Genomic DNA, 54,389 nt, shown 5'->3' with positions numbered 1-54,389 from the left:
CAACACCCCTGAAAACCAAACTGGAGCAATTAAACCGTTAACATTCAGTATTACCGCAACAGCCGCCGCCCAGAATGGCGGCGCATTAAAAAACAGCCACAGCGATTTTGGCTTTTCCGCGGTATCTTCGCCATAGCGCCGCGCGACCAGAACCCCTGCGGTAAACAACAATGGCGAGGTTGCAAACAGGTCCATTTGTATGACCACCGACCTGGCCCAGCTACCAAAGATGTGTTCCAAAACCGGCAAGCCCAGATAGGTCACATTGGGAAACGCCGCCGCCAGTATCATCGCACCCAAGCGCCGGTCTTCAAATTTGAACAATACCCCAACCAGCCACAGGCAAAGCATCGCAAAAACAATACTGCCCACGCCCAGCAAGGTATACTGAAACGAGTGCAAACCAATATCAGCAGACCATAAAACATCCAGAACCATGGCCGGCAGCAGCAAATAATAGACCACCGTGGTCAGCACCTGCCGCGTATGCTCGGCTGACAGGCCTGCTGGCTTTACAAAACGCCATCCTGCGCCGCACGCCATTATCAAGGCCATTTGTATCAATGTTGAGTTCATAATCGAGGACTATTGTGACAATAGTGAATTTTAACATTCACCGTTAAAACAAGTTCCGGTAATATATATCGACTTATTATTTGGAGCGTTTAAGTGCGTCTATTTTCAAAGTATTGCCGACTCGGCGTTTTTTTATTGCTCGCCAGCTCTTTTGCAATGGCTGAAACTGATGTCATCTCGCCTAAAGAAGCCGCGACAATGCGAGTCAAAGACAGAGCCGTTATTGTCGATGTGCGTGAAAAGGACGACTGGAATGAACATCATATTCACGGCGCCATTCGAATTCCGTTATCCCAGTTGAATGACCGGCTACCTGAGCTTGAACCTTATAAAAACCGCCCGATTATCACCCAATGCCAAGCCGGCATGCGTTCCGCACAAGCCCAACTGATATTAAAGTCGGAGGGATTTTCCAAGGTTTACCTAATGAACGGCGGCATACAGGCTTGGCATGAACAAGGCCTGGTGACTGAATAAGCCGACACCTAATCTATTGCGAACAACGATGGCTTCGTGCCTTAGCCCATCCTACACAGAATTTTATATTTTCAACTTTACTTTTAAACATGTCTCAATCATTTATCTCAACCAAATCCATCCCTGTCCGTGAACGACTCATCATGGCGCTGGATGTTCCCAGCATTCCGGAAGCGCAGGCTTTAGTCGAAGAACTCGGCGACTCGGTCATCTTCTACAAAGTCGGCATGGAACTGTTCATGTCCGGTGATTATTTCGGTTTTATCGAATGGTTGAAACAGCAAAACAAGAAAATCTTTGTCGACCTGAAATTTTTCGATGTCCCAGCCACTGTAGGCCGAGCCATTAGAGCCTTAAGCAGCAAAGGCGTCGATCTTGCCACCATCCACGGCAACGATGCCATTATGGAAGCCGCCGCCAAGGAAAAAGGCGACCTTAAAGTGCTGGCCGTAACCGCGTTAACCAGCCTGGATCGCGGCGATCTTGACGACTTGGGCTTTGCCTGCGATGTCCGCGAGCTGGTTTTATCCCGCGCCAAACGAGCCTTGCAAATCGGCTGCGACGGCATTGTTTCATCCGGCCTTGAAGTCGCCATGCTCAGAGAGGAACTGGACCACAAGCTGCTCGTCATCACTCCGGGCATCAGACCGGTTGACAACCGCGAAGAAGACGACCAAAAACGAGTGGTCAGCGTGGAAATGGCTTTCCAGAATGGCGCTGACTATATCGTTGTCGGCCGCCCAATACGCGACGCCGAGAACCGTAAAGCCATGGCCGAAAAGATTCAGGGGCAAATTCTTTCGCAGTTTCAATAGATGCGAATCAAAAAGGGCGACCATTCGTTCGCCCTACTCTTTTTTATAATAATGCCTTGCGATTATGGAATTTGATCTCGCCTTTACTACCTCATATCTGGTCGCCTTAACGATGGGCCTGTTCAGTAGCATGCACTGCATTGGTATGTGCGGTTCCATTATCGGCACCTTGACCTTGAGTCTCAGCCCGGAAATACGGAACAAAAAAAGCCGGCTGTTCCCCTTTGTGTTCAATTACAACATCGGCCGCATTACCAGTTACACAATAGCCGGCGCATTAGCGGGTGTCATTGAAGCATTGATTACCCTGCCAATGGGTGAAGTCAGCGGGCATCGGCTGCTGCAATTACTGTCCGCCGCCGTCATGACCGGGGCGGGGCTGTATATAGCCGGATGGTTCCCCCGGTTTGCCTACATTGAGAAAGCCGGCCTGCGTTTCTGGAAAATGATCGAACCTTTCGGCCGTAAACTGATCCCGGTTAAGAACCGCAGCCAGGCTTTTCTTTTTGGCATGGTGTGGGGATGGCTACCGTGCGGTTTGGTTTATTCAGCCTTGGCGCTCGCCGCAACCGCAGGCGACATCAAGCAAAGCGCCCTAACTATGCTGTTTTTCGGACTGGGAACTTTACCGGCAGTCATGGGAGTCGGTATAATGACCGGAATTCTCACAAGGTTATCCAGAATGCCCCGTTTTAAACAGGCTATTGGCCTGTTCATGATTGTGCTGGCTCTACTGGCGGCCTTGCCCTGGCTTAATCCCATGGCGATTACAACCCATTCGGCATTACATTAAGAGGTATCTATGGATCATTTTAGCGCGATCATCGGCCAATCTCCTGCATTGGATTCCTTAATCCGGAGCGCCAAAATTGTTGCGGCGACCGATGTCACCGTATTGCTTAAAGGCGAAACGGGCACCGGCAAGGAAGTTTTCGCCACCGCCATTCAACAAGCCAGCGCTCGCGCCGACAAGCCTTTTATCACTTTAAACTGCGCGGCGTTACCTGAAAGCCTGATCGAATCTGAACTGTTTGGCCATAAAAAAGGCTCGTTCACAGGAGCGACAACCGATAAGCAAGGCCTATTCCAGGCTGCCGATGGCGGCACACTGTTTCTTGATGAAATCAATTCCTTGCCGCTGTCGATTCAGGCAAAATTATTGCGCTTTCTTGAGTCAGGGGAATGCCTTCCAATCGGTGAAATTAAGCCTTACAAAGTTAATGTACGCGTTATTTCCGCAACCAACACTGACTTAAATAAACAAATCGAAGCAGGCGAGTTCAGATCGGATTTGTATTTTCGCTTGAATGTTGTGCCATTAGAATTGCCGTCATTGGCACAGCGCACTGAAGACATTGAGTCGCTGGTCAAGCACTTTCTGGCCCTGTTCGAAGACGCGCATAACCTGACTGCCCCAAAATTCAGCAAGCAAGCCTTAAAAACACTGAAAGCCTACCCTTGGCCGGGCAATATTCGCGAGTTGCGTAACTTATGCGAAAGGCTCAGCATTTTATTGGCAGGCAGAGTCATTGAGCCGGAAAACCTGCCCGCTGAATTTAGCGCTAAAATCATCAGCAATACGCCGGCTACAACCGAGTTTACCTTACCAGAGACCGGCCTTAAGCTGGATACATTAGAGGCCGATTTAATACATCAAGCCCTGAACCGCACTAAAGGCAATCGTAGCAAGTCCGCAAAACTGCTGGGCATCTCCCGCGACACCTTACTTTACCGTATGCAAAAACACGGTTTTGCAGTGCCGCATTAATTCGGCATTTAAAACTTTCTTATCCACTGCACGGTAATATTGTCGCTTCTTCCTTGAGCGCGAGACATTGCTAATCGCGCCAGTTTGGCGAGATCATCCATACCAATGGCGGGCTTCGCTAATCGCAATAGCTCTGATGGCTTCACATATTCCCAGAAACCGTCAGTGCACAGCACAAAAGTCTCGCCTTTTTCAATAGCCGGATACAGATTAATCTCCGCTTCATGGGCTTTCATTATATTGATCGTGCGCGTTAGCCGGTTTTGCTCCGGGTGCTGCGCCATCTCCTGCTCGGTTATCTTGCCTTCATTCAATAATTGTTGCGGAATGGAGTGATCCTGGGTTCGCCACAGGATCCGTTGTGGATTCATCCTGTATATCCGCGAATCGCCGCAATGCGCAGTCAACGCCTGCTGTTCATCAAGGTAAAGAACTGCACAAGTAGTATGCGCATCATGGCCTAACTTATCGAACGCAAACAGCGCTTTCATTTCATCGATAGCCGATGCAATCCAGGCCGAAAAAGCGTTTATGGGATCCTGCGCCATCTGTTTGCTGTAAATATCGGCGGCTTTTAACAAGCCCTGACAGAAAAACCGGGACGCTTTTTCTCCTGCATGATGACCGCCCAAACCATCGGCAACGACAAACAGCGCATAAGACTCATTAATGACGTGCGCCATAAAGTCCTGATTAATCCTTCGATCACCTATCGAGGTGAATTCATAAAACTCCAGCGCCACTTGCTTCCTTCAGACCAACAACGACTCAAGCATTCTGCTGCATTCTTGCAGTGCGCATGATCCGCTTCAAATCCCTAACCGACTGAGCCAAGCCTGAAAATACCGCCTGCGCGATAATCGAATGACCGATATTAAGTTCGACTATTTGCGGCAGCGCACATATCGCTTCAACATTATGAAAATTCAGGCCATGCCCGGCATTAACTTGCAGTCCGGCACTGTGGGCATAAACAGCAGCCTTCCTGATGCGCTCCAACTCTTCGGCTTGCTGTTGGGGGCTGTCCGCTTCAGCGTAACACCCGGTATGCAATTCAATGACTGGTGCCCCCGCTTTTACCGCCGCATCGATCTGTATTTCATCAGGATCGATAAACAATGACACTTCAACACCTGCACTCGCCAGTTTATCGCAGGCCCATTGCAGGCGATGCAAATTGCCGGCGACATCCAGCCCTCCCTCAGTGGTCAACTCTTCGCGCTTTTCCGGCACCAGACAGCAGGCAAAGGGCCGTACTTTCTCAGCTATGCCAACCATCTCATCGGTTACCGCCATTTCCATATTCAGCCGGGTATGGAGCATTTCTTTTAATAAATAGATGTCCCTGTCCTGTATGTGTCGGCGGTCTTCCCGCAAATGCGCCGTGATACCGTCAGCACCCGCCTGTTCTGCAATTAATGCGGCCTGAATCGGCTCAGGGTAAAGCGTGCCTCTGGCCTGCCTCAAAGTGGCGACGTGATCGATATTCACGCCTAATAAGATCTGTGTTTTGTTCATTTTATGCTGGATGAGGTTGTAGCCTCGTCCACTCCGTTTGGTTTTATTGTGCCTGGCGATAGGTAAATATTACGGCCGTGGTTGTAAGCCCTATTCGGCGCTGGTGTGCTTCATGATTTTATTAATGACCGCTCGGCTTTTGAGTTCCCTGCCTTGCAAATAAACATCAATGACCATCCTCATCAGGATTTTTGCTTCGCTTAAGACCTGAGGATCGGTCAGTTCCCTGGCGCTTAGCGCCTGCAAAGTCTTGCCTGAAAACTGACCATTCGCCGCTTCAACCGCCCCCCGACCTACATTGAAGTCGTATCTTTTTGATGGCTCAATGGGCTTTTGATTGTCATCATGTTCCAGTTGCAAGCCATAACCAGTATATTCCATTAGATTAAGCTCAAATAGCCGCAATGCAGCTTCCAGGTTAGCGCCATGTGAAGAAAGAGCACATAAACATTCGCCGTAGTCGCTGAACACTTCAGGGTGGGGGTCGTATTTGTGCAAAAAACAAACAACCAGCTCATTGATATAAAAACCGCAATAAAGCGCCAGCCCTTTTATCTCATTAAACGGCTGAATTATATCTCCAGGGATGGCGTGTATACCAACAGCCGGTACGGAACCGGCAGGGTTATCTCCAGGGATGGAGTGTATGCCTAAAGCCAGTCTGGAACTGGCTTGGCGATCTCCAGGGACGGAGTGTATGCCGCTAGCCGGTACGGAATCGGCGAGGCGTTCTACGCCGGTCAGCGTTTTTAGCTCTGCCTTTCCTAAATAGGAAATGAGTAACGGGATAAAGGGCTGCAACATTCCTGCTGTTTTTGACCTGGCTTTTCTGACGCCCTTGGCCAGCAGGGAAATCCGGCCGAAATCTCGGGTCAGTACATCGATAATCAGGCCGCTTTCCCGGTATTTGCGCTGTTGCAGGATAAAAGCAGGTTGCAAATAAACCGCGGATTCAGTCATTAAAGCCTAAGCTTTGCAAGGCTCGTTCACTATCCGACCAGCCTTTTTTAACTTTAACCCAAAGCTGTAGATAGACTTTCTGCCCGATCAGCTTTTCTATATCCAGTCGGGCGTCGGTGCCGACTTTCTTCAGCATCTCGCCGTCTTTGCCGATTACGATGTTCTTTTGGGTCAAGCGTTCCACCCAGATAATCGCGTATATTTTGGTAATGTTGGGTTTTTCCTCGTAGCGCTCTATCTCTACCGTCAGCGCATATGGCAGTTCATCGCCTAAACGCCGGGTCAGTTTTTCCCTGACAATTTCAGCCGCTAAAAACCGCTCGGACCGGTCGGTAATCTGATCCTCGGGATAGATCAAATCCTGCTCAGGCAGTAGCGCCATGATCAAGCTTTCGAGCTGATCGAGATTGGTGCCTTTTAGCGCGGAAATGGGTACCAAATGCTTGAATGGGAAGCGATGTTGGGCTTCGTCGAAGAATTTTAAAATAGCTTCTTTATCCGCGACCTTATCGACTTTATTAACAGCAAGAATCACCGGCAAACCCGCTTGCTCCAGCTTTTTGAAGATAGCTTCGTCATATTCATGCCAGGACAAGCCGTCGATCAACCAGACGATCACGTCGACGCCCGTCAAGGTTGTCTCCGCGGTCCGATTCAAATAACGGTTCAATGCCCGTTTCTCGCTGCTATGCATACCCGGCGTATCCATATAAATGGCCTGCCCGGCGGCCGTGGTGTTAATGCCGAGAATCCGATGCCGGGTCGTTTGCGGCTTGCGCGAGGTGATACTGATTTTCTGCTTCAACAAATGATTCATTAATGTTGATTTGCCGACATTGGGGCGCCCAATCAGGGCGACATAACCACAATTCATTTAGTGTCCTTATTTAATAATTCAAGCATAAGCTCTGCCGCCGACTGCTCGGCTTTTTTTCTGGAATTTCCGGTGCCGATGCAAGACTCTGCTATTAACGTTATCGTACACTTAACTTTGAAAGTTTGTTCATGTGCAAGCCCGGACATAGTCATTAAGGTGTAATCCGGCAGATCCATTTTTTTGGACTGCATTAATTCCTGCAATTGAGTTTTAGGGTCTTTCTGCCAATTATCCAGAGACAAGCCTTTCAGCTTTTCCGCAAATAACTGCAAGATCCATTTCTGACAAGCATCCATGCCCTGATCGTTGTACAACGCACCTATAATGGCTTCCACGGCATCGGACAGGATCGAATCGCGACGAAAGCCGCCGCTCTTCAATTCCCCCGAACCCAGCACCAAGTAATCGCCCAACTGATGCTTTCTGGCAAGTTCCGCCAGAAAGCTCTGGTTGACCAAGCTCGCCCTTAACCGGCTTAAAACGCCTTCACTGGCGCCCGGAAATAACTCATACAGCTTCTGGGCGATAACAAAACCCAAAATTGAATCACCCAAAAACTCCAACCGTTCATTATTGTTCGAACTTGCACTTCGATGCGTTAAAGCTGTAGTAAAAAGCTGAGGATTATTAAACGTCAAACCCAACTTTTTGCACAACTCTTCAGGCTTTTTTATCACTCTTGACCGGCCTCGATAGTGTCATGAAACTCGGCCAATGCACTCAGGTTACTGACCAACTTCACGACAGTTTCATACTCGATGTCCACTTTCACATAATTGCCATGTTTAATGACTTTAATGTTCTCAGGTTTGACATCATAGACATAATTAATGCTAAAACGCTTATTTAAGCTGTCCCTGATTTCATATTCGCTTTTCGTTTGAAGTTCCGGCGTTGCTTTTAACGCCTCCAACGCACTTTTTACCTTGCCGTGATCCAGGTAAATCGGAACGATCTTAAGTGTCAACATGACAAAAAAACCGATAAGACCCAGAATAAAAACAAGCGAAATCAAGGTCAAACCTTGCTGACGTTTAAGCAGTAAATTCATTTTTTTCTCCAGATGGTTTATAAAAAGAGTTAAGTATAGTGCAGTTTATTTCAACACTGTGCCAATACGGTCCAGGCCCACACCTTTATCTTGCCAGTCCCAACTCATCCAGATGAAAAAAGCTTTTCCAACCAGGTTTTCTTCCGGAACCGTGCCCCAGTAACGGCTATCGTTGCTGTTATCACGGTTATCGCCCATCACAAAATAACTCCCTTGCGGCACTACATAAACGCCTTCGGCGGAAGTTGCGCCATTTCTGATCAGGATGCTGTGCTCAACGCCCATCAAATCTTCCAACAAATGCTCATTTCCGGTCATATCCTCGCCTTGACCTACGCCCTGATAGCGTCCCAAAGAGACCTGATTGACGGGCTCGCCGTTGATGTGCAGCTTTTTATCGTAATAAGCAACTTTATCACCCGGCAGGCCGATCACACGCTTGATGTAGTCGACAGTCGGATCTTTTGGATAGCGGAAAACGACAATATCCCCGCGCTTGGGTTCATTCAGCTCAACGACTTTTTTGTTAATAACCGGTAAGCGGATGCCGTAAGTGAATTTATTAACCAGAATAAAATCGCCTATCAGTAAAGTCGGCATCATCGATGCGGACGGTATGCGGAAAGGCTCTGCGATGAATGATCGCAGCAATAACACAATCAATACGACCGGAAAAAAAGAACGCGCGTACTCGACCAGTAAGGGTTCTTTATCTTCATCAAAAACCTCCCCTCTTGATTTGAGCACCAGCAAATACCCGCCCCAAATGACACCGGTGACCAGCGTGGCGACGACAAGAAAAAAGGAAAAATCGTAATCCATGTTTATAATTTCAGGTAAAAGGTTTAAGACTAAAGACTAAAGACGAAAGGCAAAAGGCGAAAGGTGTTTTTTCGCCTTGCGCCTTTTGCCTTTCGTCTGATTTTATTCTTTATTAAGCTGCAAAACGGCCAAAAATGCCTCTTGAGGTATTTCAATATTGCCGACCTGTTTCATACGTTTTTTACCGGCCTTTTGTTTTTCCAGTAACTTTTTCTTACGGCTGATATCGCCGCCGTAACATTTTGCAATCACATTCTTCCGCATCGCTTTAACGGTGGAGCGGGCGATAACCTTAGAACCGATGGCCGCCTGTATCGCAACCTCATACATCTGCCGGGGAATCAGGTCTTTCATCTTTTCAACCAGATCGCGGCCACGGTTTTGGCTTAGCTCGCGATGCACAATGATAGACAGCGCATCCACCTTTTCAGCATTAATCAACACGTCCAGTTTGACCAGTTCGGCCGGCTGGAAGCGCAAGAACTCATAGTCAAACGATGCAAAGCCCCTGCTCACCGACTTTAAGCGGTCGAAGAAATCCAGCACCACTTCGCTGAGCGGCATTTCATAATGCAGCGATACCTGCCTGCCGACGTACTGCATGTCTTTTTGCACGCCGCGCTTTTCTATGCACAGCGTAATGACGCCGCCCAGATAGGTCTCCGGAACCAGGATATTAGCCCGGATAATAGGTTCTCTGATTTCCTTGATAGTGCCCATATCCGGCAGTTTGGCCGGGTTGTCGATCATCAAAATCTGGTCGTTATGGGTAATGACTTCATAGATAACGGTCGGCGCTGTTGTGATCAGGTCAACATCGTATTCCCTTTCCAAGCGCTCCTGCACAATCTCCATGTGCAGCATGCCCAAGAAACCACAACGGAAACCAAAGCCTAAAGCCTGAGAGGTTTCCGGCTCAAAATACAAGGACGCATCATTGAGATTTAATTTTTTCAGCGCCTCGCGCAAGTCCTCATAATGATCCGAACTGACCGGATACAAGCCGGCAAAAACGCGCGGCTGCACCTTTTGAAATCCGGTGAGCTGCTCGGCAGCCGGGTTATCCGTCCAGGTAATGGTATCGCCGACCGGCGCCCCGAAAATATCCTTAATACCGGCTACGACATAGCCGACTTCGCCGGTATTCAAAATATCCTTATCCAGGCGTTTAGGCGTAAAAACGCCGACTTTTTCGGCGATAAACGACTTGCCGGTAGACATGATAGTAATCTTTTGTTTTCTGCGGATACTGCCGTGCATGATCCTGACCAGAGACACCACGCCCAGATAACTGTCGAACCAGGAATCGATAATCAATGCCTGTAATGGGCCGTCCGGTTTACCTTCAGGCGGTGGGACTTTAAGCACCAATTGCTCCAGCACACCCTCAACGCCCAAGCCGGTTTTTGCGCTGATCATCAACGCCTCGTCGGCCGGAATACCGATCACTTCTTCAATTTCAGCCTGCACCCGCTCAGGCTCGGCAGAAGGCAAATCGATTTTGTTCAGCACCGGCACCACTTCCAGCCCCTGTTCTATCGCCGTATAGCAGTTGGCGACGCTTTGCGCCTCTACGCCTTGGGCCGCATCGACAACCAGCAGCGCGCCTTCGCAAGCCGCTAAAGACCTGGAAACCTCATAGGAAAAGTCCACATGCCCTGGAGTATCAATAAAGTTAAGCTGATAGGTTTCGCCATCTTTCGCTTTATAGTCCAGCGTAACGCTCTGCGCCTTAATCGTGATACCGCGCTCTTTCTCAATATCCATCGAATCAAGCACTTGTGCGGACATCTCCCTGGCGCTTAAGCCGCCGCAGATTTGAATAAAACGATCCGCAAGCGTCGATTTACCATGATCGATATGCGCGATAATGGAAAAATTTCTTATATGTTTTAAATCCACTTAATTTTCAACTTGTTATGATAGTGTTAATGCATTGTGCCAACCACTTCCAGCACCACGTATAAATAGCGACGTTCCTTGTAAGCTTTTCCCTTACCTGCATCCTGTTCACGCCTTATCCAAATCAATGTAGCTAACGTCTCTACGATGCTTGCCGTCATCGGATTTGCACATCTGTATTATTTAAACATTGTAACAGGTTTAGACCTTCCCAAAGCCTACTTTCATCAATCTTAAGGCAATTTTTACCCATGCTTGCTGTATTTAATGCGGGGTATAGTCCTAATACAAACAAATTAATTTTTTAATAAATCTAACAATCCTAAGCATCAGCGCTTATGTTTTTTCTGCTGCGAATAATTCCCAAGCTATTGGCTTCATTAGGGTGCTCAAAAGAAAATGTTCAAACAGCGATAGCAAGAAATTTATATAAATGGAATCAACAACATCCCTAGTATTTGCACTTATGTTTTTTTCGTTTTTTTCTGCTTAGAATGATTCTCAGCCTGTTGGTTTCAATATGAGACTTTAAAAAATATTTAAACTTAACGAGATGCTAAGGGATAGATATGTGCGGAATTAATGGTATTGCTGCTTTCTCAACGCAGACCAAAATTAGCGAAAAGGATGTGCGCAGCATGTTGCCTGCTCTGCATCATCGAGGCCCTGATGGTAGCGGCATCTACCTTGATCCCAACCAACGCATTGGTTTGGGCCACACGCGCCTTAGCATCATCGATCTTGCCGGCGGCGCTCAACCTCTGCACAACGAGGACAAGACCGTATGGGTCACATTCAACGGAGAGATATTCAACTATGTCGAGTTGCGCAAAAACTTAATCAAACAGGGCCACAGCTTTCATACCCTCAGTGATACCGAAGTCATCGTCCATGCCTACGAGCAATACGGCGACGATTTTGTGCAACACCTGAACGGCCAATTTGCCATCGCCCTTTGGGACAGCAACAATCAACGCTTACTGTTAGTGCGTGATCGAGCCGGTATTTTACCGCTTTTCTATTCCTCCCAAGGCGATCGACTGTTGTTCGCTTCGGAAATCAAGGCCTTATTACCTCAGTTATCGGAAGCGCCGCGCATCTCTCCGGCGGCACTGGATCAAATATTCACCTTCTGGGCGGCACGCAGCCCTAATACGCTGTTTGAAGACATCTTTGAGGTAGCGCCCGGGCACATGCTGGTTTTGGAACACGGCCTTTTGCGCGAGTCAGTTTATTGGGACTGGCGCTTTCCCGAACCGGGCGATTATCTCCAAGGCTCGGACGCCGATTTAACCGAGCAGTTATACGATATCCTTGCCGACGCGACCTCCATCCGCTTGCGCGCGGACGTGCCGGTCGGCGCCTATCTCTCGGGAGGACTCGATTCCTCTGCATTGGTGGCGCTGATCCGTCGTCACTCAGCCGCACCGCTCAAGACTTTCTCTATCAGCTTCGAAGAACAATCGCTTGACGAATCGAGCTTCCAGAAGCAGTTGATCGAACATCTTGGCGTTGAAAATAGCCGAATACTCTGCCAAAACAGTGATATTGCCGAAAACTTTCCGGCCACTGTTTTTCACGCCGAAACAGCGATTCTCCGCACCGCTCCTTCGCCTATGCAACAACTGTCCGGCTTGGTGCGCGATTCAGCTTACAAAGTAGTTCTGACCGGCGAAGGCGCCGATGAAGTACTGGGCGGTTATGACCTGTTCAAGGAAGCCAAGATCCGTCAATTCTGGGCCCGGCACCCTCAGTCCGAATGGCGGCCACTGCTGCTCAAGGTGCTGTATCCCTACCTGGAAACCTCTAGCTCCCAAGCCAAAGCTTATTTACAAAAGTACTACAGCATCGGCTTGGATAAGCCCGGACAGCCGGGATTCAGTCATCTGCCCCGATGGTTCACAACGTCCCAATGCAAAGTCTTTTTCTCTCAGGAACTCAACGCTACGCTGCATGAAAATGCCGTCAATGGACTGACCGGACAATTGCCGCTTGCTTTCGATAGCTGGCATCCGTTCAACCGCGCACAATACCTGGAAGCTAAAACACTGTTGAGCGACTATTTACTCTGCTCTCAAGGAGATCGCATGCTGATGGCCAATTCAGTGGAGGGACGCTTCCCCTTCTTGGACCATAGGCTTATTGAGTTCGCCAATTGCCTGAATCCGCGCCTGAAGATGCGTGTGCTCAACGAGAAATACCTGTTTAAGCAAGCCATGAAAAGCCAGTTACCCAATCAGATTCTTGAGCGTCACAAACAACCGTATCGGGCTCCGGACATACCTGCCTTTTTCTCCGCCCATCCTCCAGCCTATGTGGATGATTTGCTGAGCGCAGAAAAGCTCAAGCGCTACGGCTATTTCGACGCTAAAAAAGTCGGTTTTTTGCTCAAGAAAGCGAGCAGTGGCGGCTCAATTGCTTACAAGGACAACATGGCGCTGGTTGGCGTTCTTTCTACCCAGTTATGCCATTATTTTTTTATTGAAAAATTTTCTCAAATTGCTCATGGAGCAAGTGTTCCCAAACCTTCTTTAACCTAACCCTAGGCTATAGCTATGAATGTGACCATGAAAAAAATTATTCGCCACTACATCATGGAAAATCTTCTGTTCACCGAAGACGAGTCAATCTTACAGGACAGCGACTCTTTCCTTGACGGAGGCATTATAGATTCTACCGGCGTTATGGAGATTATACTTTTCATCGAAGAAACCTTCGGCATCAAAGTAAACGACGACGAAATGCTGCCGGCCAATCTTGATTCCGTAGACAATCTGGCTGCTTTTATTCAGCGTAAGCAAGCCCAAGCAGTGGCTGCCTGAAGAGAAAGAATGATGCCCGTTATACCCCGACTCCTGCAAGACACCTTGCTAGCCACTGCCGCACGATATCCCGATCATACCGCCTTGGTTGTTGATGATGTGCGAGTGAGCTACCGTGAGGTGACGGACTACGCTTACCGGCTTGCCCATGCTTTGCGCGCGAGCGGCGTATGCCGTGGCGACCGCGTAGCGATTTTCATGGACAATACCTGGCAATGCGCCGCATCAATCTATGGCGTGCTATTGGCTGGTGGAGTTTTTGTCCTTATTAATGCCCAAACCAAGCCCGATAAGCTGGCATTCATCCTGAGTGATTCGGATGCTCGGGTATTGCTAAGCGAGCAGAATCTTGCACGAGTGTTCTGCCCGGCAGCAGAGCAGTTGCCGACACTGCGGGTATTATGCCTATCGAAATCCAAGGCATTGCCGGACGGTGTCGAAAATCTGGACAATGCATTAACCCATATGCCAACCACCCTGCCGCCACAGTCAGCTATCACGATGGATTTGGCCGCGCTGATCTACACGTCGGGCACAACCGGCTTTCCCAAAGGCGTGATGCACACTCATCAATCGCTATTGTTTGTGCTGAACAGTATCACTGAATATCTGGGCTTTTCCCAGCATGACCGATTATTTTCCGCCTTACCGCTCAATTTCGGCTATGGCCTCTTCCAATGGCTGTCCGCAGTGCGCGTCGGAGCAACCTTGGTACTGGAACGCTCGTTTATTTATCCGATGCAGGTATTCAAGCGCATGAACGACGAAGCGGTAACCAGTTTCGCCAGCGTGCCTACCATCTTCGCCATGATGTTGGCGCACGATGCAAAACAACAACTCAATTTTCCCAGCGTGCGGATACTGACTAACGCCGCAGCGATGCTGCCGGTGGAGTTTATCGCCGGTATCCGGCGAATATTTCCCCAGGCCAGTTTATACAAGATGTATGGGCAAACCGAGTGCATCCGCAGCGCCTATCTGAATCCCGCCTTGGCCGAGATTAAACCCCACTCGGTAGGCTGTGCCATACCCGGCACCGAACTATTGTTACTGGATGAAAACCGGCAAGCGGTGGCAACAGGCGAGGTTGGCACCCTCTATGTACGCGGCCCGCATCTGATGCGCGGATACTGGAAGCAACCGGAAAAAACCGCCGAAGTGTTGGTGCCTGGCTTATTGCCGGGCGAGTTTATGTTGAAAAGCGGCGACTTGTTCCGGCGGGACGCAGATGGCGACTTCTATTTCGTCGCCCGTAGCGATGAAATCATCAAAAGCCGCGGGGAAAAAGTCAGCCCTACCGAAGTCGAAAATGCAATCTACAGTCTTTCATCTGTACAAGAAGTCGTGGTGGCCGGCATTCCTGACCCTTTACTTGGCGAAGCGGTGTGCGCCTTTGTGGCTGCCCGCGAAGGCGAAAATCTGAGCGTGCAACAAATTAAGCATATTTGTAACGAACGGCTGGAAAACTATATGGTGCCTAAACATGTCCTATTGCTGCCTGAACTGCCACGCACAATCAACGGCAAGTTATCCCGCAAGCTGATTATGGAACAGTGCGTCACATTACTCCCCCTGGAATAATTGATTGTTGAGGAATTACCTATGTTTAAAACCCTTAATGTCCCGCTGAGAAGCGTGCCTACGAATCTTAGTGCCGGGCTCAAGCTGGACGAGGCGGCTGAAACCGCGAAAATTACCGAGCGCCTGCGTGAATTGTTACGCAGCCACCTGCACCGCCGCGGACTGGTCGTCGCTATTTCCGGCGGCATAGACAGCGCGGTCTGTGCCGCATTGGCCGTGCGCGCGGTCGGGCTTGAGCGCGTATTTGGCTTGCTGTTGCCGGAGCGCGACTCCGCATCCGAAAGCTCTATCCGCGGCCGCATGGTGGCGGATCAGCTCGGCATCGCCTATGAGGAATTCGATATCGCACCAGCATTGGACGCTTTGGGCTGCTACCACTGGCGCGACGAGGCCATCCGCGCTGTTTTCCCGAGCTACGCCGCCGGATGGAAGAACAAAATCGTTATCGCCGGCGGACAGACAGGCGGATTCAATTATTTCAAGCTCGTTGTGCAATCGCCCGACGGGCAATTATTCGAGGAGCGGCTGGACTCGAAGAATTACCTGCAAATCGTCGCCGCCACTAATTTCAAGCAACGGGTGCGCAAGACGATGGAGTACTTTCATGCCGACCGCCTGCATTATGCCGTGGTCGGCACGCCCAACCGCCTGGAATACGACCAAGGCTTTTTTGTAAAAAACGGTGACGGCTCGGCCGATGTAAAGCCCATTGCGCATTTATATAAAACGCAGGTCTACGCCCTGGCGCGTTATCTGGGGCTTCCGGAAGAAGTCTGCAACGCCCAACCCACCACCGACACCTACAGCATGGCACAGGGGCAAGACGAGTTTTATTACGCCCTGCCCTACGACAAAATGGATATTGCTTTGCTGGCCTACAACGAAAGCAAATCCTCTTCTTGGTTAGCTGAGGAGCTAGGGATCGGTCTTGATCAAGCGGAATTTATCTACCATGACATTCAAGCCAAGCGCAAAACCACGGCCGCGCTTCATTGGCCGGGGATTCCAATGGAGACGGTAACCGGCCCGATGACCAAACCGCCGGCGCTGGGCTGAAAGCAAGCTCTTAAATAACGCTATACGGGGACAAGCATATGACAAATACAAATATATGTGGCTGGTGGTTGATTGCAGCGACGATGCTAATACTGCCAGGGTGCAACCAATCCAAGCTAGAGGAGACATCGATGGTGACGACAACGCAAACTAACAAGCCGGAATGGCAGGCACTGGAAAAAACACGAGTGGTTTTCGGTCACCAGTCGGTTGGCAGGAATATCCTCAACGGCATAGAGCGATTAGCCGCCAGGGATGGAGTCAATCTTGATGTTCAAGAGCGACGGGCAGCGCCTGCCGCGCAGGGTATCAGTCATTTTTCCATCGGCAACAACGGCGATCCGTTATCCAAGATAGAGGACTTTGCTGCCGCCATTGATGCCGGCGCCGCCCAAAATGCAGATATAGCCATGATGAAGCTATGTTACGTCGATTTCAATGCCGCGACAGATGCCCGGCAGTTGGCGAACAAATATATCGCCAACCTGGAATCCTTGGCTCAGCGGCATCCGGAAACGAACTTCGTGGCGGTTACCGCGCCATTGATGGCCCTGCAAACCGGCCCAAAGGCTTTGGCTAAAAAGCTCATGGGCAAACAGCCCAGCGGCTCTATTGATAATCTCAGGCGGGCGGAATTCAATACCCTGCTGCGCGAACGCTACGCCTCGACAGGTCGCTTGTTTGATCTTGCTCGGGCCGAGGCTGACTCAACCGGCCAACACTGCCGGGTGACCGTGAATGGGCAAACGGTCGAGGCACTATGCCCTGAACTGACCAATGACGGCGGACATCTCAACGAACGCGGACAAGAACTGGTTGCCACCGCCTTTTTAAATTTTGCCAGTTCTCTCGCAACCCAGCAGGCAGCAAAATGAAACCGCTAGCCAAAGATGTCGACGCTGCCCAAGTAACTCAACCGATGACGCAGACAGGTGTTGTTACTCATCCTCTCTCAGGCCTTAATCAGCGCGCTAATTGGCAGACAGGCACTAAGGTAAGCAAGGACATCGACATTGCCCATCTACGGCGCTGGCCGAATCGCCCCATGAGTCCGGCGTCGCGTTTATGGCTGCTGATAGTTTCCCCGGGGTTGCGGATAATATTGATACATCGCCTGGCTCATTGGTTGTGCTTAAAATATAAGAATGGCGGCAAACTCAAATGGTTTTGGCGCCTCATGTCCATTCCCACTGGATTGCTGAAGCTGACACTGATGAAGATCGGCACTAAAAGCGACATTGCCAAAGACTGTGAAATTGAGGGCGGCGTTTCTTTTTCAGATCAGGGCAATATCATCTTCGGAGCCCGAAAAACAGGAGCCGGAACGGTAATTAGTACGCGAGTTACCGTGGGCATGAACCACATCGACATGGGACGTCCCGAGATTGGGCGCAATGTATGGATTGGTTCGGATTGTGTGGTTTTCGGCGCTATCCGTATCGGAGACGGCGCCACGCTATTGCCGGGCACCGTGCTTAGTAAAAGCATTCCCGCAGGCGTCGTGCTGCAAGGTAACGCCCCTCGATTGGTGTTACGGAACTTTGACAATTCCGAATTGCGAAAACGCCAGGATTTGGATGTCATGAAATATATGGATGCACAGCTGAGGAGTTAATGTTCGAAAATATCCGTGCCGACATAATGCGTGTACATCGTTCCTCCGCCCCCCTCCGACCCATTGATGTACTGCATTCGTTTTGGATAAATTATGGACTTCAGGCGCTGGCGATATACCGTTTCGGACGCTGGTTAAGCAGTGTCCGCAAACATTGCATCAGCTGGCCCTTTACCATTCCCCTTTACCCTGTGTACTGGGTGCTGTCAGCATGGGCGCGCAATGCTTATGGCATCAACCTGGACCAAAGCGCCAATATTGCGCCCGGTTTCTACATTAACCACTTTGGAGGGGTTGAGGTAAGAAACTGCATCATCGGGCCTCATTGCAACATTCAACAGCACGCTAAGGTAGGGGGCAAAAATACGGACATGCGGCCAGTGATTGGCGAAAGGGTGTGGATCGGCGCACATTCAAGGGTCTGCGCCAATGTCAATGTAGGGAATGGCGCGGCCATTGGCGTGGGCGCCGTGGTAACTCAAGATGTCCCAGGCCACTGTCTGGTGCTGGGCAACCCGAGCCGCATTGCCCAGCGGGATTATGACAATCGCGCCTTGTTATGAGGCTCTTACTCTGCCTCAAGTTCGATGTTTTTAAACGTTGCTTTATTGGTGCGAGGTAAATCTATCGCGCCCTATTCCCCGTCAAAATCATTGCGCAACTGAAGCCGACTCCAGCCAACTGTATACCCGTTTAACGAGCATCCCTTCATCATGCAGGTAAGCGTGGCCTTCATCGTTGATTTTAACCTGCCGGTAACCGGTATTGTCTTTTGCGGCCAAGCGCCGTTCACGGGCGCTCTTCGTAACATCCGGCACATCTAATGCGCCATAAATATCCAGCATCGGAATCTTGATCTTGCTGATAAATTCCAAGGTTTGAGCCGCTTTATTTTCAGTAGTCGGTACCGGCAAACTAATGGCCGCCAGCGCTTTAATATCTCTCGTCTGCTCACTCAGAACATAAGCGCCCATCAGCCCGCCCAGCCCATAGCCGGCCACAACAATACTTTTTGCGCCGTTGTTCTTGGCATAATCAATTCCGGCCTGAATCCGCGCCGCCGCCTCTGAAAACAACGGATAGTATTCTTCTTTTTCAACGCCTGCTTCCCGAAGCGGCATTTGCAGCGCAAGCGTCGTCCAGTTATGTTCCGGCAAAATCACTCTCAAGCCGTAAATCAGTTGCTGCTGATTCGGGTGCCCGCCGATATCATGAAGAATAATTACAGTGCCTTTGCTGCCGGTTTTCTCCGTTTCCGTATAAACACCCAGAAATTTATTTCCTTCCGACTCCAGCCAGACTGCCTTGCCTACCGTCAGGGTATTGCTGATGTTTTCGGCAAACTCGGCTTCCCGCTTTTCATCACTGGCCAGACTCGCATCACTTAATAAACCCGCCATGCAAAACGCAAGAACAGCAGTCTGGAATAATTTCATCAGCTTCATTCCCGTGCGTAAAAATCGCTGTATCGATATAAATCATGCACATGCCGCAGCAATACCATAATGACCGAAGCCACAGGCAGTGCCAGCAGGATGCCTAAAAAGCCGAATAACTGCCCGCCCGCCAATACCGCAAACATAACGGCGACCGGATGCAAGCCGATCTTATCGCCTACCAGCATGGGCGTTAACACCATGCCTTCCAGCGATTGCCCGACAATAAAAACGATGGCGACCGGCACCAGGTGAATCAAATCATGAAATTGCACTAACGCCGCTATACAGGCCGTAACGATGCCGACGATTGCCCCCAGATAAGGCACGAAACTGACCAGTCCGGCCAACATGCCGATCAACAAGGCCAAATCGAGGCCGGTCATCCATAGGCCAATGCTGTAAATGCATCCCAGGGCCAGCATGACGTAGAGCTGCCCCCGGACAAACGCCGCCAGCACGGTGTCAACTTCCGCAGCAAGTTTGGCGGCAGCAGGCGCTATGCGGCGGGGCAACAGACCATGAACCTTGGCAACCAACCCATCCCAATCGCGCAATAAATAGAACGTGACCACGGGAATCAACAGCAGGTTCATCAACCACTCGGCTATCACGCCGCCGGAATGCGAAACCGAGCTCATTACCGTCGCGGCGATACCGCCCGCCTGCTCCCAATGGCTTTTAATAAGATTGACGATCTGGCTGAGGTTGATCGGCCTGATGCCCAGATGAAATCGTCTCTGCGTCCACGGAATGACAGTCTCATTCAACCATGAGACATAGGCCGGCAGGCTGCTTACGAATTGCTCGACCTGGTACTCCAAAAGGGGGACGAGCAGCAGTAAAACCAGCACAAAAGCCAGCGTCATTACGGAAAAGACCACCAGCACGGCCTTGGTTCTGGATAGCAGTCGATGCGTTTCCAGCTTATCGGTTAGCGGATCGCCTAAATAAGCCAGCATCGCAGCAAATGCAAATGGCATTAACACCGGCGCCAGCAGATAAATTAGCCAGGCCGAACCTGCGATAAAAACGAAAACCAGCCATTTTTGTGAATCGGTCATTACAAACCCTCAATGCAATATATATTTGTGTAGATGAGCTCCGCTCAATCCCCGCCCCCGCAACCGCTGCTGCAACCCGCCGAATCGCCTGAACTACAGGAATCCGGGGCATCACTTGAACTGCCTGACGAACCGCCACAACCGGAAGAACATCCGATATGGCTTGCGCAATAACCAGCCGCTGTACTCTTTTTGCAGTCTAACTGATAGATAAAGCCATTATCGATATTTAACAAACCGTCCATGGCAAAAATAAGCGGCAGCCGGACCGGCTTTTTAGGATTTATCTGTTCCAGCGTACAAGCCAGCCGCCATGACCGCTTAATGCCTTGCTGTGCCAGAGCCGGCGCAGGCATGGCCTCGGCGGGCGTGTGATGTAAAAATCGCCCCAGCGCCTTGTTACAGAATCTTTCATAAATCCGGGTGGAAAGTATGAACTCATGCCAGGCATCATCAACGACTTGGGACGGCATCGAAACCATGCGGTTTCGGGCCCGGTGACAAATAAGAAAATAATCCCTCAAGCCCTGAAAGACCATGTCCAACTGCTGCTCGGTCAACTGCGGGCGCTTTTGCGATAATTTGCGGCGTATGCCTTTATGAAAACAATATTGCTCGATATATTTAAGTTGCCTGGCCTGATTAGCCTTGATCGCAAAATAAATAAGACTCAGCGCGGCTATGCTGACAAGAAAAAGATATAACCCCATGGCCGCAACACCTCGTTTGACGTTGTACTCAACCGCTTACCAACAAGCCTGGGCAACAACATCGTTGCCCAGGCTTGTAGAAAAACTTCCGCAATGATCAAGCCGCGAAATGGATAGCCGCGGCAACCGCGACAATAACCAGTATGGCCAGCGCTGTCAGCATGATGCCTTTCCTGGTTTGGAACAGACCCGGGGCTTTGCCCTCCAGAATTTCCACGCCTTCAATATGCGCATTAACCGCTTTAAACTTACCCCGATTATCTTTGGCAACCTGGTAATGGATAACATCGCCTGTTACCGGACGACGGCTCGTTCCTTTGAGCGCCGAGATATGGATAAAAATATCTTTTCCACCATTATCCGGACTAATAAAACCAAACCCCCGATCCTCTTTCCATGTCTTTAAAACTCCTTTAATCATTGTCTTTGTCATAAAAATTATTTTTGTTATTTAGCCTTATCTACATAAATGCAGGTTAAGGGCGTGAGTCTTGTAGTGTCTGGTCTTGAAATTGCTCAAACGGATATATTGTCCGGTGAATCAATCCAATGGCCTGCAAGCCGGATGATCCACCGGAATTTAACCTACATTTTTTTCTTTATGATGACCTTATCATCGATAATCAGTTCAGAGATTCCGCCCAGCGCTGCATGCAAAGTGCACGATGCGTTTTTGAATCCGCCGCTGTCAGCCTTCTCACCCACCCACTTCAAAGTGACATAAGTTTCCTTATCGCCCTCTACTTCAGACGGGAAAAACACTTGCTCTCCTGTGACTTCCTTAATTTTCGGCGGGCATTTCTCACTCGCCATCGTTTGCATTGCGACATTGTTTCTAATCTTTGCGGCGGCTTCTACTTGTTCAACCGGTTGATCTTCTTTACTTAAGCCGACCATAACAAAGCCGATTACAAAAACAGCTGCAACAGCCATCATGATTTTTTGCGCTTCAGACATTTTCTTCTCCTCATTGTGACAATTGCCCATCATTTTACAGGTTACCCTGGGTATTTACCTTAAAATTCTATACCCTGTTCAGCCTTGATCCCCTGCTCGTAAGCGTGTTTTATTTTAGTCATCTCGGTTACGGTATCGGCCACGTCTATCACTTCGGGCGCCGCATTGCGGCCGGTCAGGATTAAATGCATCCAGGCCGGTTTTTCATTGCGGATGAAGTCGGCTATTTCCTGGCCGGAAATCCAGTTATAGCCGCAGCAATAATTGATCTCGTCCAGCAACACCACATCGAATTCTCCGGACAGAATCTTGGCCTTGCTGAACTCCCAAATTTCCCGGCTGGTTTTAACATCCTGCTCGGGATTTTTAGTGTCCCAGGTAAAGCCGTCGCCCAACGCATGCCATTCGATATTATCAAAACGTTCGGCGGCTTTTTGCTCGCCGGTTTGCCATTGCCCCTTGATGTATTGAATGACGCACACCTTCATATCCCAGCCTGCGGCACGGAACACCATGCCCAAAGCGCTGGAAGATTTACCCTTGCCCGAACCGGTATTGACTACTACCAACCCTCGCCGTCTATCTCTGGATTTCATAACCATTATTCCTTAATTTGAAAATACGTCTTACAGCGCGGCATTATCGCCTGAATTGGCGTCAAAATACGACAAGTCTTGGCCGGGATAACTTAAAAGTTGACCGGCTGCCAATACAGCGGGTTTTCAATCATTGCTGCACATATCGCTTAGGAGTAGACTGAAACCATCTGCATATCAAATGAGTGGATAAGACCATGATTATACGGAACATTCGGTTTGTTTTTCTGGTTTTTCTGACTGTCGTGACAGCTGCTTATGCCGGGAAAAAGGATAGTCACCCCGTCCAAACGTCGGTAATCATACAACTTGAAATTAACGATGTTATCGGCCCGGCGACAACCGATTATATAGAACGCAATCTGCAAAAGGCGGTTGACAGTGGGGCCGTGGCCGTACTGATTCGCATGGATACGCCAGGAGGCCTGGATATTTCCATGCGCCGGATAATCAAACAAATCATTGCCTCTCCCATACCGGTGATCAGCTATGTAGCTCCCGGCGGTGCGCGCGCCGCCAGCGCCGGGACCTATATCCTCCTTGCCAGCCATATAGCCGCAATGGCGCCGGCAACCAATCTGGGGGCGGCAACGCCTGTGCAATTCGGTGGTTTTGGCGACGTTGATGACGACAAAGACAAGACCGATAAGAATGGCGATAAAGCCAAACCGTTCCCTGATTCAATGACTCAGAAAATGGTCAATGACTCTGCCGCTTATATTCGCGGTTTGGCAAAAATGCACGGCAGAAACGAACAATGGGCGGAAAAGGCGGTGCGTGAAGCAGCCAGTCTTTCTGCTGCTGAAGCGCTAAAACTGAACGTAATTGATATTGTGGCCGTAGATGTAACGGGTTTGCTTACGTCATTGCAGGGCCGGAAAGTCAACGTTTCCGGCAAGGAGATCCTGTTAAATACCGCGCAGGCCGAAATAGTAAGCATTCAGCCGGACTGGCGAAGCCGGTTTCTGGCCGTCATTACCAATCCCAGCATAGCCTACATTTTGCTGATGGTCGGCATTTATGGGCTGGTGTTTGAATTCTCCAATCCGGGCAGCATTGTTCCCGGCACTATAGGGAGTATTTGTTTGGTGCTGGCTTTGTACGCATTTCAGCTGTTGCCGGTCAATTATGCCGGCATGGGCCTGATCCTGTTGGGGATCGCCCTGATGATTGCCGAAGCTTTTGTGACCAGTTTCGGAATTCTCGGACTGGGCGGCATTGCTGCTTTTGTCATTGGCTCGATCATATTGATGAATACCGATGTACCGGGGTTCGGGATAAATCTGGGCCTAATCGCTGGTTTTGCCTTGAGCAGCGCCGTCTTTTTTATCATCGCTATCGGCCTGATATTAAAATCAAGACATAAACCGATTGTCAGCGGTAAGGAAGAAATGATGGGCCTGGTAGGCGAGGTGATAGATGATTTTACCGGAACAGGGATGGTTCGTATTCATAGTGAAAACTGGCGGGCATCCTGTGACCAGCCCTTGCGCAAAAATGAAAAAGTCAGGGTGACCGCTATCGATGGCCTGCTTTTACAGGTTATACCTATCCAAACACAGGAGAACGAGTGATGGTTACAAATTTCTTTTTCATCCTCATCAGTATCGTGCTGTTACTGCTGATCAGTGCGTTCAAAATACTCAGAGAATATGAGCGCGGCGTTATTTTTATGCTCGGCCGTTTCTACAAGGTAAAGGGGCCGGGGTTAATCATTTTGATTCCGCTGATTCAACAAATGGAACGGGTTGATTTAAGAACCGTCGTGATGGATGTGCCGACACAAGATGTGATTTCCCGCGACAACGTTTCCGTTAAAGTCAACGCCGTCGTCTATTTTCGTGTGATAGAACCGGAGAAGGCGATCATACAAGTGGAAAAATTCTACGAAGCCACCAGCCAGCTGGCACAAACGACCTTGCGTTCGGTATTGGGACAGCATGAACTGGATGAAATGCTGGCAGAACGTGAGCGCCTCAATATCGACATTCAAACCAGTCTGGATCAGCAAACCGATGCCTGGGGAATTAAAGTGTCGAATGTTGAAATCAAACACGTCGATCTGGACGAAAGCATGGTCAGAGCCATTGCCAAACAGGCGGAAGCCGAGCGTACCCGGCGCGCTAAAGTCATTCATGCGGAAGGGGAAATGCAGGCTGCCGAGAAATTATTGCAAGCGGCAAAAATACTGTCGGAACAACCCGAAGCGATTCAGCTGAGATATATGCAAACATTAACCGAAATTGCCGGCGACAAATCTTCTACTATCGTGTTTCCACTGGAGCTATTGAAAAATTTAAAGCAATAACAACGAGAGCGAAGTAGGGTGCGCACCGCGCACCATTTACGAATGCCAAGCCATTATTCGAACATCAAAATTTTCGGCACTGTTGGACACCGAAAAGGGGCGCGATGCGCCCCTACCGGGCTTGCCGGCAACAAAGCGGTTTTTAACCAGATCTATCTAATCCGCCACCCAATTATCGATCGAATATAAAAAATCCCCGCTTGGAAATCCAAGCGGGGATCAGATTAGATCACAGCGAGTCATGGTTAGGGTACGCACCGCGTACCTTTTGGGTATTTTATTGGCGGAACGGTCTGAAAATGGTACGCGATGCGTACCCGGCTGAATGCCTGGAATCGAGTTAAGCCATTTAATATTGACAAGCGCTATGACAAAGCTCACATTAACCATGTAACCAATTAAATTCCTTAATATCTAAGAGGTTACAGACCTAATAAAAATAACTATAACAAGGATTACCTTACATGAAATTATTAAAAACCGCAGTCGTAGCAACTACATTGGCACTCTCTTTAGGATCTTTTTCGGCTAATGCTGAAATCTGTTTGGGTATGGCATGTATGTATAACAGAATGACTCCAAGTGAAGGAATTGATGCGACTGCCGGTCAAGTCACTAAAGCCTTGATAGCTCTGAATGACAATGCCGGTAGCGATGTCGTTATTGAAGATATCAAAGAGGCATTAAAGTTAAGTAAAGAAATCAATGCTAATGATAAGCTCGACCGTAATCGTAACCGTGCTAATGATTATCTGAAGAAAGCTCGAACAGCTGTACAAGATGGCGATTCGGTTAAAGCAGCAGAACTCCTAACAGAAGCTGAGAAACGTTTTTCAGACCTTAAAGGTATGATCGATTTAACTCAAGCCGATAGAAGATCACAACAAACCAACTTGCTAAACCGTATAGCAGGCACGGTCGATTCCGATGCCGGCGCCCGAGCTAGCGTCAAATAGATAATACAGTCATTAACGGGTGTAGATCTATTTTAAAGATGAAACAATACCTTACATGTATTTTCATTGGAATTAGAGCCTTGCAGGATGGGCAACGCTTTTTTTGCCCACCACATAATCTGCATCATCCGGTGTGGGCACGAACAGCATGTGCCCACCCTACAAGACTTAATGTCGGGCATAAAAAATCCTTGCTTAAAAAATTCAAACAAGGATCAGATTAGATCACAGCGAGTCATGGGTAGGGTACGCATCGCGTACCTTCTGGGCATTTTAATGGCGGAACGGTCTGGAAATGGTACGCGATGCGTACCCTACCCGGCTCCGATCATGGTGGATTGCCTAACGGCGAATCCACCCTACAGTTATCCAGCTTACAGCGTTACGCATGATCCACCTTACAGCGTTGAAAAAACAAAACCGCATTATAACCGCGCTCCGGTTGAGCGCAATGTTAGAGGTCAAAGCTCTGCCTCCGGATTGAAAACAACAAAATGCGGTAAGTCCTCGAATTGTCGGTATTTGTCTGAAAGATGCTCGTGTTCCCATTGCTTTCCTCGCTCTTCCATACCGCGAGCAGAGTTCTCCAAAAACTGAGCGATAAGACGCAGCTCGCTCGGGTTTGCGACAAGAGTTATTTCAGCCAATTCAGATGGCTTCGTTTCTGCTGGCTCCAGCCCTTCATCCGCGTAACCGTAAATCTTCATGCGAGCAGACCTCTAACGCCTGAATTAACCGGCTGGCGCGGCTTTATCGCGCCAGTCCGTGTTGAATGATGGGTTGGGCCTCGGGGTCACTGTTCGTCCTCGGAATGCAGAGGAGAATACTGCCATGAAAATGCCGACAGGATGGCCGTAGCCTCTGCATCTAGCTCTTGGCGATAGTGGTGCATGTGTGGTTTGGGAATGGTAGGTGCCCCTTCGGAGAAACCAAGGCTGTGGAGAGCTTGATTGAAGCATTCAAGTGGGCCGTAACCGTAAATGAGGTTATGGCGATCCCAGACAATCGTGCCGTTGGTGCTCGGCGAATGAACCCAAAGATCGAAGCGTGCGTCTCCGGCGAAGAAAGGCGCGAAACGAGAAAGAAATGTGCGAAGTTCGCCAAGATCAAGAGAAGGACTTTGATAACGGCCGGGATTGCCTTCGCCGCGCGGAGTGTGCAAGACGTAAAGAACAAAGAATGGTGGCGTGAGACATTCGATGAGCTTGAGCAATACGGAGACATCACCTCCAGGAACAGCGGCAACAAGCCGTTTTGTTTGCGCCGAAGTAATTTCGGTCGAAAATATGGGGGCGTAGGAATGCGGAAGCCATTCTTCTCCGGATTGATGTGCGAGCTTATACATGAGAGGCCCAACGTTACGGTAAGGGGCGCGCCGCTCACTAAGCTTAAGCGAAGCCACCGTACCTTGATAAAAAACCAAACTTCAAAACCGCCAACGGGCGGCGCGTCCCTTTGACCGATTTGTTAGATGAAAAAAGGCCAACATCGGCGGGTTCGATATGTTGGGGTTCGCATCTCACTACAAACAATCCGCTATTTTGGCGCATTAACCCTTAAATCGAATATCTTGTCGGTCGTTGAATCGTAGTACGCGCGAAATAGGCAACCGCCACCGCCGAATATGCGAACCCATTCGCTTGTGAGCTTAAAATGGGCGAGCCATTCTTCCGGAATATTCGAGCAGAAGGCATTTATGTCAATAATTTTCTGACCTGTCGGCAGTCTGCTTCCCTGATATTGAAACGTGTAGTCCTCCCAACGGTCGCCAGGCCCAACGTATCGGACATGCGACTGAAACTTGTGCTTCAACTTTGCATCTGCTTTGGTAAGTATCGTGTCGTCGGGTTCCCAGGAGCCCCCAGCTACTTGTATCCAGTGCTGCCTATCAAACCCAACGGCACTGGTGGCAAATAAAAAAATAGCTATAAGCAAGACACGTCGCATGTTTTTCTAACGTAGAGCTAACCGGGCGCGGCACGGAAAGCTGAAATATAAAACCGCATTGTAACCGCGCTCCGGTTGAGCGCCATGTTAGGTGTTGACTTTGACATTGCGACGCCTCCAAACAAACCCAGCGCTACAGCCAGCAAAAACTAAAACCGGTGCAGCCCAAGAAATAACAATATATAAACGGCCTGCCTCTGCTGCGATAGCTGGGCCAACATACGGATCCATTAGCTCTGTGAGTTGGAGATAGATAAACGCACCTACCACCGGCAACAAAACTAACAAGAGCCAAGGTTTGAGGTGCGCGGCCAAAAACGCCAGAAGTCCACCAAACAATCCCAAAAGTAATACAGCAAAAAGTGATGGCTCTTTGTCCATAACCTCAGCGTGTACAAGCATGGGAAACAGAGCGGTGAAAATGGCTAGGAAAGCTCGCATGAAACACCTAACGCCGTGTTAAAGCGCGGCGACACTAATTTTTGACAGCACCGCGACGCTGAACGCCGTCGCGTTAAACTAAGAGTTATACATGACTGAAACATATACCACAACCCCCGGTGAAAGCGTAATGGGGATTGCATTAAGGCAGCTTGGCGATGAGACGCGCTGGGGAGAAATAAAATTTCTTAATGCTGACCGATTCCCCGCCATAGCGCCACACAGTTACTATCCTGTAGGAACGGTACTAAAGATGCCTCCCAAACAAGGATGGAACCATAAGTGTGCATAACGTAAAGCTAACCGGGCGCGGCACGGAAAGCTGAAAAAATAAAACCGCATTATAACCGCGCTCCGGTTGAGCGCTCGGTTAGGGTTAGAAGCATGATTGAATGCCCCATATCTCGAATTGCACACCAGTCATCCATAAGCAAAAAAGTGTAAAAGTTGCAATGGCTAACCCTTGTGCAACGCGATGGACTGATTTTGACATCAAGCCAATTGCAGCGCCACCTGAGGCCGCACTGAGAAGCAAAGGAAGAAGGCCAAAACTTTCCAATTGCAGTGCGCGAACTGGGTTGCCAAACGATCCGCCCTTTGGATCACCAGCACACCCGGCCTTGAACATGATGAAGAGCAGCAAGGCCGCGCCAATGGTTGATAACAACCCAAAACCAACAGGCAAATATTTTTGAGCACAAAATGCCATCTGGGATAAGCCCTAACGTAGAGCTAACCGGGCGCGACCCGGAAAGCTGAAAAATAAAACCGCATTATAACCGCGCTCCGGTTGAGCGCCATGTTAGCGAAGTAACCACCTAAAGCCGGAAGGTGTTTTAAAGAAGCTCAAGGAGGCGGTGCTACAATTACCAGGTAGTCTACATCGCTAAATACCGATTGGCCAATGGTGCGTTCGCGCCCGAATGTTAGCGTGGTTTAGGAATACGTCGGTGCTATTGGTGAAGTCAGGCTCCCTGACTATCCCGTTTGAGAGAGTGATTCACAAGACGTTTCCCCAGTGATGTAGGCTTTTCCTATTCTAATAGGGGGGTATCGTTATGAGCAAAATCAAGAACCATTTTGAACTCACCCATCCCAACGCGGCGGGTATCGACATTGGCGCCTCCAGCCATTTCGTGGCAGTGCCACCAGGCAGGGACGAGCAACCCGTGCGTGAATTCCTGAGTTTTACCGCTGATCTTTATGCACTGGCCGATTGGTTGACTGCGTGTGACGTGGATACGGTGGCGATGGAATCCACCGGCGTGTATTGGATTCCTCTGTTTGAGCTACTGGAATCGAAGGGTTTTACCGTTTATCTGGTCAACGCACGCCATGTGAAAAATGTTTCCGGGCGTAAATCGGACGTACTGGATTGCCAGTGGTTACAACAGTTGATGAGTTTTGGCCTGCTGTCGGGCGCATTTCGACCGCAGGGTGACTATTGTGCATTGCGGGCAGTGGCTCGGCTAAGAGAAATGCTACTGCGCAATCAAGCCAAGCACATTCAGCATATTCAAAAAGCTTTGCTGTTGATGAATCTACTTCTAACGGAAGTGATTTCCGATGTGGTGGGCGAAACGGGGCAGAAAATTATTCGTGCCATTCTGGCAGGCGAACGTGATGGCCAGGTCTTGGCAAAATACCGTAATCATCACATCAAAGCCAGTGAGGAGGAGATCGCCAAAGCCTTGCAGGGCAACTGGCGGGAAGAGCATCTGTTCGCCCTGAAACAAGCCGTGGCCTTGTACGATGCTTATGCCGTACAGATCCTGGAATGCGACAGGCAACTGGAAAAAATGCTCAAAGACCTCGCCCGCAACGATCTGAAAGCCGATAAACCCAAGCGGCGCGGTGGCAAGTCCAAGAATGCGCCGAACTTCGATGCCAGAACGCTGTTGATGCAAATGTGCGGTGTGGATTTAACGCGGATTGATGGCATTGATGTGACGACCGCGTTTAAGGTGGTGGCAGAAACCGGTGCTGATTTATCACGTTTTAAAGATGCCAAGCATTTTGCCTCGTGGTTGGGATTGTGTCCTGGAACAAAAATATCCGGCGGTAAGAAAATCTCGGCAGCAACGAGTCGCATCACCAACCGTGCTGCGCAAGCGCTGAAAATGGCGGCGGTAAATTTACGCGCCAGCCGATCGGCTTTAGGGGCGTACTACCGAAGACTTTGTGGTCGCATGGACAAAGCCAAAGCCGTCACCGCTTGTGCCCATAAACTGGCACGGCTGATTTATGCGATGCTCACCCAAGGGCAAGAATATGTGGATCAAGGTCAGGAATATTATGAAGAAAAATATCGCCAACGAGTCATTAAAAATTTAACCAAACGTGCTGAGCAGATCGGCTTTCAGTTAACTCCTATGCCAGAAAGCGTTTAAAAATGCTTTTTATAACAGTTGGTTGAAATGAGCTTCTTGAGAGGCGCATTTCTTAGAACGCTTACGAGCGACATAGAGGGCACATGAACCTGCGAAAATAACCTGGAGAATTATAGCGAGAGGCCAATAAAGGAGCCATTGCATTGGGAGGCCAGACGGGTCGCGGAAGAAAAGCGAAAAAACCGCTAGCACCACAAGCGCTAGACAAGAAGCAACGAACCCCGAGTGCCACACAACTCCTGAGAATTTCCCCAATGTTGCCACGATAGCCCACAGCAACAGCGGCGCAGCGTAAAAGAGGAACCCGCTGACAATATAGGCCAAGAACATTTCGATGCCAAAGGGTTCGCGCCCAAGAGCCAACACGAAGATGCCAACTGCCAGTAAGGCAGGGGCGCTGAGGTAGCTGAGCAGTGTGGTTCGCATCGTATGCGCCTAACGTAGAGCTAACCGGGCGCGGCTCGGAAAGCTGAAAAACAAAACCGCATTATAACCGCGCTCCGGTTGAGCGCCATGTTAGATCACGACCATGAAATATAGCTGGACGAAAGAGTCTTAAATCGAGAGTCAAAAACAGCCTTTCCTGTAGCAGGAAGATTTGCAATCAAAAAGTCGATGCATTCCTGTAGTCGTTGGTTAACAACGCCAGCCTTCAAAACTCCGAGCGCAAGACAGGCCTGTTGTCGGCAAACGTCGCGCTCTAGTTTTGCTTGAATTTCATATTGTGTAAGAGCAGTTAGCGCAGTCGGGGTGAACTGATCGCCAAGCAAGCCAAGGAGCCGATCATAGTAGACGCGGCCGCGAGGTGATACACCATTGCAGTACGACATACCCCTGCCGATGCGGCACATGAGGACAACCTTAATTAGCTTTGGCGCAAAGTTTTGGAGAATGTCCTGTTGTCCGTTTATGTAGGACGAGATGCTATCTGCAACGGGTGCTTCGTGATGGAAGTTATCCCAGCCATTATGCTTCTCAAGTAATTGATCAATTAGGCCATCAACAATAATTGCTCGTTCTGAGTTTGAGCGAAAAGCGTTTCCATTAACCGATTGGAAGAACTGCTCGCCAAGTTGGTATTTATCGCGATAGAGATTGGTGTTGTACCCTTCCAAGGTCAAGCCTAGTCGATACTTGGTATCGTCACTACTCGATTTCCAAACAGAGACGGCCAGCAAAGAAATATTCTTGCGTACTTGCGGGTCTGTATCGGGAGCAACGTAAATACCGAACATGGTTCGTAGAATATTGCCGCAGTGGTGCGAGGCCAATGCGCTAATTTTGTTTGCAATACTTGCCAGATTTGCGGGGTCAAGGAGTTGGGTGTATGTCTTCAGATTCTGAATAAATGCTTGCACCTGAAGAGCGGCCTCCGTCGGACGATCATTGAGTACGTCCTGAATACAGGTTTGCAGCCAACCTAGCAACTCAAAAGCATTGATGGTGTAGTTAGTAGGATGCGAAATGCCAATATCGTTTCGCATATCAAGAATATGCTTGAGCTTCTTGTGTGTAGTATCGCTGATTAGTTCTAGCTTTCTACAGGTATCAAGAAGCACCGCGTCCTTAAGGGAGCGAAGATCATCCTCGGTTTGATAAAACTCTCTTGCTTTTCCACCGATAGCGGCGTCGTAAAAAATATCCAGTCCATAGGCTATTGCCTTCTTATGTAGGTCAAGAACAACTTCATTCCAGATGGCATTTAGGGAATAGTCAAACAGGCCAAATCCAGCCCCCACAACGAATTTTGATAGATACCTCGCGCCCTGTTTGACTTCGGCGGGTAAAGACTCAATAAAGCCAGGAAGGTTCTGCCCGATGATTGCTCTTTGATCGTGTGCGGCAATAATGTTGTCGTGAGGTAATCCGATATTCTTCAAGAAATCTACGATGATCTGAGCTTGCGGGTCGACCAATTGCATTTGTGGCTTAGGAATGAGGCCATTCATTAACTTTTTCCTTATGTGCGATAGCGTGTGGTGCCGCTGTGATCTAACTAATATTAGACATCCTAATAGACGCCAAACATTGCGTCAAACTGTTGTCTAATTACTTATAAAAATGTAAAATTACTTTAATTTCATTAACCTAGAGAAATTTAGCACATCCTAAATTAAATGCAATACCCATCAGAGAATTTATCTAGGCAAGAGCCTAAGTTGCTTGATCAAGTCAGAGGCAAAATTCGCTTGAAGCATTATAGTATCCGAACTGAGCAAGCTTATACGGATTGGATTAAGCGCTTTATCCTGCATTTTGGTAAGAAACACCCGCGTGACATGGGCGCTGCTGAGGTGGGGCAGTTTTTAACACATTTGGCGGTTAATGGTCGAGTGTCGGCTTCTACGCAAAATCAAGCCAAATGCGCGTTGTTGTTCCTTTATAAAGAGGTGTTGGCAATTGAGTTGCCATGGTTGGGTAACGTGGAGCAGGCTAAGGTGCCTAAACGCTTGCCGGTAGTGTTAAATCGCGATGAGATTCAGGCGATTTTATCGCGGCTGACTGGTACGCAGTGGCTAATTGCAAGTCTGTTGTATGGAACCGGAATGCGGATTATGGAGTGTTTGCGCTTGCGTGTGCAGGATGTTGATATTAAACGGAGTGAGATTTTAATTCGTAACGGCAAGGGATCTAAAGATCGGGTGACGATGTTGCCATTGTCGCTGGTCGCGCCTTTACAGGCGCATTTGCTCAAGGTACGAGAGCTGCATGAAAACGATTTAACGCAAGGCTTTGGTGCGGTGTTTATGCCTTTTGCGCTGGAGCGTAAATATCCGGCTGCGGCAAAAGAATGGATTTGGCAGTATGTGTTTCCTGCGGCTAAATTATCGACAGATCCGCGCACTAAAATAGTACGCCGTCATCATGTGCCGGAGCAATCCATACAGCGGGCAGTTAAGCAGGCGGTACGTGATGCGGGTTTGACTAAAGCGGCCACGCCGCATACTTTTCGGCATTCGTTTGCAACGCATTTGCTGGAAGGCGGCTACGATATTGGCACGGTGCAGGAGTTATTGGGGCATGCTGATGTCAGCACGACAATGATTTATACCCATGTTTTGAATAAAGGCGGCAGAGGGGTGTTGAGCCCATTGGATCTTTTGACCAAGGTTGATTGAAACCGGCGGGTGGACGGATTGTCGGGATAGCCGTTTTTAAGATGAGTTATTTTATTGCAATAATTTGTTCTGTTTGGGATGTGGTGTAGGTGTTAAATGAAAAATAATGGCGTGGGCGATATGCAAGATTATCTGGATATTTGCATCGCCAGCCAGCAACTGACGGTTTATGCGGATGGTATGCCGGTGCAGCGCTATCCGGTTTCCACGGCTAAAAACGGTGCGGGCCAACTGATGGGCAGTGAGTGCACGCCTACCGGCTGGCATAAAATCAGGGCCAAGATTGGAGCAGGGCAGCCGTTAAATTCAGTTTTTATCGGCAGGCGCGCCACGGGGGAAATTTACAATGCGGATTTAGTTATGCAATACCCGCAACGCGACTGGATATTGACCCGGATATTGTGGCTGGGCGGCCTGGAGCCGGGCAAGAACCGCTACGGCAAGGTTGACAGCACTTGGCGGTATATTTATATCCACGGCTGTCCTGATCACTTAATGAACGGCAGGCCTGAATCGCACGGCTGTATCCGGATGAAGAATGCCGATGTGCTGGATTTGTTTAACAACATTGATGTTGGAATTAAAGTTTATATATATGAGTAATTATTTTTTTGTTATGGGGTTTGAATGTCGCGTATCGTTTTAGGCATTGAATACGATGGCAGCGGCTTTTCTGGCTGGCAGTGGCAAACCGAGCAACGCAGTGTCCAGCAGGCGCTGGAGCAGGCTTTATCGAAAGTCGCCAATCATAAGGTTACCGTGCAATGCGCCGGAAGAACCGATACCGGCGTGCACGCGCTCGAGCAAGTGGTGCATTTCGACGCAAAAGTGGAGCGCGAACTGCATACCTGGGTGCTGGGCGGCAACAGTAATCTGCCGGATGATGTCAGGATCACCTGGGTTAAACCTGCGGTGGGCGATTTTCACGCCAGATACAGCGCCATTGCCCGTTTTTACCGCTACGTCATTCTTAATCGGCCGATCAAATCGGCGCTGCTGCGCAATCAGGTGACTTGGCATCACAGTCCGTTGGATGCCGATAAAATGCATCAGGCGGCCCAGCATTTGATCGGGCATCATGATTTTTCCACATTCAGGGCGCAAAATTGCCAATCCAAAAGCCCTTGCCGGAAAATGTACTTTATTGATGTGTATCGGGACGATGATAAGGTCGTTATCGATATTTCCGCCAATGCTTTTTTGCATCACATGGTCAGGAATATTGCCGGGGTGTTGATCGACATAGGGGCCGGTAAGCAGGATGTAAACTGGACAAAAGAGTTGCTTGAGTTCAGATGCAGAAAGCTGGGCGGCGTTACGGCGCCTCCTTATGGTCTGTATCTGGGAGCGGTTTATTATCCCGAACATTACGGTATTACCAAGCATCCGGTGTTCGACAAATTGCCGGTTGATGCCCAGCGGCACGATTAGACTAAAAACCTTGCAAGCTTGTTTGCAATTGCCCGAATATCAAGTAGATTACCTTTCTTACAAATAAAAACGATGGTCAATATGTATAACTATTTGTCTTTTCAAATTCATGGCGGAGCCGATCACGGCGGCGGCATCGCAGAAAGTGTTGCAAGTTTGCTGGCTTTTTTCGAAGAGCTCTCATCTCATGATCCTGAGGGTATTTTTTCGGTTTTGCTGCCCGGCATCTCCAGCATGGATAACATTCATCCTATGTTGGTGCATTTTCCGCTCGCGTTTTTATCGGCTTTTTTTGTTTTGGATCTGGTCGGCACGCTGGCAAAAAAGCAACACTGGCGCAATGTCGCGAGCTGGCTGCTTTACTTGGGCGCCGTAAGCGCTGCCTTTACGGTGATGGCCGGTTTCATTGCTGCAAATACAGTGCCGCATGGGGATGATGTTCATGAAATCATGGAGCGGCATGAACATTTTGGTGTATCTGTGTTGTCTTTGGCGGCTTTATTGTCGGTCTGGCGCTGGAAAACCGGCGGAGTCATCCAAGGTGGGGCTAACAGTTTTTTTCTGATCTTAGCGGGCTTACTGTGTATTGTGATGCTGCTGGGTGCGGATTTAGGCGGGTTGATGGTTTATAAATACGGCGTAGGCGTTGATGCTGCCCAAATGCAGGATGCTGGTGCTCACGAGCATCAACATGATCACGAACATGAACATGAACATGAACATGAGCACCAGCATTAACATAAGCTATATGATAGACAGTTTCTCTGCTTTATCCATTGGCTGTGTTTTATGTGCGATGAAGCGGTTCATCGAAAATTTATTTTTAGCATAATATTTCGCTGGAACTTTGCTGTTTTCACTGAGAGCTTGTTTGGCATCCAAGTTCAAGCAAGCTGTGAAAAATCACGCAGCAGCTACTGCCACGTCCTTGCTTGTCACTCGCATTCTCTGAATAACTCCACGATTTTGAAAGTTTACATATTTATTACATAACATATTTCGTCAGAAACTTACTCATCGCCGCATCGATTTCATTGCGAACAAGGTTGTTGTGGTTTGCATAAACCAGATTAATGATTACCAACAAATCATCATGCTTTTTATGTTATTCTAGGCGGCTAGTTTTTTGGTTAAATTTCTCATATCACTTTATGCGAACTCGCGTTAAAATTTGCGGTTTTACCCAGGCCGAAGATGCAGTTTGTGCGGCTCAACTTGGCGTGGATGCAATTGGCCTGGTGTTTTATCCGCCCAGTCCGAGAAATGTTGATATTGATCAGGCTGCTGAAATTGTTAAGGCTTTGCCTGCGTTTGTGACGGTCGTGGCTTTGTTTGTTGATGAGCGGGAGTCGCGGATACGTGAGGTTCTGGAGCAGGTGCCGATAGATTGCCTGCAATTTCATGGTGATGAGCCGGCTGAAGCCTGCGGGCTGTATGGCAAGCGCTATATGAAGGCGATACGAATGCAGGACGGCATCGATGTTTGGGACTTGGCTCTGCAATATCATGACGCGGCAGGGTTGCTGTTGGATGCGTATCATCCGGGAGCGAAAGGCGGCACGGGCAGCCGGTTTAACTGGGATTTGATCCCCGAACATTGCGCTTTGCCAATTGTATTGGCGGGTGGCTTGGATATGAGTAATGCCAGACAGGCGGTACAGACAGTAAGACCCTATGCTCTGGATGTCAGCAGCGGTGTGGAATCGGAAAAAGGTATAAAGGATGCGCTTAAAATGGCGGCATTCATACGTGAAGTTAACGAGGGTGACAGAATAATAATATGACAGAAAAATATAATATGCCCGATGAACGGGGACACTTTGGCCCTTACGGTGGAATGTTTGTCGCAGAAACATTGATTCCACCGATTCAGGAACTGAATGCCGCTTATCAGCAGTATTTAAACGATCCTGAATTTATAGCGGAACTGGATGCTGATTTACAGCATTACGTAGGCCGGCCTTCGCCGTTATATCACGCCGAACGCTGGAGTCGTGAGCTGGGCGGCGCGCAGATTTACCTGAAACGGGAAGACCTGAACCATACCGGCGCACACAAAATAAATAATACCATCGGCCAGGCATTATTGGCTAAGCGCATGGGCAAGACCCGCATTATTGCTGAAACCGGTGCAGGTCAGCATGGTGTTGCGACAGCGACGGTTGCGGCAAGGCTGGGCTTGGAATGTGTGGTTTATATGGGTGCCGTTGATGTTGCCCGGCAATCTTTAAATGTGTATCGGATGAAGCTGCTGGGCGCGAAAGTCGTCGCTGTTGAATCCGGTTCCAAAACCCTAAAAGACGCATTGAACGAAGCGCTCAGAGACTGGGTGACTAACGTCGATAACACTTTTTATATTATCGGTACGGTTGCGGGTCCGCATCCTTATCCTGCGATGGTCAGAGATTTTCAGGCCATCATCGGCCGTGAAGCAAGACAGCAATGTCTGGATCAGGCGGGACGTTTGCCTGATGCCTTGGTTGCCTGCGTTGGCGGTGGGTCAAATGCAATCGGGCTATTTTATCCTTTTATTGACGACCGTTCGGTAAAAATGATCGGCGTTGAAGCGGCTGGCGACGGTGTTGAAACAGGTCGCCACTCTGCGCCTCTATGCGCGGGTCGTCCCGGCGTATTGCATGGCAACCGGACTTATCTGATGGAAGATGACGACGGCGAAATTATCGAGACGCACTCCATTTCGGCCGGTCTGGATTATCCCGGTGTCGGCCCTGAGCATGCTTGGCTGAAAGATACCGGCAGAGCTCAATACGTCAATATTACCGATAATGAAGCGTTGGAAGGCTTTCATGCGCTAACCAGAATGGAAGGCATTATTCCGGCATTGGAATCGAGTCATGCGATGGCTTACACCATGAAGCTTGCGCCTACTATGAAAAAAGATGAAATTATCGTTGTCTGTCTGTCCGGTCGTGGCGATAAGGATATGCAAACGATGGCTCAACGCGAGGGGATAGAACTGTGAGTCGATTAGCCGCTACATTTGAACAACTAGCAAAAGCAGGCCGCAAGGCGCTAATTCCATTTGTTAGCGCAGGCGATCCCAGGCCTGATTTCACCCTGCCGTTGATGCATGCGATGGTCGAGGCCGGCGCTGATGTTATCGAGCTGGGCGTGCCGTTTTCCGATCCGATGGCGGACGGCCCGGTTATTCAGCGAGCCAGCGAGCGCGCTTTGGACCATAAAATGAGCTTAAGACGCACATTGGCTATCGCGGCAGAGTTTAGAAGAACCAATCAACAAACGCCGGTGGTGCTGATGGGTTATGTGAACCCTATTGAAGCCATGGGCTACGAAGAGTTTGCCAATGCCGCGCAACGGGCCGAGGTTGATGGCGTTTTAACCGTTGATTTGCCGCCGGAAGAAGCGGATGAATGCGTTGCGCTGTTAAAGGCGCGCGACATCGATCCGATTTTCCTGTTAGCGCCTAACAGCAGCGATGACCGAATTAGGAAAATGGATGCAGCCGGTAGCGGTTATATCTATTATGTTTCGCTAAAAGGCGTAACTGGCGCAGGGCATTTGGACGTTAAGGATGTAGAAACCAAGCTCAACCAAATCAGGGCAAATACGCATTTGCCTGTGGCGATCGGTTTTGGCGTCAAAGACGCACAAACTGCGAAGACAGTTGCAAATTTGGGAGACGGCGTGGTTATCGGCAGCGCTCTGATCAGCAAAATCGAAGCAAATCTGGATGATCCTGAACGCGCCCAAAAAGAGATAGTCGAGTTATTGGGAGCGATGCGTCAGGCCATGGATAGCTAAAAGACAAGGTTTAGAATACGATGATGAAATACGACGGGGCATGCGAATGAGTTGGTTTGAGAAGTTAATCCCTTCAACAATTAGAACCGAAGGGTCAAATAAAAAGGGCGCTGTGCCCGAAGGATTGTGGAATAAGTGCCCTAGCTGTAATGCAATCCTTTATAACATTGAGCTAGAAAGGAATTTTAGCGTTTGTCCAAAATGTGATCATCACATGCGTATTTCGGCCAGAACGCGCTTGAATATGTTCCTGGATGAGGGCGGTCATGAAGAGATAGGCAAAAATGTTAAGCCTGTCGATCCGTTAAAGTTCAAAGATAGTAAGAAATATAAGGATCGTATCACTCAAGCGCAAAAGCAGAGCAAGGAAAATGATGCGCTGGTCGTGATAAAAGGCCAGCTTAAAGGCCAGGATATTGTTGCAGCCGCCTTTGATTTCAGCTTTATGGGCGGGTCAATGGGGTCGGTGGTCGGCGAAAAGTTTGTCCGTGGCATCAGCAAGAGCCTGGAATTGGGCGTACCGTTTATCGTATTTACGGCCAGTGGTGGCGCACGCATGCAGGAATCGCTGTTTTCATTGTTCCAGATGGCGAAAACCAGCGCGGCATTAACCAAGCTGCCCGAAGCGGGACTTCCGTACATTTCGTTTATGACCGATCCGACCATGGGCGGCGTTTCAGCCAGTTTGGCCATGCTGGGCGATATTAATGTCGCCGAGCCCAATGCTTTGATTGGTTTTGCAGGTCCTCGCGTCATCGAGCAAACCGTCCGGGAAAAGCTACCGGAAGGTTTTCAACGTAGCGAGTTTCTACAAGAGCATGGCGCTATTGACATGATTGTCGATAGGCGTGAGATGCGTGATAAAATAGCCGATATTCTAGCTTTGCTGATGGCGGGTAGAAACATTCCAGCGCAACGTTTTAGTGTCGAGATGGAAGTTGTGGCTGTTGAAGATGAAGCGGGTGATGTTGATCATCACCCGGATCAGGAAGACTGATTTTTTAATACCGGTTAATGATACATTTTGACTCGCTACAGGATTGGCTGAAGTGGCAGGAGAGCTTACATCCTTTAGTGATTGATTTGGGATTGGAGCGGGCGGCACGGGTCTTTCATGCGCTTAACCCTGATTATATTAAGCCTCCAACCATTACTGTTGCAGGAACCAACGGCAAAGGTTCGACAGTGGCTTATCTTGAGTCAATTTACACGGCGCAAGGTTATCGGGTAGGAGCTTATACATCGCCGCATATTCTGAAATATAATGAAAGAATAAAAATAGATGGCAAGCCGGTATCGGATGACGCAATTTGCGAAGCATTTGCAAGAATAGAGTCAGTACGTGGCGATACCTCATTAAGCTATTTTGAATTTGGCACGTTGGCGGCGTTGGATATATTCCACCGCGCCGGGGTTGATGTTCAGTTGCTTGAAGTGGGTTTGGGCGGTCGCTTGGATGCCGTCAATATTGTCGATCCCGATGTGGCATTAATCACCAGTATCTGCATCGATCATATTGAATGGCTGGGCGCTACGCGAGAAGCCATAGGGCGGGAAAAAGCAGGTATCTTTCGAGCCGCAACTCCGGCTATCATCGGTGATCCGAATCCGCCGGAATCATTGAGGCAGAGCGCTATTGAGCGGCATGCCTTGTCATATTGCATAGGTAAAGATTTTGGTTATAAAAAGCAGGCAACAGGATGGGATTGGTACTTTGCGGACCGGCAAATGTTACAATTACCGGAGCCCGGCTTAAAAGGAGAGCACCAATATCGTAATGCATCGGCGGTTATTTTGGCGGTGACCCAGATGGCCGCAATCCTGCCGGTCACTGAAGCATCGATTAAACAAGGGCTAAAAAATGTCCGTTTGGCCGGGCGGTTTCAATTGATCGAAGGCGAAATACCCGTGCTGCTGGATGTGGGGCATAATCCTCAGGCGGTCAGAACGCTGGCCGAATATGTGGCGACTGTTTTCCCCGATAGACGCATCCATGCGGTTTTTTCAATGATGAAAGATAAAGATATCGCTGGCGTTCTGGAAATTATGAATCATGTGGTTTATGACTGGTTTTTTGCGCCGTTGGCAAATCCTAGAGCGGCTACCGAATCCGTTATGCGCGATATTTTTTCACAAAGTTCGATAACCAATGTTTCGTTTGGTTTTTCCGGCTTTACTGAAGCATTTTCGGCAGCAAAAAACCAGTCGCAACAAGGTGATCTGTTATTGGTTTTTGGATCTTTTTTTTTGGTATCTGAGTGCTTGGTTGAATTTGAGAATAAGTGAGTAGACGAAATGGATCATGAATTAAAACAACGTTTGATTGGCGCCGTCGTTGTGACGGCGCTATGTGCTATTTTTATCCCCATGCTGTTCGATGATCCTGTCGATAATAGTGGTCAGCTTGTAAGCGAGTTGAATATCCCCGTCCCAGCCGAGTCAGGCGTAAACACAGCCGATAAACTGCCGACCAGCGCCGAGCAGGTTTCAAAGTTGCCGGATCCCGAGCCTTTAGCTACTGAAGCCGCTGGCGATACGCTTGAGAGTACAGGGGCTGCAGAAGAAATTATCGAAGAGTCTGCATCATCTGGCCAGCCTAAACAGGGAAATTCCGAAGAGACATTGTATGCTGAATCTGAAGGCTATACTCGCGAGGATGCCGGTGCGGAAGAAACTACTGAGCCGGAAAGTAACCAGCCAAAATCGCGGATAAAACAGCTTCCTGCTGAACAACCTTCATCCGCAGGCGCTACGGATGGCATTCGCAAAAGCGTAGCTCCAAAAGCACCACGTATAGAAGCGGTGGCTAAAGAGCCTGCAAAGGTTAAAAAAGCCGTAGAACCCGTACGGCCTACAGTTAAAAAACCTGAAGTTGAACCGGCGATAGCCAGTAAAGAAAATGCGACCAAAGCAGGGGCTTTACAGCCGGCTCTTAAGCAGCCAACTAGCGCAAAGAGCTTGGCCGCCGCTGTAGCTGAGGCAAAAAAACCGGCAGTTGCACCAAAACCAGCTGAAAAATTGGTGCGCTGGTATATTCAATTAGGTAGTTTTAGTAAAAAAGAAAATGCTATGTCGCTTTGGGACAGTTTGCATGACCAAGGCTTGCCTGCCTCATTGGATACCGTTCAAACAGATAAAGGAACTACATATCGGCTCCGAGTAGGTCCGGAACTTGACGGAAAAAAAGCGGCCGCAATGAAGGCAAGATTGGATAAATTGAATATAAAGGCAATCCTGATTTCCGAGTAATGCGCTTAGCAAAAGCATGATTTGGATAGATTTTACCCTTTTAGGGCTTGTTTTTATTTCCTTTGTAATCGGGCTGCTGCGCGGGTTTATCAAGGAAGTTTTTTCATTAGTATTCTGGATACTGGCAATCTGGGTGAGTTTAATGTTTAGTCGTGATTTTTCAGGTTTTCTGGAACCGACTATCAGCCACCCGCCAGCCAGAATAGTCGCATCTTTTGTGGCTTTGTTTGCTATTACATTAAGTCTTGGCGGTTTGATCGGTTTTTTATTGAGCGTATTGGCAAAGAAAACCGGCTTAACCTTCATGGAACGTTTCGGTGGAATGGTTTTTGGCGTTGTTCGCGGCCTGATCGTTGTTACTGTCGTTATCATACTGGCGGGATTGACACCTTTGCCTAAAGATTCCTGGTGGACAGAATCAACATTGATTCCACCTTTTCAATTACTCGCGGTATGGTTGCGGGATCATTTTTCGTCAGGTATGGCGGAATACATCATTTATCGTTAATTTCTTTCGTTAATCTCTACAAAACAATGCAGGTTAAAAAATAATGTGTGGTATTGCTGGTATCGTTTCACATCAAGCTGTTAACCAAGAGCTCTATGACGCTCTGACAGTTTTGCAACATAGAGGTCAGGATGCCGCGGGTATTGTGACCTGTGAAGCCGGGCGGCTGCATTTGCGCAAGGAAAACGGTCTGACCCGTGATGTTTTTACCAATGCCCAGATGCTGAAATTGAAAGGCAATATGGGTATTGCCCACGTGCGTTATCCAACGGCAGGCTGCACCAGTTCTGCAGAAGCACAACCGTTCTATGTAAACTCTCCTTTTGGCTTGACGCTTGCGCACAACGGCAATTTGACCAATACAGCGGAGTTAAAAAAGGCCCTGTTTGTAGAAGACCAACGCCATATTAATACCGATTCCGACTCAGAAGTTTTGCTGAATGTTTTTGCTCACGAATTGCAGAGTTTGGGTAAATTACAGTTAACTGTAGAGGATGTGTTTCAGGCGGTATCCGGCGTGCATCGCCGTTGTCGCGGGGCTTATGCGGTCGTGATTATGATTGCCGGATTCGGGGTCTTGGGCTTTAGAGATCCTCACGGCATCCGGCCGATAGTGTTTGGCGAAAGAAAAACCGAGCAAGGCTCGGAATTCATGATTGCATCAGAAAGTGTAGCGCTTGATGTGCTGGGTTTTGAAATTAATAGAGATATAGAGCCCGGTGAAGCGGTATTTATCGAAGAATCAGGCGTATTGCACACTAAACAATGCGCCGAAAGAATAGATCACTGTCCGTGTATCTTCGAGTACGTCTATTTTGCCAGACCGGATTCAATTATCGACCGTATTTCGGTTTATAAAGCACGTCTGCGCATGGGTGAAAAATTAGCTAAAAAGGTACAAAGAGACTGGCCTGACCATGATATTGACGTGGTTATTCCCATTCCCGATACCAGCAGAACCGCGGCTTTGCAGATGGCAAACCTGCTGGGCGTCAAGTACCGAGAAGGTTTTATAAAAAACCGTTATATCGGCCGAACCTTTATCATGCCGGGCCAAAAAATGCGGGAAAAGTCGGTCAGGCAAAAGCTAAACGCCATCGGCCTTGAGTTTGAAGGCAAGAATGTGTTGCTGGTCGATGATTCAATCGTCAGAGGCACAACATCCGCGCAGATTATCCAGATGGCCAGAGATGCCGGCGCCAAAAAAGTGTATTTTGCCTCTGCTGCGCCACCGGTTCGCTATCCTAATGTTTACGGTATTGATATGCCGGCTGCTCACGAATTGATTGCCCATGATCGTACTGAGGACGAAGTCTGTATAGCAATCGGCGCAGACCGGGTAATTTATCAGGAACTGAATGACCTGATTGATGCGGTGCGTAAAGGTAACCAAGATATCGGGCACTTCGATACCTCTTGCTTTAGCAAGGAGTACATTACCGGGGATATTGACGATGACTATCTGGAGCGCACCGAGGCTTTGCGGAATGACAGTGCGCAAACGCAAAGAAACTCGGAAAACTTCATTATCGAAATGCAGAATGGTGATTGATAAGTAAGGCTGAATAAAGGCAAAAGGCGAAGGACGAAGGGCAAAAAACAGACCTCAATGACCGGTCTTTGCCTTTCGTCCTTCGCCTTTTGCCTGCTCTTTTAACAAACAAAGACGTTAAAAATAAATGAAAGACACTAACTGGAATAACTACTCTCTGGAAACCCAAGCTATCAGAGCGGGGCATCAACGCACTCATGAAGATGAGCACAGCATCCCAATTTTTGCGACATCCAGTTATGTGTTCAAGAGTGCCGAAGAGGCTTCTTTACGTTTTACCGGACAGAAACCGGGCAATATTTATTCCCGTTTTACCAACCCGACGGTTAGTGCCTTTCAGGAAAGGCTGGCATTGATGGAGAAAGGCGAACGCTGTTTGGCGTTCTCATCCGGTATGGCGGCTATTATGGCGGTCGGTATGGGCTTGCTTAAAGCCGGGGATCATGTGGTCTGTTCGCGCGGCGTGTTCGGCAATACCGTATTGATGTTCCAGAACTACTTTGGTAAATTCGGGGTTGAGACTGATTTTGTCGACTTGATCGATACCGCAGCCTGGGAAGCGGCAATTAAGCCGAATACCCGCTTTTTATTTCTGGAAACCCCGTCCAACCCGTTGATTGAAATTGCCGATATTTCAGTGCTTGCGGATATCGCCCATAAACACGATTGCTTACTGATTGTTGATAACTGTTTTTGTACGCCTGTCTTGCAAAAGCCGTTGGAACTGGGCGCGGATATCGTTGTTCATTCGGCAACAAAATATATAGACGGGCAGGGCCGTTGTGTCGGCGGTGCAGTCGTTGCCAGTGAAGAAATCATAGAAAAATATATTTATCCATATCTTCGCACCGGCGGCGCGACCATGAGCCCTTTTAATGCCTGGGTATTTTTATCCGGCTTGGAAACGCTGGCGATCAGAGTCAAAGCGCATTGCGACAACGCTTTTGAGCTGGCCCTTTGGCTGGAGCAACAGGCCGGTGTCGCCAAGGTTCATTATCCCGGTTTGCCATCGCATGCTCAGCACGAGCTGGCCAAGCGTCAGCAAAGCCATTTCGGCGGTGTAGTCAGTTTCGAATTAACCGGCGGCAAAGAGCATGCCTGGAAGCTGATCGACGCCACTGAAATGCTGTCGATTACCGCAAATCTGGGCGATGTTAAAACCACTATTACGCACCCGGCAACCACTACCCATGGCCGTTTGACGCCGGAGGTCAGGGCGGCGGCCGGTATTAAGGACGGCTTGGTCAGGGTTTCAGTCGGACTGGAAAATATTGAAGATATTAAAAACGACCTTTTAAGAGGTTTGTAAAACCAGATAAGAGAGCCATGTGGCGGATTTGGTGCGGATCAGGGAATAATAGTTCCTTGATCCGCACCGCTGGCATTAATCGGTTTTTTATTGCCGGACTTGTCAATACTGACAAAAGTAATATTGGTTTCAAAAACATGGGCAACGCAGCCGGTGTCGCGATCCTCGCAGGAAACTTTAACATTATAAGTCGCCGACGTGTTACCGAGCCTGATCAATTTCGATTCAAACTTCAGGATGGAACCGAGCTTGATGCTCTGTTTGAATACCACATTGTCCAGCCCAATCGTGACAAATTCATGGCCCGGAAACTGGAGATTGGCTGCGATATAGCCAATCTCGTCGATCCACTGCAACAGATTGCCGCCGAATAAATAACCGTAATGATTTAAATGTTGGGGTAAAACCAGTTTATAGTGATCCATCGGATGTCTCCTCGTTGATCAGTATTAAGGTTTAATACGTGAAGATCGTTGCTTTTAAGAGCTTGGCGACAATAAGGCATCCAGCTTCTTTTGCTGATCCAGCGCATACAGCTCGTCAAAGCCTCCGACATGATAATCGCCGATATAGATTTGCGGTACCGTCCTGCGGTTTGTTTTGCGCATCATCTCTTCCCTTAAGCCGGGTTTGGAATCCACATTGATTTCCGTATAAGAAGCGCCTTTTTTGTCGAGCAGGCGTTTTGCCATTATGCAATAAGGGCAAATGTTGGTGGTGTAAAGCAGTATTTCCGGCATATTTTTATTAAAGATTGCTAATATAGGTGCCGGGCATTTTATCGGTTAATACGTTGCTGTTCAATTCCGATGGCCATTGACAAATATTTGATCAATTCCCATGCCGCCTCCTGCATGTTTTTGCCGAATGCAACCACGCCGTCTTCATGCCCCAGCATGGTAAATAGAGAAGTCTGCATGAGTTCACCCGATTGGAATAATTGCTCGACAGCCGTCGCCATTTCCACTGTACCGTAAGGAACATCGGCGTTGGTATGAGGTAAGCCTAGCGCTGCGGTATGCTTCCAAATTTCGGGGTTGTGGGCGTGAATCACAGCTTGAATGGTATTGTTCTGTGCGTAAACGCTGGCGTGAGTCAAAGATTCAGAAGAGGGTTTGCACAAGCCGCAGGATTGAAGGCTATTTTGGTGGGGTTCCGCTTTGACAACAAGAGCGTAGTGTTCATGGCTTAGATGCTCAATATGTCCGGTTTGCGTGCCGCTGATGATAAATTGATCGCTGTGAGAATCGATCCGCTGGCTAATATTACCGAAGCCGATGTTGTCGTATCGCTCAGGATCTTGTCCGATAAGATCAAGCCGGAAGAAAATAGTGCGCCAGGCATTGATTTCGGTTAATGAAAACGAGGAATCGATCGGCTGTCGCGCATGCTTTAGCTGATATTTTATAACGCCTTCTTGTTCGGTCATTGGGCTTGTATCGCTGGGTGGTATAAACGAGGCTACAGTATAGTTTAGAAAATAAAATGCAGATAAAATGCAGAGTGTTATAAAATTGACGGTTCTCAAATTTGAAGACCGATTTTGCCGCGACTGCTCCCGGCAGCCGTTGGCATTTCCTCCATCCTTGGAGGTCATCGGTAAACAAGAAAAACAGTGGCTTAACTTATGCGATGTCCGTTTTGTGGGGCGCAAGATACACGAGTACTTGATTCCAGATTGGCAAATGAAGGCGACCAGGTTCGCCGCCGGCGTGAATGCAATGTGTGTAAAGAACGATTTACTACGCATGAAGTGGCCGAATTAACGCTGCCTCGTATTATCAAGCGCGACGGGATAAGTGAACCTTTCGAGGAAGACAAACTACGCTCAGGCATGCTCAGGGCGCTGGAAAAACGTCCGGTCAGCAGCGATGATATTGAAGCTGCGATTAATCGAATCAAAAAAGAATTGCGGGCAATGGGCGAGAGGGAAGTACCTGCTCAGGAGTTGGGCGAAAAAGTCATGAAAGAATTGAGTTTATTGGATCATGTGGCTTTTGTGCGCTTTGCTTCGGTTTATCGCAGTTTTCAGGATGTCAGTGAATTTACCGATATGATTAAGCACTTGCAAAAGAAATAATGACAACGCCGCGCGACGCTTTTTATATGGCAAGGGCCATAAGCTTGGCAAAAAAAGGGCGCTACACGACCGACCCGAATCCGCGCGTAGGTTGCGTTTTGGTCAGGGACGATGTCGTTATCGGCGAAGGCTGGCATGTTAAAGCGGGCCAAGGCCATGCGGAAGTTGAAGCATTAAAAAATACGCCGGATGCCAAGGGCGCAACCGCCTATGTGACGTTGGAGCCTTGCAGCCATCAGGGCAGAACGCCGCCGTGTTGCGATGCGTTGATAAAAGCCGGAGTCAGTCGGGTCGTTGCGGCGATGCAGGACCCGAATCCTCTGGTGTCGGGCAAGGGACTGGAAAGGCTCAAAGCGGCGGGGATTGAGGTTGTCAGCGGCATATTGCAGGAAGACGCACAGGCGTTAAACCGCGGTTTCATCAAGCGCATGACCGAAAACCGCCCGTTTGTACGCAGCAAACTGGCGATGAGCCTGGACGGTCGTACCGCGATGGCATCGGGCGAAAGCAAATGGATTACATCCGATAAGTCCAGAGCCGATGTCCAGCGATTAAGGGCGGAAAGTTCGGCGATTTTAACCGGCATCAGTACCGTGCTTGCGGACGATCCGGCGCTGAATGCCCGTATCGATGGCGATGTCTTGCAACCGGTCAGGGTAGTGCTGGATACGCATCTGAACATGCCGGTAACCGCGCAAATGGCAAAACTGCCGGGGCGCAGCCTGATTTTAACCTGTGCGGAAGATCAGCAAAAACAGCAGGCGTTGCAGCAGGCAGGTTTTGAAGTCTATCAATTGCCCGGTAAGGACGGACGGCTGGATTTGTATGCCGTGATGGAGTTTTTAGCCGGGCAGCAAATCAACGAAGTATTAGTTGAGGCCGGTTCCGTGCTGAATGGCGCCTTACTGGACGAAGGGTTGGTTGATGAATACGTCATCTATATGGCGCCCTGCATTTTAGGCGACCAGGGACGCGGCTTGTTTGCGTTGCCGGGTTTGCAGCAGATGGCCGATAAAAAGCAATTAAAACTGCGCGATGTCAGACAGGTCGGCCCTGATTTAAAGTTAACTTTCATTCCATTGTAGGATACCCATGTTTACAGGCATTATCTTGGCAGTGGGCCTTATATCGGCAATCGAGCGTAAAGCCGGTGATTGCCGCTTGACCATCGCAACCGGAAAATTACCGCTGCACGATGTCGTGCTAGGCGACAGCATTGCCGTCAACGGCGTGTGCCTGACTGCGGTGGAGCTGGGTCCAAATCATTTTTGCGCCGATGTTTCCAATGAAACTTTGTCCAGAACCACCCTGAATGCCGCGACGGTCGGCACTCCGGTTAATCTGGAACTGGCCTTGACGCCGTCAACCCGGCTGGGCGGCCACATCGTCAGCGGTCATGTCGATGGCATCGGCACAGTGACGGAAAAGCAGGCGGACGGACGCTCTTTTCGATTTAAATTTAAAGCTCCCGATAATCTGGCTAAATATATTGCCGAAAAAGGTTCTATTTGCATCAACGGCATCAGCCTGACCGTCAATGAAGTCGACGGCGCCGTGTTCAGCGTTAATATCGTGCCGCATACGCTCAAAGAAACTACCTTAGGCGAAGCGGTGGTCGGCACTAAAGTCAACCTGGAAGTGGATTTACTGGCCCGTTATATGGAACGGTTAATCAAAGGGGATGCGGCAGCCCAAAGCACTGGCGGCATCACAGAAGAATTATTGCAAAAAAGCGGTTTTTTAGGCTAAGCCCAAAGGCAACATGAATACTATCGAAGAAATTATAGAAGATTTACGTTTAGGCAAAATGGTCATCATTATGGACGATGAAGACCGTGAGAATGAAGGCGACTTGGTCATGGCGGCTTCTTTCACGCGTCCCGAAGACGTGAATTTTATGGCACGTTATGGCCGCGGCCTGATTTGTTTGACCTTGACCGGCGAACGCTGTCAGCAATTGCGCTTGCCGCTGATGGTCAATGAAAACAAGACTGCTCACTCAACCAATTTTACCGTGTCTATCGAGGCCGCAACCGGGGTAACCACAGGCATTTCCGCAGCCGATCGGGCGCGCACCATACAATGCGCAGTCGCTGAGGATGCTAAAGCTGATGATCTGGTGCAGCCGGGACACATTTTTCCGTTGATGGCGCAATCCGGCGGCGTATTAAACCGTGCCGGGCATACCGAAGCGGGTTGCGATTTAGCCAGGCTGGCGGGCGTGGAACCGGCAGCGGTTATCGTTGAGATACTCAATGAAGACGGCTCGATGGCAAGACGCCCTGACCTGGAAGTGTTTGCCAAGCAACACGATCTTAAAATCGGCACGATCGCCGATTTGATCCATTATCGCATTCAGCACGAAAACACCCTGGAACGCATCAGCGAGTGTGCGTATCCGACTGAATTCGGCGATTTCAGACTCTATGCCTATCAGGACAGAAATGACAATAACCTGCACCTGGCGCTGGTCATGGGGCAAGTTTCCGGCGACGAGCCTGTTTTGGTCAGGGTTCATGCGCGCAATTTGCTGGACGATCTGTTTGCATCCAAGCGCAACGATTTCAGTATTTCTTTGCGTTCGGCGATGCAGAAAATAGCCGAGGAAGGGCGCGGAGTGTTGGTCGTTATCAGGCAAAGCGAAGACAATAAATCGCTGGCCGAACTGATACATCATTATCAATTGGAAGATCACGGCATTGTCAGTCCGGCGCAGACTATCGGCACCGTAGATTGGCGCACCACCGGAACCGGCGCCAGAATACTGGCCGATTTGGGAGTGCATAAGCTGAAGGTCTTAGGAACCCAGAAAAAATATGTCGCATTGTCCGGATTTGATTTGGAAGTCTCCGAGCATGTCGGTTGAATAAGTTAGCTCAACAACATTACAAGTTAATCACACAGTAGAGAAACATCATGTCAACATTAAAAACCTTTGAAGGCAATTTGCTCGTTCAAGGCGGAAAATTCTGCATCATAGCCTCCCGGTTCAACAGTTTCATCGTTGAACAACTGGAAGCCGGTGCGATCGACGCGCTGGTACGTCACGGCGCTAATAAAGCGGACATTCATCTGGTTAAAGCTCCGGGTGCGTTTGAGTTGCCGATGGTGGTGCAACGCGTGGCGGCGGCGAAAAAATACGATGCGATTATCGCGTTAGGCGCGGTGATTCGCGGCGGCACACCGCATTTTGAATATGTTGCCGGCGAGTGCGTTAAGGGCTTGGCGCAGGTTTCCCTGCAATATAACGTGCCGGTCAGTTTTGGCGTGTTAACCGTTGACAGTATTGAGCAGGCGATTGAGCGCGCGGGCACTAAAGCCGGCAATAAAGGCGCCGAAGCGGCTATGTCGGCCATCGAAATGGTAAGTTTATTTAACAACCTGGAAATCTAATGAGTCAAGCTCGAACCAATGCCCGAAAAGCGGCTGTACAGGCATTGTATCAATGGCAAATGGCCGGTCAGAACCTGAGTGAGATTGAACGGCAATTTCTGGAAGAAGAGCGTTTAAAAGATGCTCAGAAAAGTTATTTTGTCGAGCTGTTTTACGGCGTACCTAAAAATCTGGATGCCATCGATCAGGTATTGTCGGAATTTGTAGACCGTCCGGTTGATACTATCGATCCGGTCGAGCGGGCGATTTTAAGAATCGGTGTGTACGAGTTACTGCATCGCCTGGACATGCCGTATCGGGTTGTTTTAAATGAAGGCATCAATCTCGCCAAATATTTTGGCGCCGACGGTAGCCACAAGTATGTGAACGGCATACTGGATAAGGTTGCTCAGCAAAGAAGAGCAATGGAAATCAAGGGTAAGGCAAAAATTGAAAAGTAAAGGCACCTCATGCCAGTTTCTGAATTTGCCCTAATCCAGCGATTCTTCACCCAGCAGCAAGTCAACAATCCATCAACGCGTTTGGGCATCGGGGATGACTGCGCGTTGATGTCCATTCCCGAGGGTTTCGAGTTGGCGATAACCACCGATACGATGGTGGAAAATGTGCATTTCTTTGCCGGCACCGACCCCGAACTGCTGGGCCATAAACTGCTGGCCGTCAATTTGAGCGATCTTGCCGCGATGGGCGCCAAGCCTGTCTCCGTTACGCTGGCATTAACGCTGCCCAAAGTTGATGAAAACTGGTTGACGGCTTTTGCCAGAGGCTTATTAAGTTTGGCCGAGCGCCATTCGGTGGATTTGATCGGCGGCGATACCACTTCCGGACCGTTGACCTTGACCGTTCAGGCCATGGGCTTAGTTCCGAAAGGCCGGGCGCTGAGGCGTTCAGCGGCGCGGCCGGGCGATTTTATTTACATGACCGGCCTCTTGGGAGATGCCGGGCTGGGCTTGAAGATAAAGCAAGGCTATAGCTGTGCAGATTCTGACGCAGCTTTAACCCGGTTTAACCGGCCGGAGCCGCAAATCGAGGCCGGACAGGCCTTGATCGGCATAGCCAACGCCTGCATCGATTTATCGGACGGCTTGGCGGGCGATCTGGACCATATTCTGGAGCAAAGCCGGGTAGGCGCCTGTCTTGATTGGGACGCGTTGCCGTTATCAAAAGCGGTACTGGCCTATATCAACGATACCGGCGATTGGGCTATGCCGTTGACCGCCGGCGATGATTACGAGCTGTGCTTTACCGTGAGCCCCGAACAAGCTGCGCAGTTGACCGTAGCGGCGACCAAAATCGGCATCATAGACGCACAGCCCGGTTTGCGGTTGAATAAGTCGGGCATTATCAAACCATTAGAGGTAAAAGGATTTGAGCATTTTTCTTAATACTCAGCTGGGCAAAAATAAGCTGACGCCCAGGCAGATATTGTCCGACCCAACCCTGTTCCTGGCTTTTGGTTTTGGTTCCGGTTTGGCAAAAAAAGCCCCCGGCACTATGGGCACTTTGGCGGCCATTCCGGTTTACTGGCTGTTTGCGCAAACCAATGTTTTTGTTTACAGCTTGTTGACGCTGATCGTCACCGTTTCCGGCATCTGGATCTGCGATGGTGCCGCAAAAAAACTGGATGAGCATGATTTTGGCGGAATTGTTTGGGACGAAATTGCCGGTTACCTGATAACCCTATGGCTGGTTCCTTATAGCTGGCAGGCTATGGTACTGGGCTTTATCCTGTTTAGAATCTTCGACATACTCAAACCGTGGCCGATCAGCTGGGCTGATCGCAAGGTATGCGGCGGGTTGGGCATCATGCTGGACGACGTATTGGCCGGTGTGTTTGCCGGCGCTGTGTTGTTTTGGGCTTCAAGCTATTTTTGATTTTGGTTCGTCGATAAGTGCCGATAAGCGGCTTATTAGTGACGCTTAAAAACCATTAAGGTAATATCATCATTAAAGGACTCGCTACGGCAAAATTGTTTTAACTGTTCCAGCAGCGTTTCAATAATGGCCTGAGGGGATTGCTGTGCATGTTGAACCAAAATATCATTGACGCGCTTTAGTCCGAAGAAATCGCCATCGGCGTTTTGCGCTTCGGTTAAACCGTCGGTATACAGCAGGATTACCCCGCCTTTAGACAGCGTGGTGACTTTTTCTTCAAAAATCACATTTTTATTTACACCCACTATTAATCCGTCTGCATCCAATTGCTTGCATTCTATTTGAAAAGGATTGAGTAGCAATGGAGGAGGGTGGCCCGCATTGGCAAAACTCAGCTGGTGAGTGTTAATGTTGTATTGCAAATAAAACAAGGTAATAAAGTAATCGGATTTATCCAAATCCTCAAAAAGAAAATTATTAAGCACTTTGAGGGTTTCTGCGGGCGTAGCCGAACTGCTTGCCTGAGTTCGAATGGCGCTACGAGTTTCCACCATAAACAGGGAAGGGCCGATTGAATGGCCGGAAACATCGGCAATAATCATATCCAAATGGACATCATTGCGGTAAAAATAATCAAAATAATCGCCGCCAACCTGATCGGCCGGCAGGCAGTAACCGGTGACCTCGAAATGACTGGATTTGATCGGCGCCGAGGGTGAAAGTGACGCCTGAATGCGCTGGGCAATCTTGATTTCACTCTGAGCAATAGCCAGATTGATCTGCGCTTGGCGAATTGCCGCTTCCGTAGCTTTTCGTGTTGTAATGTCTACGATCGTGCTCAGCACCAGTGTTTCTTCCTTGCTATCAATCAGGCTGAGGCCTATTTCAACAGGGAATTCACTGCCGTCTTTGCGTAATCCGTAGAGATCTCGTCCCGCGCCCATGGGTCTCGACACAGGGGCGGCGAGATACGCATTACGATAGCCAACATGATGCTTGCGAAAGCGTTCAGGCACTAATATTTCCACCGGTTGGCCAATTAATTCAGAGCGGGAGTAGCCGAAAAATGCCTCCGTTTGCGAATTGACCATCTCAATTGCTCCTGACTTGTTTACCATCACGATCGCATTGGGCGCAGATTCCACCGCTTGCCGGAACCGATGCTCCAAACGCTTGCGTTCTGTAATGTCGTGAATAAAACCACTAAAAATGTAACTATTTCCTAGCCTTAAGGATGAGATGCTGACTTCAACGGGGAATTCAGTGCCGTCGCGTCGAATGGCGGTCTGCTCGATCGATTTATTTAATAATGGGCCAACCCCGGTACGTAGGAAGTATTCCAATCCCTGCCGGTGCGCATCGCGTTGCGCCGGCGGAATAATTAACTCATCAAGGCACCTTCCGATGGCTTCCTCTTTAGTCCAGCCGAATATTTTTTCTGCCGG

General features: G+C 49.1%; 61 protein-coding genes (1 of these 61 only partly in view). 36 read left to right on the top strand and 25 right to left on the bottom strand.

Annotated features, from left to right (window positions below):
• Positions 1-576, bottom strand: a 576-nt coding sequence (locus tag M0R47_RS05495; RefSeq protein ID WP_292551472.1) for an AEC family transporter, incomplete at its 3' end; no start/stop codon positions are given.
• A gap of 93 nt (positions 577-669) precedes the next feature.
• Here M0R47_RS05495 and M0R47_RS05490 point away from each other — a divergent pair.
• The 4 genes from M0R47_RS05490 to M0R47_RS05475 all read left to right on the top strand — a co-directional run bounded on the left by M0R47_RS05490 (position 670) and on the right by M0R47_RS05475 (position 3,636).
• Positions 670-1,053 (top strand): rhodanese-like domain-containing protein, encoded by a 384-nt coding sequence (locus tag M0R47_RS05490; protein ID WP_292551469.1) that lies wholly within the window; start codon positions 670-672, stop codon positions 1,051-1,053.
• Between the two features lie 89 nt (positions 1,054-1,142).
• Positions 1,143-1,868, top strand: coding sequence for an orotidine-5'-phosphate decarboxylase (pyrF, locus tag M0R47_RS05485; RefSeq protein ID WP_292551466.1), 726 nt, complete (start codon positions 1,143-1,145; stop codon positions 1,866-1,868).
• Between the two features lie 64 nt (positions 1,869-1,932).
• Positions 1,933-2,661 (top strand): sulfite exporter TauE/SafE family protein, encoded by a 729-nt coding sequence (locus M0R47_RS05480; protein ID WP_292551463.1) that lies wholly within the window; start codon positions 1,933-1,935, stop codon positions 2,659-2,661.
• 9 nt (positions 2,662-2,670) lie between these two features.
• Positions 2,671-3,636, top strand: a complete 966-nt coding sequence (locus tag M0R47_RS05475) for a sigma-54 dependent transcriptional regulator (protein WP_292551460.1) — start codon at positions 2,671-2,673, stop codon at positions 3,634-3,636.
• 8 nt (positions 3,637-3,644) lie between these two features.
• Here the strand turns inward: M0R47_RS05475 and M0R47_RS05470 are convergent, their stop codons facing one another.
• The 8 genes from M0R47_RS05470 to lepA form a co-directional block, all read right to left on the bottom strand.
• Positions 3,645-4,379, bottom strand: a complete 735-nt coding sequence (locus M0R47_RS05470) for a protein phosphatase 2C domain-containing protein (protein ID WP_292551457.1) — start codon at positions 4,377-4,379, stop codon at positions 3,645-3,647.
• Between the two features lie 25 nt (positions 4,380-4,404).
• Positions 4,405-5,154, bottom strand: coding sequence for a pyridoxine 5'-phosphate synthase (gene pdxJ, locus M0R47_RS05465; protein ID WP_292551455.1), 750 nt, complete (start codon positions 5,152-5,154; stop codon positions 4,405-4,407).
• Between the two features lie 90 nt (positions 5,155-5,244).
• A complete protein-coding gene (gene recO / locus M0R47_RS05460; protein ID WP_292551452.1) occupies positions 5,245-6,114 on the bottom strand; it encodes a DNA repair protein RecO in 870 nt (289 codons plus the stop codon).
• Positions 6,107-6,988 carry a GTPase Era gene (gene era, locus M0R47_RS05455; protein ID WP_292551449.1) on the bottom strand — a complete coding sequence of 294 codons (882 nt, stop codon included), beginning with the start codon at positions 6,986-6,988 and terminating at the stop codon, positions 6,107-6,109. The genes recO and era overlap by 8 nt, the downstream gene beginning before the upstream one ends.
• Complete coding sequence (gene rnc, locus M0R47_RS05450) at positions 6,985-7,668, bottom strand: ribonuclease III (protein WP_292551446.1); 684 nt, start codon at positions 7,666-7,668, stop codon at positions 6,985-6,987. Before rnc ends, era begins: the two co-directional genes overlap by 4 nt.
• Positions 7,665-8,042 (bottom strand): DUF4845 domain-containing protein, encoded by a 378-nt coding sequence (locus M0R47_RS05445; protein WP_292551443.1) that lies wholly within the window; start codon positions 8,040-8,042, stop codon positions 7,665-7,667. The genes rnc and M0R47_RS05445 overlap by 4 nt, the downstream gene beginning before the upstream one ends.
• Positions 8,043-8,087: 45 nt before the next feature.
• Positions 8,088-8,864 (bottom strand): signal peptidase I, encoded by a 777-nt coding sequence (gene lepB / locus M0R47_RS05440; RefSeq protein ID WP_292551440.1) that lies wholly within the window; start codon positions 8,862-8,864, stop codon positions 8,088-8,090.
• A gap of 102 nt (positions 8,865-8,966) precedes the next feature.
• The gene (gene lepA, locus M0R47_RS05435) at positions 8,967-10,766 is read right to left on the bottom strand and encodes a translation elongation factor 4 (RefSeq protein ID WP_292551437.1); all 1,800 of its coding nucleotides are present in this window, start codon (positions 10,764-10,766) and stop codon (positions 8,967-8,969) included.
• Positions 10,767-11,335: 569 nt separating this feature from the next.
• On the opposite strand from lepA, the gene asnB reads away from it, so the two are divergent.
• The 7 genes from asnB to M0R47_RS05400 all read left to right on the top strand — a co-directional run bounded on the left by asnB (position 11,336) and on the right by M0R47_RS05400 (position 18,403).
• Positions 11,336-13,306, top strand: a complete 1,971-nt coding sequence (gene asnB, locus M0R47_RS05430; protein WP_292551434.1) for an asparagine synthase (glutamine-hydrolyzing) — start codon at positions 11,336-11,338, stop codon at positions 13,304-13,306.
• Positions 13,307-13,333: 27 nt separating this feature from the next.
• Positions 13,334-13,588 (top strand): acyl carrier protein, encoded by a 255-nt coding sequence (locus M0R47_RS05425; protein ID WP_292551431.1) that lies wholly within the window; start codon positions 13,334-13,336, stop codon positions 13,586-13,588.
• Positions 13,589-13,597: 9 nt separating this feature from the next.
• On the top strand, positions 13,598-15,169 hold the full coding sequence (locus M0R47_RS05420) for a class I adenylate-forming enzyme family protein (RefSeq protein ID WP_292551397.1): 1,572 nt from the start codon (positions 13,598-13,600) through the stop codon (positions 15,167-15,169).
• A gap of 21 nt (positions 15,170-15,190) precedes the next feature.
• Entirely contained in the window at positions 15,191-16,225 is a 1,035-nt protein-coding gene (gene nadE, locus M0R47_RS05415; protein ID WP_292551393.1) for an NAD(+) synthase, read from the top strand.
• A 131-nt stretch (positions 16,226-16,356) separates the two neighbouring features.
• Positions 16,357-17,100, top strand: coding sequence for a hypothetical protein (locus M0R47_RS05410; protein WP_292551390.1), 744 nt, complete (start codon positions 16,357-16,359; stop codon positions 17,098-17,100).
• A complete protein-coding gene (locus tag M0R47_RS05405; protein ID WP_292551388.1) occupies positions 17,097-17,840 on the top strand; it encodes a hypothetical protein in 744 nt (247 codons plus the stop codon). The genes M0R47_RS05410 and M0R47_RS05405 overlap by 4 nt, the downstream gene beginning before the upstream one ends.
• On the top strand, positions 17,840-18,403 hold the full coding sequence (locus tag M0R47_RS05400; protein ID WP_292551386.1) for a hypothetical protein: 564 nt from the start codon (positions 17,840-17,842) through the stop codon (positions 18,401-18,403). The genes M0R47_RS05405 and M0R47_RS05400 overlap by 1 nt, the downstream gene beginning before the upstream one ends.
• Before the next feature lie 87 nt (positions 18,404-18,490).
• On the opposite strand, the gene M0R47_RS05395 is transcribed toward M0R47_RS05400, so the two are convergent.
• The 6 genes from M0R47_RS05395 to cobO form a co-directional block, all read right to left on the bottom strand.
• Positions 18,491-19,276, bottom strand: a complete 786-nt coding sequence (locus M0R47_RS05395) for a DUF3530 family protein (RefSeq protein WP_292551383.1) — start codon at positions 19,274-19,276, stop codon at positions 18,491-18,493.
• Positions 19,277-19,281: 5 nt separating this feature from the next.
• Positions 19,282-20,340 (bottom strand): AI-2E family transporter, encoded by a 1,059-nt coding sequence (locus tag M0R47_RS05390; protein ID WP_292551380.1) that lies wholly within the window; start codon positions 20,338-20,340, stop codon positions 19,282-19,284.
• Positions 20,341-20,384: 44 nt separating this feature from the next.
• Positions 20,385-21,050 carry a hypothetical protein gene (locus M0R47_RS05385; RefSeq protein ID WP_292551377.1) on the bottom strand — a complete coding sequence of 222 codons (666 nt, stop codon included), beginning with the start codon at positions 21,048-21,050 and terminating at the stop codon, positions 20,385-20,387.
• A gap of 97 nt (positions 21,051-21,147) precedes the next feature.
• Positions 21,148-21,471: a cold shock domain-containing protein gene (locus tag M0R47_RS05380; protein ID WP_292551374.1), complete on the bottom strand. Its 324-nt coding sequence runs from the start codon at positions 21,469-21,471 to the stop codon at positions 21,148-21,150.
• A gap of 164 nt (positions 21,472-21,635) precedes the next feature.
• Positions 21,636-22,007 carry a hypothetical protein gene (locus M0R47_RS05375; RefSeq protein ID WP_292551372.1) on the bottom strand — a complete coding sequence of 124 codons (372 nt, stop codon included), beginning with the start codon at positions 22,005-22,007 and terminating at the stop codon, positions 21,636-21,638.
• Between the two features lie 59 nt (positions 22,008-22,066).
• Positions 22,067-22,603 (bottom strand): cob(I)yrinic acid a,c-diamide adenosyltransferase, encoded by a 537-nt coding sequence (cobO, locus tag M0R47_RS05370; RefSeq protein WP_292551371.1) that lies wholly within the window; start codon positions 22,601-22,603, stop codon positions 22,067-22,069.
• A gap of 197 nt (positions 22,604-22,800) precedes the next feature.
• Between cobO and M0R47_RS05365 the strand changes: the two genes are divergently transcribed.
• The 3 genes from M0R47_RS05365 to M0R47_RS05355 all read left to right on the top strand — a co-directional run bounded on the left by M0R47_RS05365 (position 22,801) and on the right by M0R47_RS05355 (position 25,867).
• Complete coding sequence (locus tag M0R47_RS05365) at positions 22,801-24,177, top strand: nodulation protein NfeD (RefSeq protein ID WP_292551369.1); 1,377 nt, start codon at positions 22,801-22,803, stop codon at positions 24,175-24,177.
• On the top strand, positions 24,177-24,911 hold the full coding sequence (locus M0R47_RS05360; RefSeq protein WP_292551366.1) for a slipin family protein: 735 nt from the start codon (positions 24,177-24,179) through the stop codon (positions 24,909-24,911). Before M0R47_RS05365 ends, M0R47_RS05360 begins: the two co-directional genes overlap by 1 nt.
• 464 nt (positions 24,912-25,375) lie before the next feature.
• A complete protein-coding gene (locus M0R47_RS05355; RefSeq protein WP_292551363.1) occupies positions 25,376-25,867 on the top strand; it encodes a hypothetical protein in 492 nt (163 codons plus the stop codon).
• A 461-nt stretch (positions 25,868-26,328) separates the two neighbouring features.
• On the opposite strand, the gene M0R47_RS05350 is transcribed toward M0R47_RS05355, so the two are convergent.
• From M0R47_RS05350 to M0R47_RS05335, 4 genes are all read right to left on the bottom strand, one after another.
• On the bottom strand, positions 26,329-26,574 hold the full coding sequence (locus M0R47_RS05350; protein ID WP_292551360.1) for a hypothetical protein: 246 nt from the start codon (positions 26,572-26,574) through the stop codon (positions 26,329-26,331).
• 86 nt (positions 26,575-26,660) lie between these two features.
• Positions 26,661-27,212, bottom strand: a complete 552-nt coding sequence (locus M0R47_RS05345; protein WP_292551357.1) for a hypothetical protein — start codon at positions 27,210-27,212, stop codon at positions 26,661-26,663.
• Between the two features lie 689 nt (positions 27,213-27,901).
• A complete protein-coding gene (locus M0R47_RS05340) occupies positions 27,902-28,195 on the bottom strand; it encodes a hypothetical protein (protein WP_292551355.1) in 294 nt (97 codons plus the stop codon).
• Between the two features lie 436 nt (positions 28,196-28,631).
• Positions 28,632-28,964 carry a hypothetical protein gene (locus tag M0R47_RS05335; RefSeq protein ID WP_292551352.1) on the bottom strand — a complete coding sequence of 111 codons (333 nt, stop codon included), beginning with the start codon at positions 28,962-28,964 and terminating at the stop codon, positions 28,632-28,634.
• A 349-nt stretch (positions 28,965-29,313) separates the two neighbouring features.
• Between M0R47_RS05335 and M0R47_RS05330 the strand changes: the two genes are divergently transcribed.
• Positions 29,314-30,645 (top strand): IS110 family transposase, encoded by a 1,332-nt coding sequence (locus M0R47_RS05330; protein WP_292551349.1) that lies wholly within the window; start codon positions 29,314-29,316, stop codon positions 30,643-30,645.
• 9 nt (positions 30,646-30,654) lie between these two features.
• Here the strand turns inward: M0R47_RS05330 and M0R47_RS05325 are convergent, their stop codons facing one another.
• A complete protein-coding gene (locus tag M0R47_RS05325) occupies positions 30,655-31,071 on the bottom strand; it encodes a hypothetical protein (protein WP_292551346.1) in 417 nt (138 codons plus the stop codon).
• A 95-nt stretch (positions 31,072-31,166) separates the two neighbouring features.
• Positions 31,167-32,594 carry a hypothetical protein gene (locus tag M0R47_RS05320; RefSeq protein WP_292551343.1) on the bottom strand — a complete coding sequence of 476 codons (1,428 nt, stop codon included), beginning with the start codon at positions 32,592-32,594 and terminating at the stop codon, positions 31,167-31,169.
• Between the two features lie 168 nt (positions 32,595-32,762).
• On the opposite strand from M0R47_RS05320, the gene M0R47_RS05315 reads away from it, so the two are divergent.
• The 13 genes from M0R47_RS05315 to M0R47_RS05255 all read left to right on the top strand — a co-directional run bounded on the left by M0R47_RS05315 (position 32,763) and on the right by M0R47_RS05255 (position 45,596).
• Positions 32,763-33,764, top strand: a complete 1,002-nt coding sequence (locus M0R47_RS05315; RefSeq protein WP_292551342.1) for an integron integrase — start codon at positions 32,763-32,765, stop codon at positions 33,762-33,764.
• Between the two features lie 96 nt (positions 33,765-33,860).
• On the top strand, positions 33,861-34,367 hold the full coding sequence (locus tag M0R47_RS05310; RefSeq protein WP_292551339.1) for a L,D-transpeptidase: 507 nt from the start codon (positions 33,861-33,863) through the stop codon (positions 34,365-34,367).
• A 24-nt stretch (positions 34,368-34,391) separates the two neighbouring features.
• Entirely contained in the window at positions 34,392-35,195 is an 804-nt protein-coding gene (truA, locus tag M0R47_RS05305) for a tRNA pseudouridine(38-40) synthase TruA (RefSeq protein WP_292551335.1), read from the top strand.
• 81 nt (positions 35,196-35,276) lie between these two features.
• Complete coding sequence (locus tag M0R47_RS05300) at positions 35,277-35,933, top strand: DUF2231 domain-containing protein (protein ID WP_292551332.1); 657 nt, start codon at positions 35,277-35,279, stop codon at positions 35,931-35,933.
• Between the two features lie 413 nt (positions 35,934-36,346).
• Positions 36,347-36,979, top strand: coding sequence for a phosphoribosylanthranilate isomerase (locus M0R47_RS05295; RefSeq protein WP_292551329.1), 633 nt, complete (start codon positions 36,347-36,349; stop codon positions 36,977-36,979).
• Positions 36,976-38,178, top strand: a complete 1,203-nt coding sequence (gene trpB / locus M0R47_RS05290; protein WP_292551327.1) for a tryptophan synthase subunit beta — start codon at positions 36,976-36,978, stop codon at positions 38,176-38,178. Before M0R47_RS05295 ends, trpB begins: the two co-directional genes overlap by 4 nt.
• A complete protein-coding gene (gene trpA, locus M0R47_RS05285; protein ID WP_292551324.1) occupies positions 38,175-38,978 on the top strand; it encodes a tryptophan synthase subunit alpha in 804 nt (267 codons plus the stop codon). The genes trpB and trpA overlap by 4 nt, the downstream gene beginning before the upstream one ends.
• 40 nt (positions 38,979-39,018) lie before the next feature.
• The gene (accD, locus tag M0R47_RS05280) at positions 39,019-39,975 is read left to right on the top strand and encodes an acetyl-CoA carboxylase, carboxyltransferase subunit beta (protein WP_292551321.1); all 957 of its coding nucleotides are present in this window, start codon (positions 39,019-39,021) and stop codon (positions 39,973-39,975) included.
• Positions 39,976-39,992: 17 nt separating this feature from the next.
• The gene (folC, locus tag M0R47_RS05275; RefSeq protein WP_292551319.1) at positions 39,993-41,264 is read left to right on the top strand and encodes a bifunctional tetrahydrofolate synthase/dihydrofolate synthase; all 1,272 of its coding nucleotides are present in this window, start codon (positions 39,993-39,995) and stop codon (positions 41,262-41,264) included.
• Between the two features lie 207 nt (positions 41,265-41,471).
• The gene (locus M0R47_RS05270; RefSeq protein WP_292551317.1) at positions 41,472-42,227 is read left to right on the top strand and encodes an SPOR domain-containing protein; all 756 of its coding nucleotides are present in this window, start codon (positions 41,472-41,474) and stop codon (positions 42,225-42,227) included.
• 16 nt (positions 42,228-42,243) lie between these two features.
• Positions 42,244-42,735 (top strand): CvpA family protein, encoded by a 492-nt coding sequence (locus M0R47_RS05265; protein WP_292551315.1) that lies wholly within the window; start codon positions 42,244-42,246, stop codon positions 42,733-42,735.
• Between the two features lie 43 nt (positions 42,736-42,778).
• Complete coding sequence (purF, locus tag M0R47_RS05260; protein WP_292551313.1) at positions 42,779-44,287, top strand: amidophosphoribosyltransferase; 1,509 nt, start codon at positions 42,779-42,781, stop codon at positions 44,285-44,287.
• Positions 44,288-44,414: 127 nt separating this feature from the next.
• Entirely contained in the window at positions 44,415-45,596 is a 1,182-nt protein-coding gene (locus M0R47_RS05255) for an O-succinylhomoserine sulfhydrylase (protein WP_292551310.1), read from the top strand.
• 38 nt (positions 45,597-45,634) lie between these two features.
• Here the strand turns inward: M0R47_RS05255 and M0R47_RS05250 are convergent, their stop codons facing one another.
• From M0R47_RS05250 to M0R47_RS05240, 3 genes are read right to left on the bottom strand one after another with little or no spacing between them, the layout of a single operon-like run.
• Entirely contained in the window at positions 45,635-46,021 is a 387-nt protein-coding gene (locus tag M0R47_RS05250) for a hotdog domain-containing protein (RefSeq protein ID WP_292551308.1), read from the bottom strand.
• 54 nt (positions 46,022-46,075) lie between these two features.
• Positions 46,076-46,336: a glutaredoxin 3 gene (gene grxC, locus M0R47_RS05245; RefSeq protein ID WP_292551306.1), complete on the bottom strand. Its 261-nt coding sequence runs from the start codon at positions 46,334-46,336 to the stop codon at positions 46,076-46,078.
• A 38-nt stretch (positions 46,337-46,374) separates the two neighbouring features.
• Entirely contained in the window at positions 46,375-47,025 is a 651-nt protein-coding gene (locus M0R47_RS05240; protein WP_292551303.1) for a class II aldolase/adducin family protein, read from the bottom strand.
• A gap of 198 nt (positions 47,026-47,223) precedes the next feature.
• Between M0R47_RS05240 and nrdR the strand changes: the two genes are divergently transcribed.
• From nrdR to M0R47_RS05200, 8 genes are read left to right on the top strand one after another with little or no spacing between them, the layout of a single operon-like run.
• Complete coding sequence (gene nrdR / locus M0R47_RS05235) at positions 47,224-47,676, top strand: transcriptional regulator NrdR (RefSeq protein WP_292551301.1); 453 nt, start codon at positions 47,224-47,226, stop codon at positions 47,674-47,676.
• Positions 47,676-48,761, top strand: coding sequence for a bifunctional diaminohydroxyphosphoribosylaminopyrimidine deaminase/5-amino-6-(5-phosphoribosylamino)uracil reductase RibD (gene ribD, locus M0R47_RS05230; protein ID WP_292551298.1), 1,086 nt, complete (start codon positions 47,676-47,678; stop codon positions 48,759-48,761). The genes nrdR and ribD overlap by 1 nt, the downstream gene beginning before the upstream one ends.
• Before the next feature lie 7 nt (positions 48,762-48,768).
• Positions 48,769-49,425 carry a riboflavin synthase gene (locus M0R47_RS05225; RefSeq protein ID WP_292551296.1) on the top strand — a complete coding sequence of 219 codons (657 nt, stop codon included), beginning with the start codon at positions 48,769-48,771 and terminating at the stop codon, positions 49,423-49,425.
• A gap of 13 nt (positions 49,426-49,438) precedes the next feature.
• Positions 49,439-50,542 carry a bifunctional 3,4-dihydroxy-2-butanone-4-phosphate synthase/GTP cyclohydrolase II gene (ribBA, locus tag M0R47_RS05220; protein ID WP_292551293.1) on the top strand — a complete coding sequence of 368 codons (1,104 nt, stop codon included), beginning with the start codon at positions 49,439-49,441 and terminating at the stop codon, positions 50,540-50,542.
• A gap of 50 nt (positions 50,543-50,592) precedes the next feature.
• On the top strand, positions 50,593-51,069 hold the full coding sequence (gene ribE / locus M0R47_RS05215; RefSeq protein WP_292551290.1) for a 6,7-dimethyl-8-ribityllumazine synthase: 477 nt from the start codon (positions 50,593-50,595) through the stop codon (positions 51,067-51,069).
• On the top strand, positions 51,069-51,509 hold the full coding sequence (gene nusB / locus M0R47_RS05210) for a transcription antitermination factor NusB (protein WP_292551287.1): 441 nt from the start codon (positions 51,069-51,071) through the stop codon (positions 51,507-51,509). The genes ribE and nusB overlap by 1 nt, the downstream gene beginning before the upstream one ends.
• Positions 51,510-51,518: 9 nt before the next feature.
• Positions 51,519-52,454 carry a thiamine-phosphate kinase gene (thiL, locus tag M0R47_RS05205; protein ID WP_292551285.1) on the top strand — a complete coding sequence of 312 codons (936 nt, stop codon included), beginning with the start codon at positions 51,519-51,521 and terminating at the stop codon, positions 52,452-52,454.
• Positions 52,438-52,944 (top strand): phosphatidylglycerophosphatase A, encoded by a 507-nt coding sequence (locus M0R47_RS05200; protein WP_292551282.1) that lies wholly within the window; start codon positions 52,438-52,440, stop codon positions 52,942-52,944. The genes thiL and M0R47_RS05200 overlap by 17 nt, the downstream gene beginning before the upstream one ends.
• A 35-nt stretch (positions 52,945-52,979) precedes the next feature.
• Here M0R47_RS05200 and M0R47_RS05195 read toward each other — a convergent pair whose 3' ends face one another.
• On the bottom strand, positions 52,980-54,389 hold the 3' portion of the coding sequence (locus tag M0R47_RS05195) for a PAS domain S-box protein (RefSeq protein ID WP_292551279.1). Its footprint extends 519 nt past the window's final position; 1,410 of the gene's 1,929 nt are visible here — the last part of the coding sequence; its start codon lies beyond the right edge, outside the window; the stop codon is at positions 52,980-52,982.

This window comes from Methylobacter sp. (genome assembly GCF_023227905.1).
Taxonomy (GTDB): domain Bacteria; phylum Pseudomonadota; class Gammaproteobacteria; order Methylococcales; family Methylomonadaceae; genus Methylobacter_A.
The sequence above is the reverse complement of the archived record's forward strand: the minus strand, read 5'-3'. Positions and strand labels throughout refer to the sequence as shown.

Bases quoted from the DNA above. Each gene is read 5' to 3' on its own strand.
- era (WP_292551449.1), bottom strand. From the start codon at position 6,988: ATGAATTGTGGTTATGTCGCCCTGATTGGGCGCCCCAATGTCGGCAAA.
- recO (WP_292551452.1), bottom strand. From the start codon at position 6,114: ATGACTGAATCCGCGGTTTATTTGCAACCTGCTTTTATCCTGCAACAG.
- ribBA (WP_292551293.1), top strand. From the start codon at position 49,439: ATGAATACTATCGAAGAAATTATAGAAGATTTACGTTTAGGCAAAATG.
- accD (WP_292551321.1), top strand. From the start codon at position 39,019: ATGCGAATGAGTTGGTTTGAGAAGTTAATCCCTTCAACAATTAGAACC.
- M0R47_RS05475 (WP_292551460.1), top strand. From the start codon at position 2,671: ATGGATCATTTTAGCGCGATCATCGGCCAATCTCCTGCATTGGATTCC.
- M0R47_RS05310 (WP_292551339.1), top strand. From the start codon at position 33,861: ATGAAAAATAATGGCGTGGGCGATATGCAAGATTATCTGGATATTTGC.
- M0R47_RS05340 (WP_292551355.1), bottom strand. From the start codon at position 28,195: ATGGACAAAGAGCCATCACTTTTTGCTGTATTACTTTTGGGATTGTTT.
- nusB (WP_292551287.1), top strand. From the start codon at position 51,069: ATGAGTCAAGCTCGAACCAATGCCCGAAAAGCGGCTGTACAGGCATTG.
- M0R47_RS05375 (WP_292551372.1), bottom strand. From the start codon at position 22,007: ATGTCTGAAGCGCAAAAAATCATGATGGCTGTTGCAGCTGTTTTTGTA.
- M0R47_RS05320 (WP_292551343.1), bottom strand. From the start codon at position 32,594: ATGAATGGCCTCATTCCTAAGCCACAAATGCAATTGGTCGACCCGCAA.
- purF (WP_292551313.1), top strand. From the start codon at position 42,779: ATGTGTGGTATTGCTGGTATCGTTTCACATCAAGCTGTTAACCAAGAG.
- M0R47_RS05445 (WP_292551443.1), bottom strand. From the start codon at position 8,042: ATGAATTTACTGCTTAAACGTCAGCAAGGTTTGACCTTGATTTCGCTT.
- M0R47_RS05420 (WP_292551397.1), top strand. From the start codon at position 13,598: ATGATGCCCGTTATACCCCGACTCCTGCAAGACACCTTGCTAGCCACT.
- M0R47_RS05480 (WP_292551463.1), top strand. From the start codon at position 1,933: ATGGAATTTGATCTCGCCTTTACTACCTCATATCTGGTCGCCTTAACG.
- M0R47_RS05315 (WP_292551342.1), top strand. From the start codon at position 32,763: ATGCAATACCCATCAGAGAATTTATCTAGGCAAGAGCCTAAGTTGCTT.
- M0R47_RS05350 (WP_292551360.1), bottom strand. From the start codon at position 26,574: ATGAAGATTTACGGTTACGCGGATGAAGGGCTGGAGCCAGCAGAAACG.
- M0R47_RS05265 (WP_292551315.1), top strand. From the start codon at position 42,244: ATGATTTGGATAGATTTTACCCTTTTAGGGCTTGTTTTTATTTCCTTT.
- M0R47_RS05225 (WP_292551296.1), top strand. From the start codon at position 48,769: ATGTTTACAGGCATTATCTTGGCAGTGGGCCTTATATCGGCAATCGAG.
- ribE (WP_292551290.1), top strand. From the start codon at position 50,593: ATGTCAACATTAAAAACCTTTGAAGGCAATTTGCTCGTTCAAGGCGGA.
- M0R47_RS05365 (WP_292551369.1), top strand. From the start codon at position 22,801: ATGATTATACGGAACATTCGGTTTGTTTTTCTGGTTTTTCTGACTGTC.
- M0R47_RS05400 (WP_292551386.1), top strand. From the start codon at position 17,840: ATGTTCGAAAATATCCGTGCCGACATAATGCGTGTACATCGTTCCTCC.
- nadE (WP_292551393.1), top strand. From the start codon at position 15,191: ATGTTTAAAACCCTTAATGTCCCGCTGAGAAGCGTGCCTACGAATCTT.
- M0R47_RS05395 (WP_292551383.1), bottom strand. From the start codon at position 19,276: ATGAAATTATTCCAGACTGCTGTTCTTGCGTTTTGCATGGCGGGTTTA.
- M0R47_RS05425 (WP_292551431.1), top strand. From the start codon at position 13,334: ATGAAAAAAATTATTCGCCACTACATCATGGAAAATCTTCTGTTCACC.
- trpB (WP_292551327.1), top strand. From the start codon at position 36,976: ATGACAGAAAAATATAATATGCCCGATGAACGGGGACACTTTGGCCCT.
- M0R47_RS05240 (WP_292551303.1), bottom strand. From the start codon at position 47,025: ATGACCGAACAAGAAGGCGTTATAAAATATCAGCTAAAGCATGCGCGA.
- M0R47_RS05295 (WP_292551329.1), top strand. From the start codon at position 36,347: ATGCGAACTCGCGTTAAAATTTGCGGTTTTACCCAGGCCGAAGATGCA.
- folC (WP_292551319.1), top strand. From the start codon at position 39,993: ATGATACATTTTGACTCGCTACAGGATTGGCTGAAGTGGCAGGAGAGC.
- M0R47_RS05325 (WP_292551346.1), bottom strand. From the start codon at position 31,071: ATGCGAACCACACTGCTCAGCTACCTCAGCGCCCCTGCCTTACTGGCA.
- M0R47_RS05360 (WP_292551366.1), top strand. From the start codon at position 24,177: ATGGTTACAAATTTCTTTTTCATCCTCATCAGTATCGTGCTGTTACTG.
- pdxJ (WP_292551455.1), bottom strand. From the start codon at position 5,154: ATGAACAAAACACAGATCTTATTAGGCGTGAATATCGATCACGTCGCC.
- pyrF (WP_292551466.1), top strand. From the start codon at position 1,143: ATGTCTCAATCATTTATCTCAACCAAATCCATCCCTGTCCGTGAACGA.
- M0R47_RS05410 (WP_292551390.1), top strand. From the start codon at position 16,357: ATGGTGACGACAACGCAAACTAACAAGCCGGAATGGCAGGCACTGGAA.
- cobO (WP_292551371.1), bottom strand. From the start codon at position 22,603: ATGAAATCCAGAGATAGACGGCGAGGGTTGGTAGTAGTCAATACCGGT.
- M0R47_RS05250 (WP_292551308.1), bottom strand. From the start codon at position 46,021: ATGGATCACTATAAACTGGTTTTACCCCAACATTTAAATCATTACGGT.
- nrdR (WP_292551301.1), top strand. From the start codon at position 47,224: ATGCGATGTCCGTTTTGTGGGGCGCAAGATACACGAGTACTTGATTCC.
- M0R47_RS05380 (WP_292551374.1), bottom strand. From the start codon at position 21,471: ATGATTAAAGGAGTTTTAAAGACATGGAAAGAGGATCGGGGGTTTGGT.
- M0R47_RS05405 (WP_292551388.1), top strand. From the start codon at position 17,097: ATGAAACCGCTAGCCAAAGATGTCGACGCTGCCCAAGTAACTCAACCG.
- M0R47_RS05330 (WP_292551349.1), top strand. From the start codon at position 29,314: ATGAGCAAAATCAAGAACCATTTTGAACTCACCCATCCCAACGCGGCG.
- ribD (WP_292551298.1), top strand. From the start codon at position 47,676: ATGACAACGCCGCGCGACGCTTTTTATATGGCAAGGGCCATAAGCTTG.
- M0R47_RS05300 (WP_292551332.1), top strand. From the start codon at position 35,277: ATGTATAACTATTTGTCTTTTCAAATTCATGGCGGAGCCGATCACGGC.
- M0R47_RS05255 (WP_292551310.1), top strand. From the start codon at position 44,415: ATGAAAGACACTAACTGGAATAACTACTCTCTGGAAACCCAAGCTATC.
- grxC (WP_292551306.1), bottom strand. From the start codon at position 46,336: ATGCCGGAAATACTGCTTTACACCACCAACATTTGCCCTTATTGCATA.
- lepB (WP_292551440.1), bottom strand. From the start codon at position 8,864: ATGGATTACGATTTTTCCTTTTTTCTTGTCGTCGCCACGCTGGTCACC.
- asnB (WP_292551434.1), top strand. From the start codon at position 11,336: ATGTGCGGAATTAATGGTATTGCTGCTTTCTCAACGCAGACCAAAATT.
- truA (WP_292551335.1), top strand. From the start codon at position 34,392: ATGTCGCGTATCGTTTTAGGCATTGAATACGATGGCAGCGGCTTTTCT.
- M0R47_RS05385 (WP_292551377.1), bottom strand. From the start codon at position 21,050: ATGGGGTTATATCTTTTTCTTGTCAGCATAGCCGCGCTGAGTCTTATT.
- M0R47_RS05335 (WP_292551352.1), bottom strand. From the start codon at position 28,964: ATGGCATTTTGTGCTCAAAAATATTTGCCTGTTGGTTTTGGGTTGTTA.
- M0R47_RS05345 (WP_292551357.1), bottom strand. From the start codon at position 27,212: ATGTATAAGCTCGCACATCAATCCGGAGAAGAATGGCTTCCGCATTCC.
- M0R47_RS05390 (WP_292551380.1), bottom strand. From the start codon at position 20,340: ATGACCGATTCACAAAAATGGCTGGTTTTCGTTTTTATCGCAGGTTCG.
- thiL (WP_292551285.1), top strand. From the start codon at position 51,519: ATGCCAGTTTCTGAATTTGCCCTAATCCAGCGATTCTTCACCCAGCAG.
- M0R47_RS05355 (WP_292551363.1), top strand. From the start codon at position 25,376: ATGAAATTATTAAAAACCGCAGTCGTAGCAACTACATTGGCACTCTCT.